This is a genomic window from Pseudomonas sp. P106(2024), assembly GCF_057480815.1.
The window spans coordinates 53,232-110,012 of record NZ_JBLIYU010000011.1 but is presented as its reverse complement, the minus strand read 5'-3'; the positions used below and the strand labels follow the sequence as shown (position 1 = coordinate 110,012).

Sequence of the window (56,781 nt, the reverse complement as noted above, 5' to 3'; positions counted from 1 at the left end):
GCAAAAGCGGGCATTGTACATGTCATTGCCCGGCAATTCATGAACAAACCGACAGGTCGGCGTGTCGATTCATCGCGGGGCAAGCCCGCTCCCACGCCATCTGCAAGGCGGAACGTGGGAGCGGGCTTGCCCCGCGATTGCTCTCAATCAGTGACGACCTTGGCCTGGCCGAGATTGGCCAGGCGAATGCTGTCCTGCGCCTGCTGGATCTCACCCTGGCTGTTGATCGGCCCCAGGCGCACCCGGTGCAAGGTCTGCTGGTTGCGCACCACCGAGCTGATGAACACCGGTGCGCTGACCATGGTGCTCAGCTTCGAGCGCAGCAACTCGGCAGCATCCGGGTTGGCAAACGCGCCCACTTGCAGGATGCTGCCACCGCTGGCGTTCGGCACGTTGTTGCCACCCACCTGCACCGGCACCACCGGCGCCGCGTGCTGTTGCGGCGGCGGGGTCCACTGCTCGACCCGACCGGTGCTGGCAGGAAGCGGCTGGGCCTGGGCCACCTGCGGCTCCTTGAGCACCATCGGCGGCTGCTGGCCACGCTGGGCCCACCATTGCTGCGGATCGATGCCTTCGACGCGTACATGGGCAGTGCCGATCTCGGCATAGCCGAGCTTCTTGGCCGCGGCGTAGGACAGGTCGATGATGCGGTCGGAGTAGAACGGGCCACGGTCATTGACCCGCAGGATCACGCTACGGCCGTTGGCCAGGTTGGTCACCCGCACGTAGGCCGGCAGCGGCAGGGTCTTGTGCGCCGCGCTCATGCCATACAGGTCGTACAGCTCACCGTTGGCGGTGTTCTGCCCATGGAACTTGGTGCCGTACCAGGAGGCAGTACCCTCGGCGCGGTAGTTGCGCGAGTCCTGCATCGGGTAGTAGGTCTTGCCCAGCACCGTGTAGGGGTTGGCCTTGTAGTTGCCGGTATGCACGGTCGGCGTGGCGTCGGGGATCTTGTTCACGTCCACATCCCACCAAGGCGCGCCGTCCTTGTGCGCGCGGTTGATGTCCAGGCCCGGCTGCGCACGCACGGTGTTGCCGCTCTGCGGGGTGGAGGGCCGGCTCGACGAGCAACTGGCCAGTACCAGGCCGACGGCGACGCAGGTGAGCAGTTTTGCGGTATTGACGGTGAAGAGTTCGCGCATTTACTTGACGCCCCGTGCCAGAACCAGCTGTTCCGAAAGCTGATGCACCGCCATGGCATACATCACGCTGCGGTTGTAGCGAGTGATCGCGTAGAAGTTTTTCAGGCCCATCCAGTACTCGGGGCCATCCGCGCCTTCCAGGCGGAAGGCGGTGACCGGCAGATCATCGCGCAACGCATCATGACCCGACCAGCCCAGCGCCCGCAACTGCGCGACAGTCCTGGTCGGCTCGATGCCGGTGGTCAGGCCTTCGTCGGCCCGCGCGCCGGCCACGTCGGCGCGGCTGACCACAGGCTCCCCGGGCACCCAGCCGTGGCGCTTGAAGTAGCTGGCGACACTGCCGATGGCATCGTCCGGGTTGTTCCAGATATTGATGTGGCCGTCGCCGTCGAAGTCCACGGCATAGGCGCGGAAGCTACTCGGCATGAACTGCGGCAGGCCCATGGCGCCGGCGTAGGAGCCTTTGAGCGTAAGCGGATCGAGCTGTTCCTCGCGGGCCAGCAGGAGGAACTCGCGTAGCTCCTTGCGGAAGAATTCGGCCCGCGGCGGGTAGTCGAAACCGAGCGTGGACAGGGCATCGATGACCCGGTAGTTGCCGGTGTTGCGGCCGAAGAAGGTCTCCACGCCGATGATCGCGACGATGTATTGCGCCGGCACACCGTATTCCTGCTCGGCGCGGGCCAGCACGGCTTCGTGCTGGCGCCAGAAGTCCACACCGCGGGCGATGCGCGCGTCGGTGATGAACATCGGGCGGTACTCCTTCCACGGTTTGACGCGCTCGGCCGGCCGCGAAATCGCGTCGAGGATCGCCTGCTTGCGTTGCACCTCGCGGAACACGCCCATCAGCTGCTCCCCGGCAAAGCCGTAGTCGCGGGTCATCTCGCCAACGAACTCGGCCACCTGCGGCGAGCCATCGTAGTCGCCGGCATTGGCCTGCTGGATTGCGCCGAACAGCCCCATCGCGCCGAACCACGGCGCCAGGCGGGCAGCCCAGCCACGCACTGCTTGCATGAAATTCTTCACCTTTTTCAAACCTGTGCAATCCACTTGCGGTGCGTATGGATCGACATGAGAACGCCAAACGCTGACAGCAGCGTCACCAACGAAGTTCCGCCATAGCTGATGAAGGGCAGCGGCACGCCCACCACGGGCAGGAGGCCGCTGACCATACCGATATTGACGAACACATAAACAAAGAAGGTCATGGTCAGGCTGCCCGCGAGCAGCTTGCCGAACAGGGTCTGGGCCTGGGCCGTGATCATCAGCCCGCGGCCAATCAGCAGGATGTAGATCAGCAGCAGCAGACAGATGCCGACCAGGCCGAACTCCTCGCCGAGCACGGCGATGATGAAGTCGGTGTGGCTTTCCGGCAGGAAGTCCAGGTGCGACTGGGTGCCCAGCAGCCAGCCCTTGCCAAACACCCCGCCCGAACCGATCGCCGCCTTGGACTGGATGATGTTCCAGCCGGTGCCCAGCGGGTCGCTTTCCGGGTCGAGAAAGGTCAGTACGCGCTGCTTCTGGTAGTCGTGCATGACGAAGAACCACATCGCCACCGCCACCGGCACCGCCGCGGCGATCACGCTGACGATCCAGCGCCAGCGCAGCCCGCCCATGAACAGCACGAAAGCGCCGGAGGCGAGGATCAACAGCGCCGTGCCCAGGTCCGGCTGGCGCACGATGAGGATGAACGGCACGCCAATCAGGACCAGGCTGATCGCCACATGCTTGAGGTGAGGCGGCAAGGTGCGCTTGGACAGGTACCAGGCGATGGTCGCCGGCATGATGATCTTCATGAATTCCGAGGGCTGGAAGCGGATCACCCCAGGAATGTTGATCCAGCGCGTCGCGCCCATGGCGTTGTGGCCCATGACGTCCACCACGACCAGCAGGAACACCCCGGCCAGGTAGGCCAGCGGCACCCAGCGCGCCATGAAGCGCGGCTCGAGCTGGGCGATGATGAACATCGACACCAGGCCGATGCCGAACGAGCTGGCCTGCTTCATCAACAGGTCCCAGTTCTTGCCGCTGGCCGAATACAGCACGAACAGGCTGCCAGCGGCGAGCGTCAGCAGGATGAGCAGCAAGGGGCCGTCGATATGAATGCGCTGCAGGAAGCTGGCGCGCCTGCGCATCACGTCCTCGCTGGAGAGCATGCGGTCGAAGTTGTTCTTCACGGGGCCGATTCCTGGGCGACTGTGGCAGGGGCGAACTCGGGCTTGAGCCGGCCGTTCTCGTCAAGCAGCCAGGCATCCATGACCTGGCGCACCACGGGGGCGGCGACGCCGGAGCCGGACTCGCCGTTCTCGACCATCACCGAGACCACGATCCGCGGATCGTCGGCCGGGGCAAAGGCGACGAACAGCGCATGGTCGCGGTGGCGTTCCTGGAGTTTGTTGCGGTCGTACTTCTCCCCCTGCTTGATCGCCACCACCTGAGCGGTACCGCTCTTGCCGGCGATGCGGTACTGCGAACCAATGGCGGCCTTGCGAGCGGTGCCGCGGGCGCCGTGCATCACCTGCTCCATGCCGTGAGTGACCCTGGCCCAGTCCGACTTGTCGCGCAGGACGATGTTTTCCATGGGGTTCTCGTCCACTGGGGGCTGGCCTTCGATGGTCTTGGCCAGGTGTGGACGGTTCCACACGCCTTTGTTGGCAATCAGCGCGGTGGCCTGGGCCAACTGCAGCGGCGTGGTCTGCATATAGCCCTGGCCGATGCCGAGGATCAGGGTTTCGCCGGGGAACCAGGCTTGGCGGCGGGTGGCGCGCTTCCATTCACGGGAAGGCATCAACCCGGGCGACTCCTCGAACATGTCCAGGGCGACCTTCTGCCCGATACCGAACTTGTTCATGTAGCTGGACAACCGATCGATCCCCATCTTGTGTGCAAGATCGTAGAAGTACGTGTCGTTTGATCGCATGATCGCCACATCCAGATCGACCCAGCCATCGCCGGTGCGGTTCCAGTTGCGGTATTTGTGATCGTAGTTGGGCAGTTGGTAGTAGCCCGGGTCGAACACCCGGCTGCCCGCCGTCACCACGCCGCTGTCCAGACCGGCGATCGCCACCGCCGGCTTGATGGTCGAGCCTGGCGGGTAGAGGCCGCGCAGCACGCGGTTGAACAGTGGCCGGTCGATCGAATCGCGTAGTTCGGCGTAAGCCTTGAAGCCGATGCCGGTGACGAACAGGTTGGGGTCGAAGCTCGGCTGGCTGACCATGGCCAGCACTTCGCCGGTGCGCGGATCGAGGGCGACGATGGCGCCACGGCGCCCGCCCAGAGCCTGCTCGGCAGCCTCCTGCAGCTTGATGTCCAGACTCAGCACGATGTCCTTGCCAGGCTTCGGGTCGGTGCGCTTGAGCACTCGCAGCACGCGGCCACGGGCGTTGGTCTCGACTTCCTCGTAGCCCACCTGGCCATGCAACTCGTCTTCGTAGAAGCGTTCGATGCCGGTCTTGCCGATGTGGTGGGTGCCGCTGTAGTTCACCGGGTCAAGGGTCTTGAGTTCCTTCTCGTTGATCCGTCCGACATAGCCCACCGAATGGGCGAAATGCGCACCCTGGGGATAATGGCGAACCAGTTGCGCCGCCACTTCCACGCCGGGCAAGCGGAACTGGTTGACCGCGATGCGGGCAATCTGCTCCTCGTTCAACTCGAACAGGATCGGCACCGGTTCGAATGGCCGACGCCCCTGTTTCATGCGCTTCTCGAACAGGGCACGGTCGTCGGGGGTGAGTTCGAGCACTTCGACGATCACATCCAGCACGTCTTGCCATTTGCCGGCATTGCCGGCGCGCTCGCGGGTCATCACCAGGCTGAAGCTGGGGCGGTTGTCCGCCACCACCACACCGTTACGGTCGAAAATCAGCCCTCGGGTCGGCGGAATCGGCTGCACATGCACCCGGTTGTTCTCCGACAGCGTCGAGTGATAGTCGTACTGGATGACCTGCAGGTAATACAGCCGGGCGATCAGCACGCAGACGAGCAGCACCACCGCCACGGCGCCCACGACAACGCGGTTGCGCACCAGGCGGGCGTCTTTCTCGTGGTCCTTGAGGCGAATCTGCTGCGGCATCGGACAGGCTTACAGGTTCATTTGTGGTAGGGATGCCCGGACAACACGGTCCAGGCGCGGTAGATCTGCTCGCCGATGAGTATCCTTACCAATGGGTGCGGCAACGTCAGCGGCGACAGCGACCAGCGCTGTTCGCTGCGCGCGCAGACCTCCGGCGCCAGCCCCTCCGGGCCGCCCACCATCAGGTTGACCGTGCGCGCATCCAGGCGCCAACGGTCCAGCTCGCCCGCCAGTTGCTCGGTGCTCCAGGGCTTGCCATGGACCTCGAGGGTGACGATGCGTTCCCCAGGCTGCACCTTGCTCAGCATCGCCTCGCCCTCCTGACGGATCAGGCGGGCGACATCGGCATTCTTGCCGCGGGTGTTCAGCGGGATTTCCACCAGCTCCAGCGCAAGCTCCGGGGGCAGGCGTTTGGCATACTCATGCCAGCCTTCCTCGACCCACTTGGGCATGCGCGAGCCGACCGCGATCAGACGCAGACGCACGGCGCTTCCTTATTCCCGGTCCTTGAGCTTCTCGGAATACTCGTGGGCGTGTTCCGGGCTGTGGTGCTTGCCATCGGCGGCACGGCTTTGCTCGGCACCCTGCCACAGCCGCTCCAGGTCGTAGAACTGGCGGGCAGCGGCGGTCATCATGTGGACGATGACGTCGTTGAGGTCCAGCAGCACCCAATCACTGTCGCCTTTGCCTTCTTCGCCCAGCGGTTGAGCGCCCTTGGCCTTGACCGCCTCACGGACCTTTTCCGCCATGGCGTTGATCTGGCGGTTGGAGGTACCGGTGGCAATGATCATGTAGTCGGTCAGGCTGTGCTTTTCGCGCACGTCGATGACCTGGATGTCCTGGGCCTTGACGTCTTCCAGCGCGGCCTTGGTCACTGCGACCAGTTCTTCGCCGTAAATTTTCTGCTTGGTCATATAAAACTCGTTCAACTCATTGATTGAGGCGCCAGCGGGCGCCGTCAGTTGGACACACGATACAGGTCGTGTGCCTCGATATAGGCCAGTACTGCGTCCGGCACCAGGAACCGCGCCGACTTGCCGCTGGCCAGCAGCTGTCGGATCTGTGTGGCGGACACCGCGAGCGGGGTCTGCCAGACGAACGAAATGTGCCCCGCCGGGCCGGACATGGCGGTGGGATCGCTCTCCGAGCGCGCCGCCAGCAAGTTGCGCAGCGCGTCGGGGGGTTCGACATCGGCATCCGGGCGTTGCAGCACCAGGATGTGACAGTGTTGCAGCAGTTCTTCCCAGCGATGCCAGCTGGGCAGGCCGCAGAACGCGTCCCAACCCAGCACCAGGAACAACTGGTCGTGCGCGTGCAGCTGCGCACGGATCGATTCAAGGGTGTCGATGGTGTACGACGGCTTGTCGCGGGCCAGCTCGCGGTCATCCACGCTCAGGCGCTCGACGCCCTGCACGGCACTACGCACCATGGCCAGGCGGTCCTGGGCCGACACCTGCGGCGTGTCGCGGTGCGGCGGGCGGGCGTTGGGCAGCAGGCGCAGTTCGTCGAGACGCATGAACTCGGCCACTTCCAGCGCGCTGCGCAGGTGGCCGATATGCACCGGGTCGAAGGTCCCGCCGAGAATGCCGATACGCCGGACTGCCACCGCGTTGCTCAACTCAGCACGACTCCTGGCCGCGCAGCTGGCCGTCACCGATCACCACGTACTTCTCGCAGGTCAGGCCTTCCAGGCCGACCGGGCCGCGGGCGTGCAGCTTGTCGGTGGAGATGCCGATCTCCGCGCCCAGGCCGTACTCGAAGCCGTCGGCGAAGCAGGTCGGGGTGTTGAGCATGACCGATGCCGAGTCGACCTCGGCGATGAAACGCCGGGACTGCCCCTGGTGCTCGGTGATGATCGAGTCGGTGTGGTGCGAACCGTAGTGGTTGATGTGCTCGATGGCCTGCTCCAGACCGTCGACAACGCGGATCGACAGGATCGCGTCGAGGTATTCGGTGTGCCAGTCGTCTTCGCTGGCCGGCTTGGCGTCGATGATCGCCCGGGTGCGCTCGCAGCCGCGCAGCTCGACGCCCTTGTCGTGGAAGCGGCGGGCCATTTCCGGCAGGAAGCGCTCGGCCACGGCCTGGTCAACCAGCAGGGTTTCCATGGCGCCGCAGATGCCGTAGCGGTAGGTCTTGGCGTTGAAAGCCACGCGCCAGGCCTTGTCCAGGTCGGCGTGGGCATCGACGAAGACATGGCAGATGCCGTCCAGGTGCTTGATCACTGGCACCCGGGCATCGCGACTGATGCGTTCGATCAGGCCACGACCGCCGCGCGGGACGATCACGTCGACGAACTCCGGCATGCTGATCAGCGCGCCCACGGCCTCACGGTCGGTGGTCTCGACCACCTGCACCACCGCCGGCGGCAGGCCGGCCTCGGCCAGGCCACGCTGGATGCAGGTGGCGATGGCGCGGTTGGAGTGGATGGCCTCGGAGCCGCCACGCAGGATGGTGGCGTTGCCCGACTTCAGGCACAGGCTGGCGGCGTCGATGGTCACGTTGGGGCGCGACTCGTAGATGATGCCGATGACACCCAGCGGCACGCGCATCTTGCCGACCTGGATGCCCGACGGACGGTAGCTCATGTCGCGGATGGCGCCGACCGGGTCCGGCAGGCTGGCCACCTGGCGCAGGCCGGTGATCATGCCGTCGATGCGTGCGGGGGTGAGTGCCAGGCGGTCGAGCAGCGCCGGCTCCAGGCCGTTCTTGCGACCGTTGGCCAAGTCCTGTTCGTTGGCTGCGGTGAGCGCGTCGCGGGCCGCGTCGAGGGCGTCGGCGGCGGCCTGCAGGGCGCGGTTCTTCTGCGCGGTGCTGGCACTGCCGATCACCCGCGAGGCCTCACGGGCGGCGCGACCCAGGCGGGTCATGTAGTCAAGAACGGACTCGGTCATGGGCTCGATGTCTTGGCAAAGGGGAAATCGGCTGATTATAACTGGAGCGCTCGGGTACGCCCAGCGGCGGGTGGCGGATGGTAGAAAATGCTGGAAGGAATGTGTAGGAAAGATGTAACCACCCGTATCGAAAAACACCCCAACCCCAGCAAGGAGAAAGCCGGCGCCCACGCCCTTTGGGGCATGCAGCCCGATGGCGGAAGCGGAAATGCCCTGCCATGGCGTCAATCTGATTCAGCCTCGATTAAGCCATTCATTGCTATCATCGCCGCCTTCACAGCCACGAACCGTGCGTATGTCCGCTCCAGCCCCCTGCCCGGCCCGGGCCTTGCCCGACAGCTTCTTCGACCGCGATGCCCAGACCCTCGCCCGCGAGCTGCTGGGCAAGGTCATCCGCCATCGCCACGGCGATCTCTGGCTGGCGGCGCGGATCATCGAGACCGAGGCCTACTACCTGACCGACAAGGGCAGCCACGCCTCCCTGGGCTTCACCGAGAAGCGAAAGGCGCTGTTCCTCGACGGCGGGCACATCTACATGTACTACGCCCGTGGCGGCGACTCGCTGAACTTCAGCGCCCACGGCCCAGGCAACGCGGTGCTGATCAAGTCCGCCTACCCGTGGACCGACGCCATCTCCAACGCCAACAGCCTGGCCCGGATGCAACTGAACAATCCCGACGCCAGCGGTAACCTGCGCCCTCCCGAGCGTCTGTGCAACGGCCAGACCTTGCTGTGCCGGGCCATGGGCCTGAAGGTGCCGCACTGGGACGCCCGGCGCTTCGACCCCGAGCGCCTGTATGTCGAGGACTGCGCCATACAGGTGCCGAGGGTGATCCAGACCACCCGCCTGGGCATCCCCCACGGCCGCGATGAACACCTGCCCTACCGCTTCGTCGATGCCGACTACGCGCGCTTCTGCACCCGAAACCCGCTGCGCCGCGGCCAGGTCGAAGGGAAAGACTTCTTCATGCTCGAACAAGGAAACTGAACCATGGGCCAATGGCTGGACAGCCTGACCGCCTGGCTTGGCGCCAACCCGCAGTGGCTGGGCCTGGCCATCTTCATCGTGGCCTGCGTTGAATGCCTGGCCATCGCCGGCATCATCGTGCCCGGCACCGTGCTGCTGTTCGCCGTCGCCGTGCTGGCCGGCAGCGGTGCCTTCAGCCTCGGCGAGACGTTGCTGCTGGGCTTCCTCGGCGGCGTGCTGGGCGATGCGATCTCCTACGGCATCGGCAAGTACTTCCACCAGAACATCCGCCGCCTGCCGCTGCTGCGCAGCCACCCGCAGTGGATCGGCAGCGCCGAGGCGTACTTCCAGCGCTACGGCATCGCCAGCCTGCTGGTCGGCCGCTTCATCGGCCCGCTACGGCCGATGCTGCCGATGGTTGCCGGCATGTTCGACATGCCGCTGCCGCGCTTCATCGCCGTGAGCCTGGTGGCCGGCGCCGGCTGGTCGGTGGCCTACCTGCTACCGGGCTGGGCCACCGGCGCGGCCATGCGCCTGCCACTGCCGGAAGGGTTCTGGCTGGACGCCGGAATCGTCGTCGGCACCCTGGCGGTACTGATTGGCCTGAGCCTGAGCACCAGCATCCGCGACCAGCGCCATGGCACCCGCCTGATCGCCGCCCTCAGCGGCCTGGCCGTGGCGGCGTTGTTCATCGGCTGGCCATACCTGAACGAGTTCGACCAGGGCGTGATGACCCTGGTCCAGGAACACCGCAGCCAGGTCATCGACGGCGCCGTGGTGCTGATCACCCGCCTGGGCGACTTCCGCACCCAGTTCTTCCTGGGCGGCCTGCTCACCGGCCTGCTGCTGCTGGCCCGGCAATGGCGCCATGCCTTGTTCGCCGGGGCGACGCTGATCGGCACCGCCGCCGCCAATGGCACCTTGAAATGGCTGTTCGCCCGCGCCCGCCCCGAAGTGCTGGTCGATCCGCTGACCAGCTACAGCATGCCCAGCGGCCACAGCTCGGCGTCCTTCGCCTTCTTCCTGGTGCTGGCGGTACTGGCCGGTCGCGGACAGCCACCGCGCATGCGCCTGACCTGGGTCATGCTGGGCTGCCTGCCGGCACTGGCGATCGCCTTGTCGCGGGTGTACCTCGGGGCGCACTGGCCGACCGACATCCTGGCCGGGGCACTGCTGGCGTGCTGCGTGTGCGCGGCGAGCCTGACCCTGGTACAGCATCGCCAGCCGCTGGTGGCGCTGCCGCAACGGGTGTGGTGGCTGGTGCTGCCGGCCTGCGTCGCGTTGCTGGCGTTCTTTGCCCTACATGCACTGCCAAAGGCGTTGTTGCGTTACCAGTACTGATGCACTCGCGAGGTGTTGGAGCGGGCTTGGGCAGCTCAGGCGAACAACTCGCCCTGGATCCGCTCGAGCAGCGCCTGGATCGCCTCCAGCCTCAGCTGTGGCGAATCGATGGCCAGCAGGTCGAGCTTGTCCTCTTCCATGAACGGCAGCAGGTACGCCAGCTGGTTGCCCAGCGACTGGCGCCCGTCCACGTCGCGTGGCATGTCCAGCGCCTCGACCATCGGGTGCTCGCCCAACGCCAGCAGCAAGGCCAGCAGGTCGTCGTCCTGCTCCACCAACGGGCTGTCCGCCAGGTCCGCCAGCCATTGCACCTCGGCGAGCATCAGCTGGTCCTTCTGCACCTCGGTCTGCTCGACACGAAACCGCCGCACGCCCTCGACGCGAATACCCAGCAGGCCGTTGTCCTGCTGCACGAAATCGCGGATCAGCGCCTCGCAGCCGAGCGAGGCCACCACCGGCGGTGCCTTGCCCACCTGCTCGCCTTCAAGGATGCACACCACGCCGAAACCGGCACCCTGCTTCATGCAGCGGCCGATCATGTCCAGGTAGCGCGCCTCGAAGATCTGCAGGTCGAGCAGGCAACCGGGGAACAGCACGGTATTGAGGGGAAACAGCGGTAACGTCATCTCGACTCCTCAAGCCACCAGGCTGACCGCCAACGGCAGGAACACCGCCGTGGCCACCCCCATCAGGCTCATCGCCAGCGCGGCGAAGGCGCCGCATTCATCACTTTCCTGCAAGGCCACCGAAGTGCCCACCGCATGGGCGGTCACCCCTAGCGCCATGCCTCGCGCCTCGGGGCTGAGCACGCCGCATCGGGTCAACAGCGCCGGGCCGAAGATCGCACCGATCACCCCGGTGATCAACACGAACACCGCGGCCAAGGCCGCCACACCGCCGATCTGCTCGGCCACCAGCATGGCGATCGGCGAAGTGACCGATTTCGGCGCCATGGTCATCAGGATCATGTGTTCGGCACCGAACCACCACCCCAGCGCCAGGCACGCCACGGTGGCGAACAGGCCTCCGACTACCAGCGTAGTAAATGTCGGCCAGAACAGCTGCCGAATGCGCCGCAGGTTGAGGTAGAGCGGTACCGCCAGGGCCACGGTGGCCGGCCCCAGGAGGATGTTCATGATCTCGGTGCTCTTGCGGTATTCGGCGTAGTCGATGCCGCAGGCCAGGAGGATGCCGATCACTACCAGCATCGACACCAGCACCGGTTGCAGGAAGATCCAGCGGGTCTTCTCGTAGCCCGCCAGCACCAGTTGGTAGGCGGCCAACGTGATGCCGATGCCGAACAACGGATGATGGATGACCGCCTCGAGTGCGCCGTGCCAGTCGAGAATCATGGCTGCTCCTCGCGCTTGCCCTGGCGGTGGATCAGCTTCTGCATCAGCACGCCAACGAACACGAGGGTCAGCAGGCAGGAGATCAGCAAGGCCCCGACGATGGCCCAGAAGTCGGCGGCGATGTCCCTGGCATAGACCATCACCCCCACCGCCGGCGGCACCAGCAGCAGCGGCAGGTAGCGCAACAGGCTGCCAGCGGCCTCGTTGAGCGGCTCGCCAACCTCGCCACGGGTCATCAGGAAGGCCATCAACAACAACAGGCCGATGATGGGCCCGGGCAGGATGGGCAGCAACAGGTGGTTGATCGCCGTTCCCAGCAACTGGAACAGCACCAGCCAGGTCAAACCACGCAACAGCATATGGACCTCCCTCAGAGCATGGCGGCCATTATAAGCACGCTAAGCAACTGTCTATAAGGCGATATTCGGCGAAAAGCAGTCAACTTGACTGAAACGGTTCGCCGTGCTGATCTTGCACACTCGTACCAAATGACAATCTGGAGATGTCGCGATGCCCTATGTACCCGTTACAGAGCTTTCGCAGTACGTTGGCAAGGAACTGGGACGTTCCGCCTGGCTGAAGATCGATCAGCAACGCATCAACCTGTTCGCAGAGGCCACTGGCGATTTCCAGTTCATCCATGTCGATCCCGAAAAGGCGAAGAAAACGCCGTTCGGTACCACCATCGCCCATGGTTTCCTCACCCTGTCGCTGATCCCCAAGCTGATGGAAGACATCCTCGTGCTGCCCGAAGGACTGAAGATGGTGGTCAACTACGGCCTGGACAGCGTGCGCTTCATTCAACCGGTGAAGGTCGACAGCCAGGTGCGACTGAAGGTCGACCTGACCGACGCCACCGAGAAGAAACCGGGGCAGTGGCTGCTCAAGGCCACCGTCACCCTCGAGATCGAAGGCGAAGAAAAACCCGCCTACATCGCCGAACCGCTGTCGCTCTGCTTCGTTTGATACGCCCCTGGGGCCGCCACGCGGCCCCGATTCACGCACCCGCGCATTCTGCGGCATACTCGGCGCATCGATTGCCGCGGAACCCGCCATGCGCCCCCTGCTTCCCCTGACCTTGATCCTGTTGCTTGCCGCCTGCGGCGAAGGTGAACCGTTGTCGCCTCCGGACGCCCGGTTGCCCGACGGCGGCCGCTACCGCGGCCAGGTGGTCGATGGGCTGCTGCAAGGCGAGGGACGCATCGACTACCCCAACGGCAGCTGGTATGCCGGCACCTTCAAGGACGGCCAGTGGCATGGCCAAGGCGAATGGCATGGCAGCAACGGCGAGGTCTATCGCGGCCAGTTCAGTGCAGGCCTGTTCCAGGGGCTGGGCGACCTGACCACCCCCGGAAGCCATTATGCAGGCACCTTCAAGCATGGCCGACGCGACGGCGAGGGCACGCTCAAGCAGAACGACCAGACCTACCGCGGCCAGTTCAAGGACGACCAGTACGAAGGCGCCGGCCAACTCGAACTGGCCGACGGCAGCCGCTACCAGGGGCTGTTCGCCAAGGGCAAGCCCAATGGCGCCGGGGTGCGCAGCGACGCCAGCGGCAACCAGTTCAGCGGCCACTTCGTCGACGGGCAGTTGCAAGGCGCCGGCACCTATGACAGCGCCGACGGCGAGCAGTACATCGGCGAATTCAAGGACAACCGCCTCGAAGGCCGGGGGCGCTACGAGAGCGCCGACGGCGACGTCTGGATCGGCGACTTCAAGGATGGATCACTGGTCGGCCAGGGCGAACTGCTGGGCAGCGACGGCAGCCGCTACAAGGGCGGTTTTCGCGACTGGCGCTTCGCCGGCAGCGGTACCTTGCAGCTGGCCGACGGCAGCCAGTACGTCGGCGGTTTCGCCGACGACACTTACCACGGTCGCGGCAAGCTGACCCACCCGGACGGACGGATCGAGAGCGGCACCTGGGTCAACGGCGTGCGCGTGCGCGATGCCCAGGGCAAACTGCTGCCCGACCCACTGGACCTGGCCTTGCTCAACCAGGGCAAGCTGCTGGCCGATGCCCTGGCCAAGGTGCCGGCGTCGGTGCCGCCGGTGCAGCTGTACAGCCTGGTGGTAGCCGGCGACGGCCAGCAGAGCGTATTCCTGCGCGAGGCCGACTATGTCAGCAACATGCTCAAGGTGCGCTTCGGCGCACACGGCCAGGTGACCCTGGTCAACCATCGCGACCACCTGGCCGACCGCCCGATGGCCACCCGCGAGAACCTCACCCGCGCCGCCCGCACCCTGGCCGAGCGCAGCGGCCCCGAGGACCTGGTGTTCATCTACCTGACCAGCCATGGCAGCCATGACCACCAACTGGTCCTCGACCAGCCGCGCCTGCAACTGGCCGACCTCTCCGCGGACGAGCTGGCCAGCGCCCTGGCCCCGCTGAAAGACCGCGACAAGGTAATCGTCATCTCGGCCTGCTATTCGGGTGGCTACATCGCTCCGCTCAAGGACGACCGCACCCTGGTCATGACCGCCGCGCGCCCCGACCGGGTGTCGTTCGGCTGCTCCGAAGAAGCCGACTTCACCTATTTCGGCGACGCCCTGTTCGCCCAGGCGCTGAACCAGACCGACGACTTGAAACAGGCGTTTGAACTGGCGCGTCAAAGCGTTGCCGAAAGAGAACGAAGGGAGGGCTTCGAAGCCTCGGAGCCGCAGCTCTGGGCGCCGCCAGCAGTGATCAGCCACTGGCAGCGCCTGCGCCGCCAACAGGCCGAGCAAGCCCTGCGCAATGAAGCCCAGCCAGCTTCTGGGCAACAGGCAAAAACACCTGGTGCCCACTAAGCTGTGTAGTAACGAGGGAGAGACATCATGTACCTGACGCCTCAACATGTCCTGCTTGCCGGTGCCACGGGTCTGACGGGTGAACACCTGCTCGACCGCCTGCTCAACGAGCCCACCATCAGCCGCGTTCTGGCACCGACCCGCCGCCCCCTGGCCGAGCACCCGCACCTGGAAAACCCGGTGGGCGACCCGGCTGTGTTTCTCCCGCAACTGGCCGGCCGTGTCGATATCGCCTTCTGCTGCCTGGGCACCACGCTCAAGCAGGCCGGCTCGGAAAATGCGTTCCGCGCCGTCGACCTGGACATGGTCGTGGCCTTCAGCAAGCGTGCCCGCGAGATGGGCGCCCGCCACCTGCTGGTAATCAGCGCCTTGGGCGCCGATCCGAAATCGTCGGTCTTCTACAACCGGGTCAAGGGCGAGATGGAAGAGGCGCTCAAGCAGCAGGACTGGCCGCAGTTGACCATCGTGCGGCCTTCGCTGTTGCTGGGCGAGCGGATCGAGCCGCGTCTGGGGGAACGGATGGCGGCGCCCTTCGCCCGCCTGATACCGGGCAAGTACCGGGGCATCGAGGCCTGCACCCTGGCTCGGGCGCTGTGGCGTCTGGCGCTGGAAGAGGAAGATGGGATTCGGGTGGTTGAGTCCGACGAGCTGCGCAAGCTGGGGAAGAAATAGTCAGTCCTGAACCACGCCAATCGCCGGCAAGCCGGCGATTGTGCTGCACAGCAGCCCTTGGCTATCAAAGACCACCGGTGGCGTTAAAGCCCACCCCCGCCGCCGTCAACAACGACAACGGCAGCAGCAAGGTATCCAGCAACGCACTGCCCGGCAGGTCCAGCCCCGGATAGGCCGGCGCTTCGGCGCCAAAGCGGTCCCGGGGACAACAACCGCCGTTGATTACGTACAGGTCCAGGCGCGTCCCGGCATACACCACCGGCGCCCCCGGCTTGTTGGCGTCTAGGGTGCGCACCGTGGCGCAGCCGCCGAGCTGGACCAGTATCACCAGCCCCGCCAGCACCCGCTTCAATCATCGACCCCATAGTGATGCTCGCCCCAGCGCGGCAGCATGTCCTGCGGGATGTTCAGCAGATTGAGGATGCGCGCCACGACGAAATCGACCAGGTCGTCGATGCTCTGCGGCTGGTGGTAGAACCCCGGTGCCGCCGGCAGGATCACCGCGCCCATCTGCGACAGCTTGAGCATGTTCTCCAGGTGGATGGTGGAGAACGGCGCCTCGCGCGGCACCAGGATCAATTGCCGACGCTCCTTGAGGGTCACGTCGGCGGCGCGCTCGATCAGGTTGTTGCAGGCGCCCGTGGCGATCGCCGAAAGGGTCCCGGTGGAACAGGGCACCACCACCATCGCCGCCGGCGCGCCGGAGCCCGAGGCCACCGGCGACATCCAGTCTTCCTTGCCGTACACGCGGATCTGTCCGTCGGCCGCGCCAGTGTACTCGGTGAGGAACGCCTGCATGGCCTGGGGCTTGGCCGGCAGCAGCACGTCGGTCTCGGTGGCCATCACCAGTTGCGCGGCCTTGGAGACGAGGAAGTGCACCTCACGCTCCTCACGCACCAGGCAATCGAGCAGACGCAGGCCATACTGCGCCCCGGAGGCGCCGGTCATGGCCAGGGTGATGCGTTCCGGCCCGCTCACTTCAGCGCCTCGGCCAGCTTGCCGTGCAGGCCACCGAAGCCGCCGTTGCTCATGATCACCACATGGGTGCCCGGCCGGGCCTGGCCCTTGATGCGCTCGATGATGGCTTCAAGGCTGTCGGCCACCACGCTCGGCACCTTGCACTGCGCGGCGGTGCCCGCCAGGTCCCAGCCCAGGTTGGGCGGCGCGTACCAGATCACCTGGTCGGCGTCGTTGACGCTTTCCGGCAGGCCATCGCGGTGGGCACCGAGCTTCATGGAGTTGGAGCGCGGCTCGATCACCGCAATCACCGGTGCCTCGCCGACGCGCTTGCGCAGACCGTCGAGGGTGGTGGCGATGGCGGTCGGGTGGTGAGCGAAGTCGTCATAGATGGTCACGCCCTGCACTTCGGCGACCTTCTCCATGCGCCGCTTGACGCTCTTGAACGCGCTCAGGCCTTCGATACCCATGGCCGGCGCCACGCCGACATGACGGGCGGCGGCCAAGGTAGCCAGGGCGTTGGCGACGTTGTGCTGACCGGTCAACGCCCAATCCACCACACCCTGCGCCTGACCTTCGAACAGCACCTCGAAACGCGAGCCGTCGGCGCTGAGCAGCCGCGCCTGCCATTGCCCGCCTTCGCCGGTGGTCTGCACCGGGGTCCAGCAGCCCATGCCGATGACCCGCTCCAGCGCCTGCTCGGTGGTCGGGTGGATGACCAGGCCTTCGCTGGGGATGGTGCGCACCAGATGGTGGAACTGCCGCTCGATGGACGCCAGGTCGGGGAAGATATCCGCGTGATCGAACTCCAGGTTGTTGAGGATCGCGGTGCGCGGGTGGTAGTGGACGAACTTGGAGCGTTTGTCGAAGAAGGCGCTGTCGTATTCGTCGGCCTCGACCACGAAGAACGGCGTTGCGCCCAGGCGCGCCGACACCGAGAAGTTCTGCGGCACGCCGCCGATCAGGAAGCCCGGGCTCATGCCAGCGTGTTCCAGAACCCAGGCCAGCATGCTGCTGGTGGTGGTCTTGCCGTGGGTACCGGCCACGGCCAATACCCAGCGGCCCTGCAGCACATGGTCGGCCAGCCACTGCGGGCCGGACACATAGGGCAGGCCTTTGTTCAGCACGTACTCCACCGCCGGGTTGCCCCGCGACATGGCGTTGCCGATCACCACCAGGTCAGGTGCCGGCTCCAGCTGGGCCGGGTCGTAGCCCTGGGTCAGCTCGATGCCCTGGGCCTCGAGCTGGGTGCTCATCGGGGGATAGACGTTGGCGTCGGAGCCGGTGACGCGGTGGCCCAGCTCCTTGGCCAGCACGGCCAGCGAACCCATGAAAGTGCCGCAAATACCGAGAATATGAATGTGCATGATCGACCTCGCAAAACGTCGAGGCAGGGTAGCCCAGGGCGAGGGAAATCGCACTCGCTGTTTCGCTCATCCGACCCTGGCGATGCCGTGTTTGCGCAGTTTTCGATACAAGGTATTGCGGCTGATGCCCAACTGCTCGGCGACATGGGTCAAGTGCCAGCGGTTTGCCTCCAGTACGGTGAGCAGTGCATCGCGCTCGGCGTGTAGGAGCGGCCTTGTGTCGCGACAGGGCTGCGCAGCAGCCCCGGCGTTTTCGGGATCCTGGGGCCGCTCTGCGGCCCTTTCGCGACACAAGGCCGCTCCTGCGGAGGCCGCGCTATTGCGAACAATTGCCGGGAGACCGGAAAACTCGATGTGCGCGCCTTCGCACAACGCCACCAAGGTACGCAGCACATTCCTCATCTGCCGCACGTTACCCGGCCAGGTGAAGTCCAACAGCGCCTGGCGGGTGGCCGGGTCGAGGCCGATGGCCTGGCCCTCGGTCTCCTGCGCCAGCAGGAAGTCCAGCAACTGCGCCTTGTCGCTGCGCTCGCGCAGCGCCGGCAGGGCGACTTCCAGGCCATTGAGGCGGTAGTAGAGGTCTTCGCGGAAACCGCCCTGCGCCACCCGTTCCAGCAGGTCACGGTGGGTGGCGCTGACGATCCGCACATCCACCGCCTGCGGCTCGCCGCCAATGGGCACCACCTGACGCTCCTCGAGCACCCGCAACAGGCGGGTCTGCAGCGCCAGCGGCATGTCGCCGATCTCGTCCAGCAGCAAGGTGCCGCCATCGGCCTGCAACAGCTTGCCGCGCATGCCCTCCTTGCGCGCGCCGGTGAAGCTGCCGCCGCGATAGCCGAACAGCTCGCTTTCGATCAAGCTCTCGGGAATCGACGCGCAGTTGATTGCCACGAACGGCTTGTGCCGACGCGAGCTGGCCTGGTGCACGGCCTGGGCGAAGGCCTCCTTGCCGCAGCCGGTCTCGCCGCGCAGCAGCAGGGGCACATCGCGCTCGAACACCCGCACGGCACGACGAAAGTCCTCGCGCAGGGCTGGGTCGAGCAGGCAAATGCCGGGGGCACTGGCGTGGGGCAAGGCCACCGGCACCGACCACACCGGCGCACGGGCCTGGCCACGCAGGCTGGCGAACACCTGGCGGCCATCGCGGGTGTGCAGCGGCCAGGCGCTGCTGCCCTGGGGCGTGGCGCGACTGAACAGCTCGTCGTGGCTGCAGGCGAAGAACCTGTCCAGCGGCTTGCCCAGCACGCCGCCACGGATGGTGCCCAGCAGGTTCAAGGCGCTCTGGTTGGCGGCGCAGATCCGCCCGTCACCGTCAAAGGCCAGCAACCCTTCGCTGAACAGGCCGACCGACTCCGCCTGCAGGTGGAAGCGCAGCAACCACTGCTGCTCGAAATGACGCAGGAAATAGCAGCTTTCGATCATCTTCGCCGACAGGTTGACCAGGGCCATGGTGTGGAACTGGCTCTGGCGCGACACATCCGGCCGTGCCGACGATACGTCGAGCACCGCCAGCAGCTCGCCATGGGGGTCGAATACCGGGCTGGCCGAGCAGGTCAGGCCGGTGTGTCGGCCACGGAAATGTTCGTCCCGGTGAATGGTCAGGGCCTGGCGCTCGACCAGGCAGGTGCCGATGCCGTTGGTGCCCTCGCGGGCTTCGCTCCAGTCGGCGCCCAACCACAGCCCGGCGCGCTCGAAAATACGCCGCTCGCCGGGGGCGCAGACGCAGTTGAGGATCACCCCGCGGGCGTCGGTCAGCAGCACCGCGTGACCGCTGCCGGAGAGCTGCTGGTGCAGGCTGTTCATCTCGTTGTCGGCGATCTGCAGTACCTGGTGCAGGCGCTCGCGACTCTCCAGCAGGCGGCCGTGCTCAAGCACTACCGGGGCCTGGGCGCGTGCCGGGTCGAGGTGGTAGTCCTCCAGGCAGCGCAGCCAGGAGCGGGCGATCGACGGGTCGCTGCCCGGCCCGCTGGCCTGGCCGTGGGCGACCGTGAGCACTTGCTGGGCATGGCGACTGAACGGGTTGCTCTGCATTTGTAGTTGTTCTCCGCAGATAGAGCGTGTCGCCAGCATCCTCCAGGCGGGAACGCTTTGCAATGGTGCACTGACCCTGCGGTCACGGGCTGTGTCGCAAACGGTACAAAGTGTCACCCAGGCCGTGCCGGCCCTGGCACAGGGCCGCGCCAGCCACTCGCCGATCTTGACCCAAGTCATTGATACACAAGGCCCTCCAGGCACTGGCCCGACCTTTGCTCTACGCTAGGAAACTCCGCAACAATCACAATGACCAGGAGACACACCATGCGTTACGCACATCCCGGTACCGAGGGCGCGAAGGTTTCCTTCAAGAGCCGCTACGGCAACTACATCGGTGGTGAGTTCGTTCCTCCGGTAAAGGGTGAGTACTTCACCAACACCTCGCCAGTGAACGGCCAGCCGATCGCCGAGTTCCCCCGCTCCAGCGCCGAAGACATCGAAAAGGCCCTCGACGCCGCCCATGCCGCCGCCGACGCCTGGGGCCGCACCTCGGTGCAGGACCGCTCCAACGTCCTGCTGCGCATCGCCGACCGCATCGAGCAGAACCTCGAACTGCTGGCCATCACCGAGACCTGGGACAACGGCAAGCCGATCCGCGAAACCCTCAACGCCGACATCCCGCTGGCGGTCGATCACTTCCGCTACTTCGCCGGCTGCATCCGCGCCCAGGAAGGCGGCGCCGCCGAGATCAACGAAACCACCGTGGCCTACCACATCCACGAGCCACTGGGCGTGGTCGGGCAGATCATCCCGTGGAACTTCCCGCTGCTGATGGCCGCCTGGAAGCTGGCCCCGGCCCTGGCCGCCGGCAACTGTGTGGTGCTCAAGCCGGCCGAGCAGACCCCGCTGGGCATCACCGTACTGCTGGAACTGATCGGCGACCTGCTGCCCAAAGGCGTGCTCAACGTGGTGCAAGGCTATGGCCGCGAGGCCGGTGAAGCCCTGGCCACCAGCAAGCGCATCGCCAAGATCGCCTTCACCGGCTCCACCCCGGTCGGCGCGCACATCATGAAATGCGCGGCCGAGAACATCATCCCGTCCACCGTCGAGCTGGGCGGCAAGTCGCCCAACGTGTATTTCGAGGACATCATGCAGGCGGAGCCTGCCTTCATCGACAAGGCCGCCGAAGGCATGGTGCTGGCGTTCTTCAACCAGGGCGAGGTGTGCACCTGCCCGTCGCGCGCCCTGGTGCAGGAGTCGATCTACCCGCAGTTCATGGAAGTGGTGATGAAGAAGGTCCTGCAGATCAAGCGCGGCGACCCGCTGGACACCGACACCATGGTTGGCGCCCAGGCATCCCAGCAGCAGTTCGAGAAGATCCAGTCGTACCTGAAGATTGCCCAGGAAGAAGGCGCCGAGCTGCTGACCGGCGGCAAGGTGGAGCAACTCGAAGGCGCGCTGGCCAGCGGCTACTACATCCAGCCGACCCTGCTCAAGGGCAACAACAAGATGCGTGTGTTCCAGGAAGAGATCTTCGGCCCGGTGGTCAGCGTCACCACCTTCAAGGACGAAGCCGAAGCCCTGGCCATCGCCAACGACACCGAGTTCGGCCTCGGTGCCGGCGTGTGGACCCGCGACATCAACCGCGCCTACCGCATGGGCCGCGGCATCAAGGCCGGCCGCGTATGGACCAACTGCTACCACCTGTACCCGGCGCATGCCGCGTTCGGTGGCTACAAGAAGTCCGGCGTCGGCCGTGAAACCCACAAGATGATGCTCGACCACTACCAGCAGACCAAGAACCTGCTGGTGAGCTACGACATCAACCCGCTGGGCTTCTTCTAACAAGAGCAGCTTCAAGTTCCAAGCTTCAAGCGACAAGAAAAGCAGGCCGGATGCGGGCTGCTTTTTCTTGAAGCTTGCGGCTTGGGGCTTGCAGCTGCCCCTTGGCCCGCTTTCTGCAAAACGAATCACCAGTGGCCGGCAGTCCCTCCGGCAACCTAAGAAAAACAACAGGTGAACCCTATGCCAAGCGATCATTCCGGCAGCGCGCCGGCGAGCTCCTCCGTCGACTTCGAAAAAGTCGGATCGGACTATTTCCAGCAACGTGAACTGAAAAAAGGCGCCGCCGGCTGGGTCCTGCTGGTGGGCCTGGGCGTGGCCTACGTGATTTCCGGCGACTACGCCGGGTGGAACTTCGGCTTGGCCCAGGGCGGCTGGGGCGGCATGTTCCTCGCCACCCTGCTGATGGCCACCATGTATTTGTGCATGTGCTTCTCCCTGGCCGAACTGTCGTCGATGATCCCCACCGCTGGCGGCGGCTATGGCTTCGCCCGCAGCGCCTTCGGTCCCTGGGGCGGGTTCCTCACCGGCACGGCGATCCTCATCGAGTACGCTATTGCCCCCGCGGCCATCGCCGTGTTCATCGGCGCCTACTGCCAGTCGTTGTTCGGCATCGGCGGCTGGATGATCTACCTGGCCTTCTACATCGTGTTCATCGGCATCCATATCTTCGGGGTGGGCGAGGCGCTGAAGCTGATGTTCATCATCACCGCCGTCGCCGCCATCGCCCTGGCGGTGTTCCTGATCGGCATGGTGCCCCATTTCGATGCAGCCAACCTGTTCGACATCGCCAAGACCGACGCAGTCGGTGCCAGCAGCTTCCTGCCGTTCGGCTATGTGGGGGTGTGGGCGGCGATTCCCTACGCGATCTGGTTCTTCCTCGCGGTCGAGGGCGTGCCGCTGGCCGCTGAAGAGACCAAGAACCCGAAACGCGATCTGCCCCGCGGCCTGATCGGCGCGATGCTGGTGCTGCTGGCCTTCGCCCTGCTGATTCTGGTGGTCGGCCCCGGCGGCGCCGGCTCCGAAGCCCTCAAGGCCTCGGGCAACCCGCTGGTCGAGGCACTGTCCAAGGCCTACGGCGGCTCCACCTGGATGGGCGGCTTCGTCAACCTGGTGGGCCTGGCCGGCCTGATCGCTAGTTTCTTCTCGATCATCTACGCCTATTCGCGGCAGATCTTCGCGCTTTCCCGTGCCGGCTACCTGCCGCGCAAGCTGTCGGAAACCAACAAGAGCAAGGCCCCGGTGCTGGCCTTGGTGATCCCCGGCATCATCGGCTTCGCCCTGTCGCTGACCGGCCAGGGCGACCTGCTGATCCTGGTGGCGGTGTTCGGCGCGACGTTGTCCTACGTGCTGATGATGGCCGCGCACATCACCCTGCGCATCCGCCGCCCGAAAATGGAGCGTCCGTATCGCACGCCCGGCGGCATCTTCACCTCGGGCGTTGCCCTGGTGCTGGCCTGCATCGCCGTGGTCGCCGGGTTCCTGGTCGATCCAAGGGTGGTGATTGGCGCTGCAGTGATCTATGCAGTATTAATTGCCTACTTTGCTTTCTACAGCCGTCACCACCTGGTGGCCGGTACCCCGGAAGAGGAATTCGCCGCGATCCAGAAGGCCGAAGAGGCCCTGCACTGATTGCCGACTTGCGCCGCAGGCCAGGCCTGCGGCGCCCTGGAGATTCTGTATGGCAAGTTTCACGCATACGGTGGGCCACCAGGTCTACCGCTTCGACAGCCTCAAAGAGGTGATGGCCAAGGCCAGTCCGGCGCGCTCTGGCGACTACCTGGCAGGGGTCGCCGCCAGCAACGACGGCGAGCGGGTGGCGGCGCAGATGGCCCTGGCCAACATCCCGCTCAAGCACTTCCTCAACGAGGCGCTGATTCCCTATGAACAGGACGAAGTCACCCGCCTGATCGTCGACACCCACGACCCGCAAGCTTTCGCTGCGGTCAGCCATCTGACCGTCGGTGGGCTGCGCGACTGGCTGCTCAGCGAGCAAGCCGACGAGCACAGCTTGCGCGCCCTGGCGCCGGGCCTGACACCGGAAATGGCGGCGGCGGTTTCGAAAATCATGCGCGTGCAGGACCTGGTGCTGGTGGCGCAGAAAATCCGCGTGGTCACCGCCTTTCGCGGCACCATGGGGCTGCGCGGACGGCTGTCGACGCGCCTGCAGCCCAACCACCCGACCGACGAGCCGGCCGGCATCGCCGCAAGCATCCTTGACGGCCTGCTGTACGGCAATGGCGATGCCATGATCGGCATCAACCCGGCCACCGACAGTATCGCCTCGATCTGCGCGCTGCTGGAGATGCTCGATGCGATCATCCAGCGCTACGACATTCCCACCCAATCCTGCGTGCTGACCCACGTCACCACCTCGATCGAGGCGATCAACCGTGGCATGCCGCTGGACCTGGTGTTCCAGTCCATTGCCGGCACCGAGGCGGCCAACGCCGGCTTCGGCATCAACCTCAACGTGCTTCAGGAAGGCTACGAGGCAGGCCTCTCGCTCAAGCGCGGCAGGGTCGGGCAGAACCTGATGTACTTCGAGACCGGCCAGGGCAGCGCGCTGTCGTCCAACGCGCACCATGGCGTCGACCAGCAGACCTGCGAGACCCGCGCCTACGCCGTGGCCCGCCACTTCAAGCCGTTCCTGGTCAACACCGTGGTTGGTTTCATCGGCCCGGAATACCTGTACAACGGCAAGCAGATCATCCGCGCCGGCCTCGAGGACCATTTCTGCGGCAAGCTGCTGGGCGTGCCGATGGGCTGCGACATCTGCTACACCAACCACGCCGAAGCCGACCAGGACGACATGGACACCCTGCTGACCCTGCTGGGCGTGGCCGGGATCAACTTCATCATGGGCATCCCCGGCTCGGACGACATCATGCTCAACTACCAGACTACCTCGTTCCACGACGCGCTCTACGCGCGCCAGACCCTGGGGCTGAAGCCCGGGCCGGAATTCGAGGCGTGGCTGGAGCGCACCGGCATCTTCACCCAGGCCGACGGCCGCATCCGCTTCGGCGACAACCTGCCGCCGGCCTTCCGCCAGGCCCTGGCGCAGCTTGCATAGGGATGACCATGGACCGACACACCCCCACCCCAGAGAACCCCTGGCTGGCCCTGCGCAACCTCACCCCGGCGCGCATCGCCCTCGGCCGCACCGGCATCAGCCTGCCCACCGGCGCCCAGCTGGACTTCCAGTTCGCCCATGCCCAGGCCCGCGATGCCGTGCATCTGCCGTTCGACCATGTCGGCCTGCGCCAGCAACTCGGCGAGCGCGGCCGCGACAGCCTGCTGCTGCACAGCGCCGCCAGCGACCGCCACCAGTACCTGCAACGCCCGGATCTTGGCCGGCGCCTGCATGAAGACTCGGCCCAGCGCCTGCGCGAGCACGCCCAAGCCAACCCCGGCGGCGTCGACCTGGCGATCGTCGTCGCCGATGGGCTGTCGGCGCTGGCCGTGCACCGCCACACCCTGCCCTTCCTGAGCCGTTTCGAGGAGCAGGCCGCCGCCGATGGCTGGAGCAGCGCTCCGGTGATCCTGGTGGAGCAAGGCCGGGTCGCGGTGGCCGACGAAGTGGGCGAACTGCTTGGCGCGCGCATGACCGTCATGTTGATCGGCGAACGCCCAGGCCTGAGTTCACCCGACAGCCTGGGGCTGTACTTCACCTACGCGCCCAAGGTCGGCCTGACCGATGCCTACCGCAACTGCATCTCCAACGTGCGCCTGGAAGGGCTGAGCTACGGCCTGGCCGCCCACCGCCTGCTGTACCTGATGCGCGAGGCGTGCAGGCGTCAGCTGTCGGGGGTGAATCTGAAGGACGAAGCGGAGGTCCACAGCATCGACAGTGAAGAATCCGCCGGCAAAAACGGAAACTTCCTACTCGGCGAAGGGTAAAAAACATGTCACGGAAGGCGGATTGCGCTTCTAGCCTGCTTTAGGCAGCATGCCAGAGGACGCTGCAGGCAATCCGCCGTATCCCCAATGGACTCAGAGGCCCGCCCATGCGCATCATCCAGGCAACCTTGGAACACCTCGACCTGCTCACCCCTTTGTTCGTGAAATACCGCGAGTTCTATGGGCAACTGCCTTACCCGGACAGTTCGCGGGCCTTTCTCGAGAAGCGCCTCAAGCGCAAGGAGTCGATCATCTACCTGGCGCTGCCGGATGACGGCGACGACCGCCTGCTGGGCTTCTGCCAGCTGTATCCGAGCTTCTCCTCGCTGTCGCTCAAGCGCGTGTGGATCCTCAACGACATCTACGTGGCCGAGGACTCACGCCGCATGCTGGTCGCCGACAACCTGATGCGCGAGGCCAAGAAGATGGCCAAGCAATCCAACGCCGTGCGCATGCGCGTGTCCACCAGCAGCGACAACGAGGTGGCGCGCAAGACCTATGAATCCATGGGCTTTCGCAAGGACACCGAGTTCGAGAACTACATCCTGCCGATCAGTCAGGATTGATGCCTGGCGCTCTTGTGCTCGCTGTGGGAGCGGTCGTGTGTCGCGATGGGTCGCGACACACGACCGCTCCTAAAGGAACCGCGTTACAGCAAACGCTCCCCCACGACGCCCAGTGACTCTGTCGTAACGCTCCGCTACAAACTCTCCGGGCACAATCCGGACTTCGCCGTATAATCCCCCTCCTGTCATGTGCGAAAAGTTACCCGCCTAGCCGGTAAACCGTCCCCAACCATGGCACTGTCCGTCATCGCGCGCCCGTAGAAGCGGGTCAAGAACACAGGTGCTGTACATGGATTTCAACCCGCTGGACCTCATCCTGCATCTCGATGCCTACCTCGACCTGCTGGTCAACAACTACGGTCCCTGGATCTACGCCATCCTTTTCGCCGTGATCTTCTGCGAGACCGGCCTGGTGGTCATGCCGTTCCTGCCGGGCGACTCGCTGCTGTTCATCGCCGGCGCCGTGGCCGCCGGTGGCGGCATGGATCCGGTGCTGCTGGCCGGCCTGCTGATGGCCGCGGCGATCCTCGGCGACAGCACCAACTACGTGATCGGGCGCACCGCAGGCGAACGCCTGTTCCGCAACCCCAACTCGAAGATCTTCCGCCGGGACTACCTGCAGCGCACCCACGAGTTCTACGAACGCCACGGCGGCAAGACCGTCACCCTGGCGCGCTTCCTGCCGATCCTGCGCACGTTCGCGCCGTTCGTCGCCGGCATCGCCCACATGCACTACCCGCGTTTCCTGGCGTTCAGCGTGGCCGGCTCGCTGCTATGGGTCGGCGGCCTGGTGACCCTGGGCTACTTCTTCGGCAACGTGCCGTTCATCAAGCAGCACCTGTCGCTGATGGTGGTCGGCATCATCATCCTGTCGCTGGTGCCGATGATCCTCGGCCTGCTGCGCGGTCGCTTCGGCCGCACGGCCAAGGCCCACTGACCGGCGCATGTGGTCGTTCAGCGCCTGGCGCCGCCGGCGCACCCTGGCCCGCTATCCAGTCGATCCGCACATGTGGCAGGTGATCCGCGATCGCCTGCCGCTGCTGGACGGCATCAGCGACGATGAAGACCGCTGGCTGCGTGAAGCCAGCGTGCTGTTCCTGCACGACAAACACCTGACCACCCTGCCGGGCGTCGAGCTGGACGACGAGCAGCGCCTGTTCCTCGCCGCCCAGGCCCAGCTGCCGCTGCTGCACCTGGGCGAGTTGAACTGGTACCAGGGCTTCCACGAGATCATCCTCTACCCCGACGATTTCAAGAGCCCCCAGCGCCATCGCGACGCCAGCGGCGTCGAACATGTCTGGGACGCCGAGCACAGCGGCGAGGCCTGGCAGCAGGGCCCGGTGATCCTGGCCTGGCCCGGCGTGCTGGCCAGCGGCGGCTGGGAAGCCTACAACCTGGTGATCCACGAACTGGCGCACAAGCTGGACATGCTCAACGGCGATGCCAACGGCCTGCCGCCGCTGCACCACGGCATGCGTGTCGAAGACTGGGCCCAGGCCATGCAACAGGCCTATGACGCGATGAATCGCCAGCTCGATGCCGACCCGGACGCCGAAACGGCCATCGACCCCTACGCCGCGGAAAACCCGGCCGAATTCTTCGCCGTTACCAGCGAATACTTCTTCAGCGCCCCCGACCTGCTGCACCAGGCCTGGCCGCAGGTCTACCAGCAGCTGACGCTGTTCTACCGCCAGGACCCGCTCGAGCGCCTGACGCGCATGCAGGCCGAACACCCGGACTACCGGGAACGCCACGCCTGAACGCCCGCACATCAGGCCGGGCGTGGCACCCACCGTGGGAATATGCCTATAATCGCCGCCACTTTTTTGATCAAACACGGGGGCATTGCCCAATGAGCTACAGCAAGATTCCAGCCGGCAAAGACCTGCCGAACGACATCTACGTCGCCATCGAAATCCCGGCCAACCACGCGCCGATCAAGTACGAGATCGACAAGGACAGCGATGCCCTGTTCGTCGACCGTTTCATGGCCACCCCGATGTTCTACCCGGCCAACTACGGCTACATCCCCAACACCCTGGCCGACGACGGTGATCCGCTGGACGTGCTGGTCGTGACCCCGTACCCAGTCGCTCCAGGCTCGGTGATCCGCGCCCGTCCGGTCGGCGTGCTGAACATGACCGACGACGGCGGCGGCGACGCCAAGGTCATCGCCGTACCGCACGACAAGCTGAGCCAGCTGTACGTCGACGTGAAGGAATACACCGACCTGCCAGCCCTGCTGATCCAGCAGATCGAACACTTCTTCGCGAACTACAAGGATCTCGAGAAGGGCAAGTGGGTCAAGATCGAAGGTTGGGAAGGCGCCGACGCCGCCCGCGCCGCGATCACCAAATCGGTCGCTGCCTACAAGGGCTGAGCCTGAAACACGAAAAGCCCTGCTTCTGCAGGGTTTTTTGTGGGCGCTCGCCAAGAGCATCAACCATCACCCAGACATAAAGCGAAACTTCTCACCTAGTCCTAGGCACCACCCTACAAACCGCCATTTTTCCTACAAACTCCCTCGACATCGGGTTGATTTCCACACCGTTCGAGGGCCTATAGACTCGGCACCATGAAAACATCCGGTGACCGTCTCAAAGCCCTCCTGCTGGAGTGCAACCTGACCCCCTCCGACTTTGCCGCACAGCGCAAAGTTACACCGCAACACGTCAACAACTGGTTCAAGCGCGGTGTGCCCCAGGCCCGGCTCGATGAAATCGCCGACCTGTTTTGCGTACGCAGGCGCTGGCTGCGCAGTGGCGAGGGAGCGAAACATCCGACGCCACTGGCCCCCGCATCACCGGCAACGCCAAACCTGGCCCTGCCGCCGCCGCTGCAAGCCCTTGACACAGATCTGCTCCACCTGCCATTGCACCAGGTACGGGAAGGCAAACTGATAGCCGTGCCAGGGCACTACCAGCCAATACCCCGGCGAGCCCTGGAGTGCGTGCAGGTCAGCGCCGAAATGGCCATCTGCCTCGGCATGCCGGGCAACAACATGACACCGCTGCTGCCCCAGGGCGCCCTGTTGGCCATCGACCGCGACTGCACCCGGGTGGTCGACGGCGAATGCTACGCCCTGCTGCACAACGGTCGCCTGCGGGTACAGCACCTCACCCTTGGCCACAACGGCACGCTGTGCCTGCACAGCCATGACCGCCTCAACCACCCCAGCGAACGCTATACGGCCTATCAGCGCCGGGTGCAGAACGTGGAAATCCTCGGCTGGGTGTTCTGGTGGTCAAGCCTGCGCCCGGCACGCCCCGCCTGAAGCACCTCACTTTTTGCTGGGCATGTGTCGCACACACGGGTATGCTACGCCGCACATCACGCCCCCTGATGGTGTAAGCCGCATTCCAGAGGGCCTGGCGACGCCTCACACAGCCGTCCGCCATCTTTTTCAGGCCATGTTGCCAACCGTTTAAGGCGGTTGCGGCTTATCAAAAATGAGCCAAGACCGTCCCCGAGAAGCCGGCCACAAGCCGGCTTTTTAATGCCTGCCGAGCAGCTGCGCGCCCCTCAGAAACGCGCCACCATCCCCACCCGCCAGGTCCGCCCCGGTGCAGGCATGAAGCTCTGCGCCAGCGGGTCCAGGTAGTAACGATCCGTCAGGTTCTGCACCGACACATTCAGCTCGGTGTGCTCCAGCAGCTTGTACTTGAGGAACAGGTCGAACAACGCCACCGAGCGGTAGTCGATCTGCGGCGTGGTCGCGCCGGTCTGCCAGGGCTTATCCATCTGCGCGGTGGGCCCCGAGCTGTAGGTCATGCGCCCGCCCACGGTCAGTGCCTCGTCGAAGAAACGCATCCCGCCGAGCAGGTTGGCCGAGAAGCGCGGCGGGTTCTGGGTGTTGGTGTACGAACCCATGTAGCTGCCCGACGTGCAGTCCGGGGTGTCGTGGGTGCGCTGATACCGATTGGCGCTGGCGCGTAGCTTGGCGGCGAAGGCCGCGTCGCAGGTCTCGGTCATCAGGTAGTAGGTGGCCGAAAGGTCGGCGAACACGCGCCCGGCATCGTAGTGCGACTGCAGTTCCAGGCCACGGGTATGGAAGCTGTCGGTGTTGCTGAAGGTCATCTGGCCCCACAGGCCTGGGCTCGGGTCGTAGTAACGAGTGATGTAGTTCTTGATGTCGTTGTCGAACCAGGCCAGCTTGGCCGACGCCTCGTCGCCGGCGATCAGCAGGTCGCTGCGCAAGGCGCTCACCCCCACTTCCCAGCTGCGCGAGCGCTCGGGCTTGAGGTGCTTGCCCGGGGTGACCTGCTGGGTGCCCTGGCTGGTCTCGAACAGCGACGGCAGGCGCAGGCCTTCTGTGTAGGAGGCATAGACGAAGGTGTCCGGGAGGAACTCGACATTGATACCGAAGGCCGGTGCGAAGCCACCGCCGCGGCTTTTGCCCTGCGGGGTGTAGTCGTAGCCGGTGACCACGTTGCTGATGCCTTCGGGGTGGACCTCCACGTTGGTCGCGCCGGACTCGTTGAACGGCACGCCATTGAACGGCTCGTTGCTGTTCTCGAAGACGATGCCGTTGTTCAGGCGTGGATCGGTGGCGTCGGTGTACTGGCCGTTCTGGTCGGGGAACCACATCATGCTGCCCCAGTGCCCCGGGCTGCTGGCGGTGATCCAGCGCATTTCCCGCTCCTCGCGGCGCGCCTCGGCCAGCACGGTGTTGTCCTTGGTCTGGTAGTGGGCATAGCGACCGCCGCCCCACAGCGTCAGCGTTTCAGTGGGCTTGAATTCCAGGTTGCCGTTGAAGCTGAACTCCTGGCGCGACGCGTCACGCAGCATGCGGTTGGCGTTGATGTCATGCTGGGTGGAGACCACGCTCTTCTGCGGCTGCAGGTCTTCGAGCTGGAAGGCACCGCCCAGGTCGAGCTTGAAATCGCCATGGGCCGTGGTGAAGCGCGAAACGTTGTTCAGGTCGCCGCCGATGCGGCGATTGTCCTGGCGGGACCAGGCGCGGTCGGTACGGTACAGCTGCGACTTGGGCGCCATCCAGGCCGCGCTCAAGGTACTGGTCTTCGAGTCGGTCAGCCACAGCCTGCTGGTGAGGTCTACCCACGGATTGCCTTCGGGCAGGTAATGATAGCGGGCGGTGTAGGTGTCGATCCGGATTTCGCTGGTGGGGTACTGGTAGATGCCGGCGGTACCGTAGCGGAAGATGTCCGACGGCATGATCTCGCCCATGTGTCCGTCGAACCGGCGGTAGCCCAGGTCCAGGGTATGGTCGTCGGCCAGCCGCCAAGTGGTCTTGAGCAGGTAGGAGTCGGTCTCGGACGACGAATTGAGCACCTCCTCGCCGGCGTTGTAGGTGTTGGCGACGCTCGGCTGTTCGTCACCGTCGCGGTCGTAGAGCCGGTAGCGGTCCTGGCCCTTCTTGCCGGAAAAGTAGTTGCCCTGGTTGCGGTGCGCATAGGCCGCCACCAGGTCGAAGCGTTCATGGGAGTAGCCGAAGGCGGCGCTGCCGGACTCGGCCTTGGAGCCGAACAGGCTGCCGCGTTGGTCGCGCGGTACCGCGCTCAGGTCCTCGTCCCTGGCGTTGCGGTTGCGGTGCTCGGGCTCCACGCCGTTGTTCCACAAGTTGCCGGTCAGGCGCACGCCGACATCCTTGCCATCGACCAGGATGTCCTCGACGCCGATGGTCTTCATCTCCACAGAGCCGCCGATCGCTCCCGAGCGGGTGCTGGGGCCCTTGTTCACGGTGACGCTGCTGATCAGGTCGGGGTCGATGTAGCTGCGCTGCTGGGTACCGCCGTAGCCCCGGTAGACATCCACCGCCTGCTCCGAGCCATCGACCCTGACCGCCACCCGGCTCTGCCCCTGGATGCCGCGGATGTTGACGTCCAGCGCGCCACCGTTGCGGCTGTCGCCCACCTGCACGCCGGCCACGCCCTTGAGCATGTCGCCCACCGAAACGGTGCTAAAGCGGTCGAGGTCTTCGCGCGACAGGTGCACCGTAGAGCGCGGCGCGCGGTAGGTGTCGCGCTGCGGGTCAACCAGCTCGCTGGCCGCGACCATGGTCGGCGTCAATTCCGTCGCTGTCGCCGATGCCTGGGCCTGTGGGATGAGGATGTACGCGCCCCGCGCGTTCGGCAGCAGTTGCAGGCCGCTGTTGGCCAGCAGCCGCCGGCCCCCTTCCTGCACGGTATAGCGCCCCTTGAGCGCCGGAGCCGCGCGGCCGCGGGTCAGCTCGGGGTCATAGGACAACAGCAGGCCCGATTGGCTGGCGAACACGCCCAGCGCGGTGCCCAGCGGCCCCTGGGCGATGTCGTAGTCGCGCGGCGTGGCATCGTCGAGCCGGGTGGACGCCACGGCCGGGGACTCGGCGGCCTGGGCCAGGGTCGAAGCCGTGCCCATCAGGCAGCCGAGCATCGCGCAACGCACGGCGAAGCTGATCGGGGACAAGTGTTGCGAAGGACGCGAAACAGGGGAAAGCCGACGAATTGCGGGCATGCTTTTCTCGCTCGTGAGGTCAGTGCCCGGCACTCGATGCGGGCTTGCACCCCTTCTGTCGCATGACGGCGAAAAAGGTATATGCGTGCGATTCGCATTTTCACTTGATCTTGTGATTTAACCAAATCTAGTGATAATTGTTTGCATTTGCGCCCTGACGCCTCCCAGCCATGACCCTTTTCAAGTCCCCGCCGCGGCACGCCAAGCACTGCGCCGTCACCACGCTGTATATCGAGCACCACGCCTGGTTGCGCGGCTGGCTGGCGTACCGGTTGCGCTCCTGGGGGCGCGGCGTGGCCGACGATCTGGCCCAGGACATCTTCGTGCGCTTGCTCGCCAGCCGCGACAGCAACCAGCCCGACACCCTGCGCCAGCCGCGCGCCTACCTGACACGCATCGCCAACTGCGTGCTGGTCAGCTGGCGCCGCCGCCATTCGCTGGAGCAGGCCTGGCTCGAAGCGCTGGCGCTGGTGCCCGAGGCGCTGCAGCCGTCGCCCGAGCAGCAGAGCGTCATCCTCGAGACCCTGCATGAGATCGACGCGGTGCTCGACAGCCTGCGCCCACGGGTCAGGCAGGCGTTCCTGATGGCCAGCCTGGACGGCATGAAACAGAAAGACATTGCCCAGGCCCTGAACATCGCGCTGCCAACGGTGAAGAAGTACATCCACGAGGGCTACATGGCCTGCCTGAGCCAGATGCCCGATGAGTGACCAACCCGCCATTGCCCAGGCCGTGCTCGCCAAGGCCGCCGCCTGGCTGCTGCTGATGCAGGAAGGCCCGCTGACGCCAGCGCAACAGCTCGAGCTGGAACGCTGGCGGCGCCGCGACCCGGACCACGAACGCGCCTGGAAGCGCGCCGAGCGCCTGCTGACGCGCCTCGGCACCCTGCCACCGACCCTTGCCCGGCAGACACTCGTTCGCCCGCAGGACAGCAGCCGTCGCACCGTGCTGCGTGGCCTGCTGGTGCTGATCGGCGCGGCCCCGCTGGGCTGGTGGGTATGGCGGCAGACCCAGGAGGGTATCGACTACCAGACCGCAGTGGGCGAGCGCCGCGAACTGCTGCTGAGCGATGGCACCCAGGTCACTCTAAACAGCCACAGCGAGCTGCGAGTGGCGTATTCGGCCGAGGAGCGCCTGCTGCACCTGCGCCGTGGCGAGGCGTACATCGTCACCGCCGCGGACCCGTCGCGGCCGTTGCAGGTGCGGAGCGAACATGGCCTGATGCAGGCGCTGGGCACCCGCTTCAGCGTGCGCCAACGCCCTCGCGAGACTCAGCTCGCGGTCTATGAAGGCGCCGTGCGCGTCACCCCCGAGGCCGGCAGTGCCACCGTCATCCACGCAGGCTCGCAGGTGCGCTTCGACCGCGACCGGCTCGGCCTGGTGGAAATCGCCCGCGACACCAAGCTGGCCTGGCGCAATGGCTTGCTGGTGGTCGACGACATGCCGCTGTTGCAGTGGGCCCAGGAATTGATGCGCTACAGCGACCAGCGTCTGGTCTGCGACCCGGCCGTGGCCGAGTTGCGGGTCTCCGGCAGCTTCCCGGTCGATGACCTGCCTCTGGCCTTGGCCATGCTGAGCGAGAGCCATGGCCTGCGCGCGCGCGGCGAAGCTGGCGGGATGTTCATCAGTCGCTGAAACAGGGGCCAAAGGCCTCAACCACGCGACGAAATGCCAGCATCCGGCCATTGCCCCGGCACCATCGCCAATGGGATGATTCGTATTTGCAACTAATTCTCATCAAGGTCATGCCCGTGCCCCCCAAGCTCCTCCTCGCCGAAGACGACCCGCGCCTGCGCCAGGACCTGGAACAGCACTTCATGCGCCGTGGCTTCAGCGTCCGGACCTGCGAGAACGGCACCCAGGCATTGAACACGATGCAGCAGGCCCCCTTCGACCTGCTACTGCTGGACATCATGCTTCCCGGCATCGATGGCCTGAGCCTGCTCGACGAGCTGCGCCGGCACCAGGCGGTACCGGTAATGCTGATGTCGGCCCTGGGCGCCGAGCAGGACCGCATCAGCGGCTTCACCCGCGGCGCCGACGACTACCTGCCCAAGCCCTTCAGCCTGGCCGAACTGGATGCCCGGATCGATGCGCTGCTGCGCCGGGTGGCGCTGGACCGGTGCCCGTCCATGCCACGCAATGCCTGCACGCTGACCTTCGATACCGCCAACCATGATGTCGCCCAGCATGGCCAGAGTGCCGGGCTGACCGGTTCCGAATACCGCTTGCTGGTGACCCTGCAAGCCCATCCCGGCGAGGCGCTGAGCAAGGCATTTCTGTACCAGAGCGTCCTGCACCGGGCCTATACCCGCCTCGACCGCGGCCTGGATGTGCATGTGTGCAACCTGCGCCGCAAGCTCGCCGCCATCGGCGCCAGCCACCTGGAAATCCAGGCCGTGCGCGGCCAGGGCTATATCCTGGTCGATGCGGGCAACACCTGATGCGCCGTCATCCGCTGCTGTGGAAACTGGCGCTGTTGCAGGTGTGCTTCTGCCTGCTGCTGACCTGGCTGATCTGGACCTGGGGCCTGTCGGTCGAACGCAGCACCTACTTCCTGGCCCCCGCCGACCGGGTGTTCCTCGCCGGCTTCGCCGAACAGGCCGAGCAGGCCTGGCGCGCGGAAGGTGCCGATGGCGTGGAACGCTTGCGCCGTCGGCTCGAAGCCGATGAGAACACCTGGGTCGCCATCATCGGCCCTCATCTGCAAAGCCTAGGCACTACCGCGCTGAGCGCCGATGAAGCCAGCCGCCTGACCTTCATGCGCAAACTCGACTGGCCGATGAGCCGGCGCCTGCAGGACGAGCTGCCATACGTGAGCATTGCCTTCCCCGAACACCCCGAGGACGGCCGCCTGGTCATCCAGCTCCCCGAACACCTGCTACCCACCGGCCTGACACCCTGGACCCACGTAGTCACCCACGGCGTGGCCCCCGCCCTGCTCGCCCTGTTGCTGGGCCTGGCGCTGTACCGCCATCTGGTCGTGCCACTCAATCGCCTTCGCGACCGCGCCGACGCCCTGCGGGCTGATGACCTGGATGGCCCCAGGCTGCCCCTGCAGGAACGCCGCGACGAACTGGGCGAGCTGGCCCAGGCCTTCGAGCACATGGCCGTGCGCCTGCGCAAAAGCCTCGACCAGCAACGCCTGCTGCTACGTACCCTGTCCCATGAACTGCGCACGCCGCTGGCGCGCCTGCGCATCGCCCACGACAGCGAATTGCCGGAGGAGCAACTGCGACAGCGCCTGGACCGCGAGGTGGACGACATGCAGAAACTGCTGGAGGACACCCTCGATCTGGCCTGGCTGGACACCGAGCAACCGCAACTGGCGACCGAGCCGGTACTGGTGCTCTCGGTCTGGGAGGCGCTGGTCCAGGACAGCTGCTTCGAAAGCGGCTGGCCGGTCGAACGGCTGCCCTGCTCACTCGGCCTCGACTGCCAGGTGCAGGCGCACCTGGACAGCCTGGCCCAGGCCTTGGAAAACCTGCTGCGCAACGCAATCCGCCATTCGCCCGCCATTGGCCGGGTCGGCCTGGACGGTTGGCGCGAGGGCGCCTTCTGGCACCTGTGCCTGCGCGACCAAGGGCCCGGAGTACCAGAGGATGAACTCGAGCAGATCTTCCAGCCCTACCGCCGCCTGCCCGGCAGCGGCGCCGGCTTCGGCCTGGGCCTGGCCATCGCCCGGCGCGCCATCGAGCTGCAGGGCGGGCGCCTGTGGGCGAGCAATGGGCATCCTGGCCTGTGCCTGCACCTACTGTTGCCGGCAAGCGAAAGTGTTTAGAAAGTTAATGCGCTTTACTCTCAAATACGATTTATTAGCATCTGTGATTTCTTGAATTCAGCCCGCCGTGCCGGAGATCACACATGTCGCCCCGCCCGCTTCCTCTCGCCCCCTTCCTGCTGCTGTCCAGCTGCCTGCTGAGCAGCGCCGTGCAGGCCGCCAACCAGCCAGAACCGATCGTGCTGGAAAGCCAGAACGTAGTGGCCACCGCCCTGGAGGAGACCAAGCAGGCGCCGGGTGTGTCGGTCATCACCGCCGAGGACATCCAGAAACGCCCACCGGCCAACGACCTGTCGCAGATCATCCGCACCATGCCGGGGGTCAACCTGACCGGCAACTCCACCAGCGGCCAGCGCGGCAACAACCGGCAGATCGATATCCGCGGCATGGGGCCGGAGAACACCCTGATCCTGGTCGACGGCAAGCCGGTCAGCAGCCGCAGCTCGGTGCGCTACGGCTGGCGCGGCGAACGCGACTCGCGCGGCGACACCAACTGGGTGCCGGCCGACCAGGTCGAGCGCATCGAGGTGATCCGCGGCCCGGCGGCGGCACGCTACGGCTCCGGCGCCATGGGCGGGGTGATCAACATCATCACCAAGCAACCGACGGGCGAACCCCACGGCAACATGACCGTGTACCAGAACTTCCCGCAGCACGGTGACGAAGGCGCCACCAAACGCGTGAGCTTCGGCCTCAACGGCCCACTGACCGACACCCTGAGCTACCGCGTCTACGGCAACGTGGCCAAGACCGACGCGGACGACTGGGACATCAACGCCGGCCACCAGTCAGCGCGCACCGGCACACAGGCCGGGACCTTGCCCGCCGGCCGCGAAGGCGTGCGCAACAAGGACCTCAACGGCCTGCTGAGCTGGCGCCTGACGCCGGAGCAGACCCTGGAGCTCGAAGCCGGCTTCAGCCGCCAGGGCAACCTGTACGCGGGCGATACGCAGAACACCAACTCCAACGCCAACGTCAAAAGCATGCTTGGCAAGGAGACCAACATTCTTTACCGCGAGAACTTCGCCATCACCCACCGTGGCGATTGGGACTTCGGCAGCAGCATGGCCTTCCTGCAATACGAGAAGACCCGCAACCAGCGCATCAACGAAGGCCTGGCCGGCGGCACCGAAGGCATCTTCAGCAACACCGACTTCTACACATCGACGCTGCGCGACCTGACCGCCCACGGTGAGCTCAACCTGCCACTGCACGCCTGGCGCGACCAGACCCTGACCCTGGGCAGCGAGTGGAGCCAGCAGAAACTGGACGACCCCAGCGCCAACACCCAGACCACCAGCGAAGGCGGCAGCGTGCCCGGCCTGGCCAGCAGCGGCCGCAGCACCAGCAGCCAGGCGCAGATCTTCTCGCTGTTCGCCGAGGACAACATCGAACTGCTGCCCGGCACCATGCTCACTCCGGCGCTGCGCTTCGATCACCACAGCATCGTCGGCGACAACTGGAGCCCGTCGCTCAATCTGTCCCATGCGCTGAGCGACACCCTGACGCTCAAGGCCGGCATCGCCCGCGCCTACAAGGCGCCGAACCTGTACCAGCTCAACCCCGACTACCTGCTCTACAGCCGTGGCCAGGGCTGCTACGGGCAGAGCACCAGCTGCTACCTGCAGGGCAACGCGCACCTGGAAGCCGAGACCAGCGTCAACAAGGAACTGGGCATCGAGTTCCAGGACAACGGCTGGGTCGCCGGCCTGACGTACTTTCGCAACGACTACAAGAACAAGATCGACTCTGGCCTGAGCGGCATCGGACAGGCATCCGGCGGCGTCGGCGCCAACGCCAACGCCACCCTCTACCAGTGGGAGAACATCCCCAAGGCGTTGGTCGAGGGCCTCGAGGGTACCCTGACCATCCCGCTGAGCGAACAGCTGAAGTGGAGCAACAACTTCACCTACATGCTGCAGTCGAAGAACAAGACCACCGGTGAGACCCTGTCGGTGACCCCGGCCTACACCCTCAATTCGATGCTCGACTGGCAAGCCGCCGATGAACTGTCGCTGCAGCTGAGCGTGGCCTGGTACGGCAAGCAGACACCGAAGAAGTACGACTACCAGGGCAAGCGGGTCACCGGCACCGCCAACGACCAGGTGGCCCCTTACGCCCTGGTCGGCGCCAGCGGCACCTATGCGCTCACTAAAAACCTGAGCGTGACCGCCGGCATCGACAACCTGTTCGACAAACGCCTGTACCGGGCCGGCAACGCCCAAGCGGTGAACGGTATCGAGGGCGCGGGCGCGGCCACCTACAACGAACCCGGGCGCACCTTCTACACCAGCCTGACCGCCTCCTTCTGAACACGTGCCGCCGTTGCATCCGACGATGCCGCGGCGGCCTGTCATGGATGACCTCACGAGAACGCCCGATGAAGATCCTTTTCCTTATCATGACACTGGTGCTGAGCGGTTCGGCCCTGGCCCAGCCGCAACCCGAGCAGAAGATGGACACGACCCTGCTGCAGCGCCAGGACCTGGCCTATCGCTTCAGCCACCTCGACCTGGATTCGCGCGACGGCCAGCGCCATTACCGCCTGTGGATCGGCCAGCCCCGGCGCCCGGCCCCCGCCAGCGGTTACCCGGTGCTATGGATGCTCGACGGCAACGCCGCCATCAGCGCCCTTGAGCCAGAGCAACTGCAGGCGCTGGCCGGCGGCCAGGCACCGCTGCTGGTCGCCATCGGTTACCAGACTGACCAACGCATCGAGCGTGCCGCCCGTACCTACGACTACACCCCCGTGGTGCCCGGGCTGGCCGAGCAACGCGATCCCCTGACCGGCCAGGCCAGCGGTGGCGCCGATGAATTCCTCGATCTGCTGGAGCAACGCATGCGTCCGATGGTCGCCGCTGTGGCGCCCGTCGACCCGCAACGACAGACACTTTGGGGCCACTCCTATGGCGGGCTGTTGACGCTGCACACACTGTTCACCCGCCCGTGGCTGTTCAGCGACTATGCAGCGGCCAGCCCATCGTTATGGTGGAACGACGGCGCCATCGTGGCCGAGATGCAAGGGTTGCAGGAGCGGCTGGGCAGCCACCAGCCTAGCCTGCTGCTGATGCGCGGCACGCGGGAACCGGCCAACCCCCGAGGGCCGCTGCAGGGCGATGTGCAACGACCTGCCCGGGCGCTGGTGGCCAGTCTGGCCGGAGTGAAGGGATTGTCAGCGACTTTCCAGCCATTCGACGGCCTGGACCACGGGCCAATGCTGCCGGCATCGCTGTGGTTCGTGATGGACAGGATGTCCAAGTCGGCTCAGTGAGACGTCATCCAGCCTGGCGCACGGTGTCCCGCAGAAAATCATCCAGCAACCCGGTGTCCCCCCTCGTCACCGGTACTTCCCGCGCCTCTCCTGCCCGCGCCAGCTCGGCCTCGATGAACCCATGCAATACCTCATCCCGCGGTCCGTGCTCGGCCTCGCCGCTGCGGCGCTTCACAACCAGCAGCGCGTCGATCGCCGCCTGCAGTCGCGGGTCATCGACGGTACGCGCCATCAACGCGGCGAACGCCGTCGGCGGCATGCCCAGTCCCTGGTCGATCCAGCGCACCGCCAGCAACGGTCGCAGCACATACAGGTACTTCTTGAAACGCACCGTCTCGCCCATCAGGTAGCCGCGCAGGTTCTTGCGTGCCATCGACAGGTAGTGGTGGCGCACGGCGCGCGGCGAGTAGAAAGCCTCGCCCAGCTCGCGCAAACGCCCGGTAGCTTCGGCGTCGGCGCGGTACACCAGCGGCGAGCCCAGCCACTCGAGCAAGCTCGGGTTGGCGCCGCGCATCAGGCGCAGGGCCTTGCGCAGCTCCCAGCCGCTGATGTCCAGTTCGTCGCAGAGCGGCCGCTCGATCACATCGCGAGGCTCGTCCACCCGCAAGTACCAGTCGTTGCGCGGCACGTAGACAAAGCGCACATCATAATCGCTGTCCGGCGAAGCGAAGCCCCAGGCACGGCTGCCGGACTCGCAGGCATAGAGCACGTTCACCTCGTGCTCGCGCTCGATACGTTGCAATTCATCGAGCACCCGGGCATGCATGGCCTCGGGCAATGGGTGGGGGTTGCCCTGATACATGTCTTCGTTCCTTGTACAGGGCGCCATAGGGCGCCCATTTCAACCTTTCACGCACACCACCTGACGCAGGGTATGCACCACTTCGACCAACTCCCGCTGGGCCTGCATCACCGCATCGATGTCCTTGTAGGCCATCGGGATCTCGTCGATCACATCCTTGTCCTTGCGGCACTCCACATGGGCGGTGGCACGCTGCTGGTCCTCGACGGTGAAGCGGCTCTTGGCCTTGGTACGGCTCATCACCCGGCCCGCGCCGTGGCTGCACGAACAGAACGCCTCCTCGTTACCCAGACCACGGACGATGAAGCTCTTGGCGCCCATGGAGCCGGGAATGATGCCCAACTGGCCCTTCTGCGCCGACACCGCACCCTTGCGGGTCACCAGCACCTCGCGGCCGAAGTGCTGCTCCTTCTGCACATAGTTATGGTGGCAGTTGACCGCCTCGAGGCTGGCCTCGAACGGTTTGCCCAGCACCTTGCGGGTGGCGGCAACCACCGCCTGCATCATCAGCTCGCGGTTGTGCCGGGCGAAGTCCTGCGCCCACTCGACCGCCTCGACATAGTCAGCGAAATGCCGGCTGCCTTCCTCGAAGTACGCCAGGTCCCGGTCCGGCAGGTTGACCATGTGCTGGCGCATGTCGGCCTGTGCCAGTTCGATGAACAGGTTGCCGATGGCGTTACCGACACCACGCGAGCCGCTGTGCAGCATGAACCAGACCCGGTCGGCCTCGTCCAGGCAAACTTCGATGAAATGGTTGCCGCCCCCCAGTGTCCCCAGGTGCTGGCGGTTGTTGGTCTTCTCCAGCCGCGGTTGCTTGTCGGTGATCGCCTTGAAGCGCCCGGCCAGGCCGCTCCATACCTGGTCGGCCTGGTTCGGCACATTGTCCCAGGCGCCCTGGTCACGACGACCGAAGGTCTTGCCATGGGGCACGGCTTTTTCGATGGCCGTGCGCAGGCCGTGCAGGTTGTCCGGCAGGTCGCGGGCGTGCAGCGAGGTGCGTGCGGCGATCATGCCGCAGCCGATGTCCACGCCCACCGCCGCCGGAATGATCGCGCCCACGGTGGGGATCACGCTGCCGATGGTCGAGCCCTTGCCCAGGTGCACATCCGGCATCACCGCCAGGTGCTTGAAGATGAACGGCATCTTCGCTGTGTTCATCAGTTGCTTGCGGGCGTCGTCCTCGACCGGCACGCCGTCGGTCCACAGTTTGATCGGCTTGCCGCCCGCCACTTCGAGTATGTTCATTGCCTTGTTCCTTGTTGCGCTACGTCGTGTCGCAAAGGGTCAACCCGCCTTGAGGCTGACCATTCCATTCAATACCTGATCCAGACCACCGAACACCGAAATCCGGTCGATGCGCTCGGCCACCCGCTCCAGGGTTTCCAGCTCCTTCAGGCGCAGGGCCGTCGGGTTGCCTTCCATCACCTTGGCGGTGTTGAGCAGCGAACGGGTCGCCTGGGTTTCCTCACGCCGCCGGATCACATTGGCCTGGGCGGCCTTTTCCGCCTCCACCACCTGCGCCAGCAGGGTCTTCATTTCGCCCGGCAGGATGATGTCGCGCAGCCCGAGGCTGCCCACCTCCAGGCCACTGCCCGGCAACTGCGCCTGCAGGTGCTCGGTAACGCTGTCGTCGATCAGTTGTTTGTTCTCCAACAGCTCATCTAGGGTGCGGGTACCCACCGCCGCACGCAGGCCGAACTGCAGTTCGCGGTACAGGTGCTCAACTGGCTTGCTCATCTGCCCATGGGCACCGAGCACGTCGGTATAACGCCAGTTGGCCACCAGGCTCAGGCGCAGGTTGACCTTGTCGCGGGTGAGGATCTCCTGGCCGCTCACCTCCAGCGCCTGCAGGCGGGTGTCGACCATCTCCACCGCTACCTGGCTGCCGCAGCGCCAGTAGCCATGCTGCCCGGGCTCGAGCAAACCGGCCACCACGCCGTCAATCTTCAGCACGCCGACATGGAAAGCCGGCACCAGCGCCAGCAGTACATGGTCCATGCCGGCGATTCCAGGACGATTCAGGCGGGTCACCAACTCGGCGTCCAGGCACTGGCCGTGGGTCAGGTCGATACGTTGCAGCTCGTGCCTGGCCTGGTCTTTCCAGTAGGCACGGCGGCTGTCCGGCGGCAGCACTTCGACCAGCTTGCCGTCCTCGAAGCGCAGCCCGACCTCATGCTCGCTCAGGTCCATGCACACCAGGTGCTGGTCCATGCCACGGGCGAGCAACTCCCGGACGTTGACGTCCGAAACCGGGCGACGCGTGTCCACCGTGTCCACCACCACCTGGGCGCCACAGCGCCAGAAGCCGTGCTGCCCGGCCGGCAGCAGGTCGACCACGACACCGTCGATGCGCAGCACACCGACACTGAAGGTCGGCACCGTCACCAGCAGCACGTTGTCCATGCCGGCGATTCCCGGTTTGTTCAGGCGTGCCAGCAGTTCGGCGTCCAGGCGCCGCCCCTGGGCCAGGTCGATCCGCGTCAGGCTCTGCCGGGTCGGGCCTTTCCATTGCAGGCGGCGGCTGTCGGCTGCCAGCAGTTCCTTCAACTGACCATCCTCGAAACGCAGGCCCACTTCGTTTTCGGCCATGTCCAGGGTAAGGAAATACTGCTCGACCAACGCCGGCTCATGTTGGCGCAGATAGCGCTCGAGGGGATAGTCGTGCAGCGGGGAATCCTGGGGGCAGTTCTTCAGCGTCAGCCGCCCCTGCCAATCGAAACGCTTGTACTGGCCCGGCTCGAGGATCGCCTCGAAATCGCCATCGTTCAGCAACAGGCCGTGTTCGTTCTTCTTCACTACAAAGCGCTTCAACATGTTCATCTTGCTCATCCTTTGTTCAATGTCCTTGGTTGCCGGTGGTCGCCAACCCAGCGGGCGTCGCGAGCGAAGCCTGGCGGAGTCCGGGGCCGGGAGCGTTGCTCCAGCGGCCACCCTCGTTGCGCCAAGCCCGGCCGGCGAGCCGGGTGGGCCAGCGGTGGGCCAGGCGTCCTTCGCAGTGACGGGCCGTCCTGGCCCTGCTTGCGTTGCCTGTGCCCCACCGGCGGGTGTTGCGGTTACAGCTACCTTAGGAGGGTAGTGCCGGGGCTTTGCCCGGCGAGCGTCTGCGCCAGCCTTTCCAGGGGCCCAGCGCAGCAATGACCGGTCGTTGCGGCGGCGGCATGCACGACACCGACACCTGAAGGTGGGTACGTGCACCGGCGGGGGGTTCCCCTTTCCCGAGGGCCTGCCTGGCGATGCGGTCGAGAGGGGTATAGCGAGCGGCGTGCCAGGTTTTCATTTGGCATAGATAAGATTATTTAACTTATTGTTTTATATAGAATTATTTTTATCTTATTCATTTGCACACCACTGCAAGCACTCATGGAGATTCTTTTTTCGTATATCATCGGATAGCAATTTATCTTTTAGGATAATCAAGGATGCGCAAGCCTCTCGTCGCCATCGGCTTCCTCGGTACCACCCTCGACCGCAACGGCAAGGGCGCCGCACGCTGGAACCGCTGGCGGCCAACCATCGGCCTGTGCCAGCAAGCCGACCTGCCTCTGGACCGCCTGGAACTTATCCACGGCCCCGGCGCCCGCGACCTCGGCCTGGCCGAGCGGATTCGCGCCGACATCCAGCAGGTCTCGCCCGGCACCGAAGTGCGCCTGCACCCGCTTGCGCTGCGCAACCCGTGGGACTTCGAGGAGGTCTACGGCGCCCTGCACGACTTCGCCAGCGGCTATACCTTCGACACCGAGCGCGAGGACTATCTGGTGCACATCACCACCGGTACCCACGTCGCGCAGATCTGCTGGTTCCTGCTCACCGAGGCGCGCTACCTGCCAGCGCGCCTGGTGCAGACCTCGCCCTCGCGCAAGCAGGACGAAAACAGTGACCCGGCCGGCATCGCCACCCTGATCGACCTCGACCTGTCGCGCTACGACCCGATCGCCTCGCGCTTTCGCCGCGAGCAGGTCGAGGGGCAGTCGCTGCTCAAGTCCGGCATCGCCACGCGCAACCAGGATTTCAATCGCACCATCGAACAGATCGAACGGGTCGCCCTGCGCTCGAAGGCCCCCATGCTGCTGGTCGGCCCGACCGGCGCCGGGAAGTCATTTCTGGCCCGCCGCGTCCATGAGCTCAAGCGCGGGCGCCATCAGCTGGGCGGGCGCTTCATCGAAGTGAACTGCGCCACCCTGCGCGGCGACGGTGCCATGTCGACCCTGTTCGGTCACGCCAAGGGCGCCTTCACCGGCGCCCAGAACGCCCGCGACGGCCTGCTGCGCGCCGCCGACGGAGGCATGCTGTTCCTCGACGAGATCGGTGAACTGGGCGCTGATGAGCAGGCCATGCTGCTCAAGGCCATCGAGGAAAAACGCTTCTTCCCGCTGGGCGCGGACCGCGAAGTGGAAAGCGACTTCCAGCTGATCGCCGGCACCCATCGCGACCTGCGCGCCAAGGTCGCCGACGGCTCGTTCCGCGAGGACCTGTTCGCCCGCATCAACCTGTGGACCTTCGCCCTCCCCGGCCTGGCCGAACGCCGCGAGGACATCGAGCCGAACCTCGATTTCGAACTGCAGCGCCATGCCCGCGAACAAGGGCGTCAGGTGCGTTTCAACCTCGAGGCCAAGCGCCGCTACCTGGCTTTCGCCCATGCCGGCGAGGCCCGCTGGGCCGGCAACTTCCGCGAGCTATCGGCGTCGATCACGCGCATGGCGACCCTGGCCGACAGCGGGCGTATCGATGAGGAAATGGTCGAGGAAGAGATTGCCCGGCTGCGCTATGCATGGGGCCTGGAGTCGGCCAGCGAGCCACTTTTGGCCGACCGCGCGCTCGACCTGTTCGACCAGGTGCAGTTACAGGCGGTGATCGACGTCTGCCGCCGCGCACCGAGCCTGTCAGAAGCCGGGCGTCAGCTGTTCGCGGTATCGCGTCAGGAGAAGGCCAACCCCAACGACGCCGACCGCCTGCGCAAGTACCTGGCCCGCTTCGGGCTGGAGTGGCAGCAACTAAAGTCGTAGGGCTTGCCAGCCCGCTGGCACAGTGCTGTATGCTTGGCCGGTCTTCAGGGCGGGGTGAAAGTCCCCACCGGCGGTAAATCGAAAGATGAGCCCGCGAGCGCCCCGGCCATGCCGGGGGTCAGCAGATCTGGTGCGACTCCAGAGCCGACGGTCATAGTCCGGATGAAAGAAGGCGTTTGGCAGGGGCCGTCCGGGCGCCCCTGCGCGCGCATTATGTTCGCCCCGAGACGTTCATCGATCATTCACGAGGAGCGTTTCATGTCCACCATGCACCACAAGCAATTCCCCAACGTCAGTGCCGCCATCGCCGCCTTCCAGGCCGGGCGCCCCGTGCTGCTGCTCGACGACGACGACCGCGAGGACGAAGCCGATATCGTCGCCGCCGCCGAGAACCTTTCGCTGCAGACCATGGCCATGATGATCCGCGACTGCAGCGGCATCGTCTGCCTGTGCCTGGACGAAGCCACCGTCGACGCCCTGCAGCTGGCGCCGATGGTGCAAAACAACCAGGCCCGCCATGGCACCGGCTTCACCGTCACCATCGAGGCCGCCGAAGGGGTCAGCACCGGCGTGTCGGCACAGGACCGCATCACCACCATCGAAGCCGCGCTGCGCTCGACCGCGCAGGAACGTCATATCGTCAGCCCAGGCCATGTGTTCCCGCTGCGCGCTCGCGATGGCGGCGTACTGACCCGCCGCGGCCACACCGAAGGCTCGGTGGACCTGGCCCGCCTGGCCGGCCTGCGCCCGGCGGCGGTGCTGTGCGAACTGATGAACCCCGACGGCAGCATGGCCCGCGGCGAGCAGGTGGCGGTGTATGCGCGGCAGTACAACCTGCCGGTGCTGACCATCGAGGAACTGGCGCGCTATCGCGAGACGATGGTCGAGTTGCAGGCCGAGCCGGCCTGATACCTGAGCAAGCCCGCCCCCGGTCAGCGTGGGAGCGGGCTTGCCCCGCGATGAGGCCAGGCCTCAACGCAACCCCAGCGGCCCCTTCAGAAACTCGTACAACCCCGCCGCACTCTTGCGATAGCCATCAGCCGTCAGGTGCACCAGATCCGGCCGCGCCAACCCACCTGCCTGCCAGCCGGCAATCGAGCACGGCCCACCCATGAACCCTTGCCAATCCCAGAACAGCGCCTTGTGCTTGTGCGCCATCTGCTTCTGGATACGGATCACCGAGGCCAGCGGTTGCGGCTGGCGCGCCGCACAGCTGCGCGCCTTGCGCTGCTTGATCGAGTCTGGCGGACCGACCAGCAGGATCGCCGCCTGCGGCAGGTCCTTGCGCAGGCCCGTGAGGGTCGCGTCCAGTTGCGTCTGGTACAGCGCCAGGTCGAGCTTGTCGTCGAACGCTTCATTGGTGCCGTAAGCCAGGATCACCAGGTCAGGCCGCACGGCCTTGAGGCTGTCGCGCCAGCCCGGCTGCCACTTGTCCACCACGTCCAGGCGCGCGCCGTTGATGCCCAGCGCCGAGTAGGTCACCCCGGCATGCTTCTGCCCCTGGATGTACCAGCCACCCAAAGCGACACCCCGACCGCCCTCGACACTCAACTGCACCGGCAGGCCGACATTGGCGTAGGCCGGACTGAAGCGCCACTGGCCATTGCTGGCCGGCAGCACGCGGCGCTGGCCGCCATTGACGAAGAGGCTGGCGCTGGTGGTCGACTGGTACAGCGCCGAAACCTTGTAGCGCTGGCGATCCTCGTCCCGCGCCTGCAGCACCACGCTGGCACGATTGGCCAACGGCAGCGACAGGTAGCCCCCCAACGGAAACTGCGAGCTCTGCTGGTTGCGCGCCGACACCAGCTCCCACTGGCGCTTCTCGCTCTTGATGATCACCCGGTCGTTGCGGATCCCCGGCACTGGCGAAGCCGGCACCAGGCCGATGCCACCGTCGCCGTAGCGCGCCTGCAACAGCTTGCGCAGCTCGCCGCTGAACAGGTCGGCGGCGGTATGCGAGTCTCCCAGCTGGACGATGGCGACCGGCGCCCGGCCGGCATTGCGCAGCTTGCCGGCGAGCAAGGCCAGGTTGCCGTCCTGGCGGGTGGCTGGCGCGGCGGCTGGCCGGGCCGTGGGCTGGGCGCTCACGCTGTTGGCGCCGGTGCTGCAACCCGGCGCGGCGCTGATCAGCAGGGCCAGGCCCAGCAGGTGATGCCATTGGCGCATCTCAATGTCCTGTAACGGTCAGACCCGGAAAACTGATCAGCGACAGAACCTGTTCGGCGATCATCTTCTGGCCTGTGATGGTGAAATGAATGCCGTCGTCGACCCGCACCTTGACCCGCTTGCCCTGCGGTGTCTGCACCGTATACGAGAAGTTGGCGTCGGGGTAGCCGAGGATCGGGTTGGCCGAGACATAGTGCTGGCCGAACAGCGCGGTCTGCTCCTGGTATAGCCCGCTGAGGTAGCCCATGGCCGTGGACAATCGCGCCTTCTCCATGTTCGGCGGCCCGACCCAGATCACCTGCACGTTGTGCGCGCGGGCCTGCTCAAGGATCGAATCGATACGGGCGCGGTAGGCGACCTCCCACTCCGGCGACTTGAAGCGCAGGAACGGCTTGCCCTTGCCCTGGGGCATGTCCCACGGGTCGTTTGGGCCGAGGAACACCACCATCAGGCGCACGTTCGGTTCGTGATCAAGGGTGTCGGCCACGGTCTTCGGCCAGTTGAAGAAGCCCGGGTAAGCAAGGCCGGTGCTCTGCTTGCTGAGGTTGACGGTGCGGATCTGGTAGCGCTTGCGCAGGCTGTTGGCCAGGTGCGGCGCCACGCCCTGCATCAGCGAGTCACCGACCAGGAACACGTCGTCGCCAGCGGCCAGCGAGGCCACGGTACCCGGCTGCAGCAACGCGGGTGCAGGCGCGGGCGGCGCAGGCTGGGCGACAACGACGGAGGCTGGCGCATGAAGCGGCGCAGGCGTCGGCTGCACATGCACCGGCGTCGACACCGGTGGCAACGGCTTGGCCACGGCCGCCGGGGTTTCCAGATCGACCGTGACCACCGGCTGCGGTGCGGGCAGAACCTCGACCGCCGGCCCCTCGGCCAGTTGCGCCGCGGGCAGCAACTGCTCGAGCAGGTCATCGCGCTGCGCCTCCAGCATGGCCGTCAACTGCGCACCCATGCGCCAGGCCGGCATCTGGCCTAGCAGCGGTATCTCGCAGCTCTGGTGGTATTTCTGCTGGCAGTAGAGCTTGATCGAGTCCTGGTTCAGCCAGAACAGCAATGCGGTGGTGACCACGATCGCATACAAGCCACGGGCGGCGCCCATCTGCACCTGGAACAGCTGTTTGCTATCAGAAGCTTGCATAGATGAACCCCGGCACGCCCGACTGCGAAGCGAAAATCACCAGCGACACGCCGACCCCGAGCGGGATCGGGTACAGCTGCCACGGCAGACGCTGGAACAGCGCGCCACTCTGGCGCAACAGCGCCAGCCACTGTGGATAACTGGCCACGAACAGCACGCAGGCCAACAGCATCAGGCCGGTGGCGCTGTTCAGCCCCGCCAGGCTCAGCTGGCCGATGTCGCCGAGCATCTCCAGCGCGCCGTCCAGCGTCGGGCTGCGGAAGAAGATCCAGGCGAAGGCCACGTAGTGGAAGGTCATCAGGCGCGCCAGCAGGCCGGAGCCCGGCAGCCGTGCGAAGCCCGGAAACCACTGGCTGAACAGCTTGGAAATGGCCAGGCCGACACCATGCAGCGCGCCCCAGATGATGAAGTTCACGCTCGCCCCGTGCCACAGGCCGGACACCAGCATCGCCAGCAGCATGTTCAGGTTGCCGCGCCATGCGCCCTTGCGATTGCCGCCCAGCGGGATGTACACGTAGTCGCGGATGAAGCGCGACAGGCTGATGTGCCAGCGCCCCCAGAATTCCTTGAGGTTGTGCGCGGCGTACGGCGCGTCGAAGTTGTCCGGCAGGCGAAAGCCCAGCAGCAGGGCGATACCGGTGACCAGGTTGGTGTAGCCGCTGAAGTTGAAGTAGATCAGCAAGCTGTAGCCGTACACGCTCAACAGCACCTGTTCGGGGCTGGCGCTGCCCGGGGTGTCGAACACCGGGTCGACCCACTCGCTGCCCAGCCAGGCGCTGAGGAAGAACAGCTTGACCACCGCCATCGCGATCAACCCCAGCGCCCGCTGCGGCTCCAGCACCTGGCGCATGGCCGGCGGACGGATCTGCGGCAGCATGTGCAGGGCACGGTTGACCGGCCCGGCCACCAGGCTGGGGAAGAACGCCAGGTACAGGGCCAGGTCCAGCGCCGCCGGCGCCAGCTCGCGGCGGTTGATCGACACCAGGTAGCTGACCGAATGGAAGGTGTAGAACGACAGCCCGATCGGCACCAGCACTTCCAGCAGCGGCAGCGACACCTCGAACCCGGCCGCCGCCAGGGCGCCCTGGGCGCCGCCGACGAAGAACTCCTGGTACTTGAACAGGTAGAAGCAGCCCAGCACCAGGGTCAGCAGCAGCACGCGACAGAACCAGCGCCCGGGATAGCGCCCCGCCAGCAGGCCGAGCAGGTACACCAGCGCGCTGTAGCCCAGCAGGATGTACAACGACTGCAGGCTGAAGCTCGCCACCAGGCCATAGCTGGCGGTCAGCAGCAGCAGGTTCTGCAACCGCACGCTCCAGCACAGGCTCCAATAAAGAATGAAGAACAGCGTGAAACAGAGGCCGAATTCGATCGAGAGGAAGCTCACAACGTAGTCCATTACATGACGTCGGGAAGAAAGGTCCCTGACCCTCGGGCCAGAGCGCGCGGATTATGGCAGAGGGCCGTCACCCCCACAATTCGATTGCATCGCCGATTGCAAGATGGCTCGCACCGAACAAGTGCAACAAAATGCGACGAACAATAGGCCCATGCAATTTGCTCCCCCTGCCCCGCTCTGCTAGTGTCGCGCCGTTCTGAATGCCACCGAGACAGTCGCCATGGCCCGCAAAAAAACCTCCATCGATTTCGAACAATCCCTCGCCGACCTGCAAGCCCTGGTCGAACGCCTGGAGAACGGCGAACTGTCGCTGGAAGAGTCGCTGGCCGCCTTCGAGCAGGGCATCGCCCTGACCCGCGATTGCCAGGGCGCCCTGGCCCAGGCCGAGCAGAAAGTGCAGATCTTGTTGGAGCGTGACGGCGAACTGGCTGCCCAGCCGTTCGACGCGGAGCCCGAGGCATGATCGCCCAGTACCAGCAGAGCGCCCAGGCACGGGTCGACGCCGCCCTCGAACCGCTGTTCCAGGCACCGTCGAAGGAACTCGAACGCCTCTATGCCGCCATGCGCTACAGCGTGATGAACGGCGGCAAGCGCGTGCGCCCGCTGCTGGCCTATGCCGCCTGCGAAGCCTTCGGTGTGCCTGCCGAGCATGCCAACGGCGCGGCCTGCGCGGTGGAACTGATCCACGCCTACTCGCTGGTGCATGACGACTTGCCGGCGATGGACGACGACGACCTGCGTCGCGGCCAGCCCACCACCCACAAGGCGTTCGATGAAGCCTGTGCGATCCTCGCCGGCGACGGGCTGCAGAGCCTGGCCTTCAGTGCCCTGCTCGACCCTCACCTGAGCCCGCAGGCCGACGCCATCCGCCTGCAGATGGTCCAGGCCCTGGCCAAAGCCGCCGGCCCCGCCGGCATGGTCGGCGGCCAGGCCATCGACCTCGGCTCGGTGGGCGTCAAGCTGGACCAGCAAGCCCTGGAGTACATGCACCGGCACAAGACCGGCGCGCTGATCGAAGCCAGCGTTCGCCTTGGCGCCCTGGCCAGCGCCCGCGCCGATCAGGCCCAGCTTGATGCCCTGCAGACTTATGCACAGGCCATCGGCCTGGCGTTCCAGGTGCAGGACGACATTCTTGACGTGGAGAGCGACACCGCCACCCTGGGCAAGCGCCAGGGCGCCGACATCGCCCGCGACAAGCCGACCTACCCGGCGCTGCTCGGGCTGGAAGCGGCCAAGGCCTATGCCCTGGAGCTGCGCGACCAGGCGCTGGCCGCGTTGGCAGGTTTCGGCGACAACGCTGAGCCGTTGCGAGCGCTCGCCCGCTATATTGTCGAGCGCCGCCACTAAGGCCTGACACATCCCCCTGTAGGAGCGGCCTTGTGTCGCGAAAGGGCTGCAAAGCAGCCCCAGATTCAGCATCAATGCAGAAATTGCCGGGGCCGCTGTGCGGCCCTATCGCGACACAAGGCCGCTGCTACAGGATATCTGCCGCACCGGTGGCCCTCATACACCCGTCCGAATGGGCAGCTTTTCCTACAATGGGGTAAACTGCCGCGTCTTCACACCTATAACGACACGCCTGATGCCCACGACGTTTCAAGAGATCCCCCGCGAACGCCCGGTCACGCCATTGCTGGACCGCGCCGATACGCCCGCCGGCCTGCGCCGGCTGGCCGAAGCCGACCTGGAGACCCTGGCCGACGAGCTGCGCCAGGAGCTGCTCTACACCGTCGGTCAGACCGGTGGGCATTTTGGCGCGGGCCTGGGCGTCATCGAGCTGACGATCGCCCTGCACTACGTCTTCGACACACCGGATGACCGGCTGGTGTGGGACGTCGGCCACCAGGCCTACCCGCACAAGATCCTCACCGGTCGCCGTGAGCGCATGCTCAGCCTGCGCCAGAAGGACGGCATCGCCGCCTTCCCGCGCCGCAGCGAGAGCGAATACGACACCTTCGGCGTCGGTCATTCCAGCACCTCGATCAGCGCCGCCCTGGGCATGGCCATCGCCGCCCGCCTGCAGAACGACCCACGCAAGTCGATCGCCGTGATCGGCGACGGCGCACTGACCGCCGGCATGGCCTTCGAGGCGCTGAACCACGCCCAGGAAGTGGATGCCGACATGCTGGTCATCCTCAACGACAACGACATGTCGATCTCGCGCAATGTCGGCGGCCTGTCCAACTACCTGGCCAAGATCCTCTCCAGCCGCACCTATGCCAGCATGCGCGAAGGCAGCAAGAAAGTGCTGTCGCGCCTGCCCGGGGCCTGGGAGATCGCCCGCCGCACCGAAGAGTACGCCAAGGGCATGCTGGTGCCCGGCACCCTGTTCGAGGAACTGGGCTGGAACTACATCGGCCCGATCGACGGCCACGACCTGCCGACCCTGATCGCCACCCTGCGCAACATGCGCGACCTCAAGGGTCCGCAATTCCTGCATGTGGTCACCAAGAAGGGCAAGGGCTTCGCCCCGGCCGAGGTCGACCCGATCGGCTACCACGCGATCACCAAGCTGGAGCCGGCCAACAAGCCGGTGGCGCCGAAGAAGGCCAGCGGGCCGAAGTATTCCGCCGTGTTCGGCCAGTGGCTGTGCGACATGGCCGCCGCCGACAACCGCCTGGTGGGCATCACCCCGGCGATGAAGGAAGGCTCGGACCTGGTCGACTTCAGCGAACGCTACCCCGAGCGCTACTTCGACGTCGCCATCGCCGAACAGCACGCGGTGACCTTTGCCGCAGGCATGGCCTGCGAAGGCGCCAAGCCGGTGGTGGCGATTTACTCCACCTTCCTGCAGCGCGCCTACGACCAACTGATTCACGATGTGGCGGTGCAGGACCTCGATGTGCTGTTCGCCATCGACCGCGCCGGCCTGGTCGGCGAGGACGGCCCGACTCACGCCGGCGCTTACGACCTCTCCTACTTGCGCTGCATCCCCGGCATGCTGGTGATGACCCCCAGCGACGAGAACGAGCTGCGCAAGATGCTCAGCACCGGCCACCACTACAAGGGCCCGGCCGCCGTGCGCTACCCGCGCGGCACCGGCCCGAATGCACCGATCAGCGGCGACCTCGAGCCGCTGGAGATCGGCAAGGGCGTGGTCCGTCGCCAGGGCGGCAAGGTCGCCCTGCTGGTGTTCGGCGTGCAGCTGGCCGAGGCCCTGCAGGTGGCCGAGCAGATCGACGCCACCGTGGTCGACATGCGTTTCGTCAAACCGCTGGACGAGGCCCTGGTACTGGAGATGGCCGCCAGCCATGAGCTGCTGGTGACCATCGAGGAGAACGCCATCATGGGTGGCGCCGGCGCTGCCGTCGGCGAGTTCCTGGCCCGCGAGGGCGTGGTCAAGCCGCTGCTGCACCTGGGCCTGCCGGACATCTATGTCGAACATGCCAAGCCTGCGCAGATGCTGGCTGAATGTGGGTTGGATGTGGCTGGTATACAGGCGGCCGTCACTGCCCGCATGACCAAGCTCGGCCTGTAAAAACCGATCGCGGGGCAAGCCCGCTCTCACGAGGCCTGTCTGGTCGTCGTGGGAGCGGGTTTGTCCCGCGATCGCAATGGAACTGCCCATGAAGATCCGCGCCTTCTTCCTGCTCTGCCTCCCCGCCAGCGCCCTGGCCGCCGAACCCTCCCGCGATGACGCCCTGAAGCTTCCCGACGTGCTGATCAGCGCCAGCCGCCAGGTCGAGTCACGCACCGCCACCAGCGCCGCCAACACAGTGTTCACCCGTGCCGATATCGACCGCCTGCAGCCGAGCGGTGTCACCTACCTGCTCGCCCGTGTCCCCGGCGTGCAGGTTGCGCCCACCGGCGGTCGCGGCAGCCTGCCCGGGATCTTCATCCGCGGCACCAAGGCTGCCCAGACCCTGGTGCTGGTCGACGGCGTGCGCATCGCCAATGCCACCTCTGGCGACAGTGGCCTGCAGTTTCTCGACGTCGACCAGATCGAACGTGTGGAAGTGCTGCGCGGCTCGCGCTCGGCGGTCTACGGCAGCGACGCCATTGGTGGGGTAATCCAGATCTTCACCCGTCGTGGCGGCGCCCCGGGCCTGCAACCGCGCCTGCGCCTGGCCGCTGGCAGCAATCAGACCTGGCAACGCAGCCTGGGGCTATCGGGTGGCGACGACACGACCCGCTTCAACCTCGGCGCCAGCCTGGACGAGACCGCCGGCATCGATTCGACCGGGCCGTCGCATGCCAGCGATAGCGACCATGACGCCTATCGCAATCGCTCGCTCAACCTGAGCGTGAGCCATACCTTCAACGAGCGTTTCGAGGCGGGCCTGAATCTGCTCGATAACCGTGGGCGTCGTGAGTTCGACGAGCCTCGTGGCGGCAGCCCGCAGATGCCCTACTCGAACTTCGCCGTCAGCAGCCTGGGCAGCTACCTTGACGCCCAACTGGCCGAGCAGTGGCACTCCCGAGTGGAAGTGGCCCACAGTGAAAACCGCGATGACAGCCGCGACAAGCTCACGCACAAAAGCTCACCGTTCAACACCTACCGTGACCAGGTCACCTGGCAGAACGATCTGACGCTGAATGACTACAACAGCCTGTTGCTGGGTGGCGAGTGGTACGAAGACCGGGTACATGCGAGCACCGACTTCAACGAGGACAGCCGCTGGAACCGCGCAGCCTTCGCCCAGCACCAGTTCCAGGGCAATTACTTCTCGACCGAACTTGGCGTGCGCCATGACAAGAACCAGCAGTTCGGAGGCCAGACCACCTGGAGCGGCAGCCTGACGCTGCCGTTGAACGCCCGCAATGACCTGCTGCTGTCCTACAGCGAGGGGTTCCGTGCCCCTACATTCAACGACCTCTACTACCCCGGGTTCAGCAACCCAGACCTCAAGCCGGAGCACTCGAAGTCCTATGAAGTGCAATGGCGCAGCCAACTGACCGACAGCAGCCGCCTGGAAACCTCGCTCTATCGTACCGACTTGCGAGACGCCATCAGCTACGACAAAGCGGCCGATGCCATGCGCAACGTTGCCCAGGCCCGCATCAATGGCTTCGAGATGGCGCTGGACCAGCAATGGGGAGCCTGGACATCACAGTTAGGCTTGGCGTTGATCGACCCGCGCGACCAAAAGAACGGCCATACGCTCACCCGGCGCGCCAGGCGTACCCTGAGCCTGGATATCGATCGTCAATTCGACCGCTTCAATGTCGGCGCCAGTTGGCAAGCCGTCAGCGGCAGCTACAACGACGAAACCAACGAAGCCCCCATCGGCGGTTACGGGCTGCTGGGCATTCGCGGTGGCTGGGCAGCCACCCGCGAACTGAAGGTCGACCTGAAGCTCGACAACCTGCTGGACAAGCGTTACAGCCGCACCCTGTACAACCATCAGGGGGCCGACTACGGCTACCGCGAAGAAGGCCGCACCTGGCTGCTGAGCCTTACCTGGACCCCGACCCTTTAGCCTCCAGCAGCGCGCACAACCGGGCGGTGGCCTCGATCATCTGCCCGCTGGGCCGCTCCAGGCCCTTGTCCGGTACCACCAGCAAGCCGTCCTCCTGCACGGCGCTCATCTGCGGCCAGCGACGCCAGCTGGCCAGCTGCGCCGCGTCACCCGCCAGGATCACCTCGGGATTGCGCAGCAGCACCGACTCCACGCTGACCTGTGGCGCGGGTTGGGTCAGGTCGTCGAACACATTGCGCGCCCCGCAGACGCGCAAGGCATCGCTGACCACCTGGCGCCCGCCCAGGGTGTACAGCGGATTGTCCCAGACCTGGTAGAACACCCGCAGCGGCGTGTCGCGCCGGTAGCGTTCCCGCAGCGCTTGTAGTCGCTCACGCAGGCCGGCGGCATAGGCATGGCCCCGCTCGTCCCGCCCAAGGCGCCGGGCGATGGCTTCGATCTGCTCGATCAACTGGTCGAGGTCGCCGGGCTCGCCGCTGAACGTGGCGATACCCAGGCGCTTGAGCTGGTCGCGCTGGGCCGGCGCGACACTGCCGGGCCAGAGCAGCAGCAGGTCAGGCTTGAGACTGAGCAGGCGCTCCATGTCCAGCTGGCCATGGCGCCCGACCGAGGGCAGGGCCTGAAGGCTCGGCGGACGCTCACCCGCGTCCAGCACGCCCACCAATAGGTCGCCGGCCTCCAGTTCGAGGACGATCTCGGTCATCGACGGCGCCAGGCTGACCACCCGCGGCCCGGCCTCGGCCAGGGTACCGAGGCACAACAATGCGAGGGAGGCGAGAAACGCCCGCATCAGCCGAGCTGGCGCGGGATACGGTAGAGGTACAGCACCACCAAGGTGGACAGGGCAAGGAGGATCTGCGGCACCGCCTCCAGCCCGACCAGCACCGACAGCGCCGCGACCCAGGCCGGGAAGCAGGCGAACAGCATGGCCAGGCGCCTGACCCGCGCCAGCTCGATCCAGGCACCGGGTTCGTCCGGCGAGCCCAACTGCTTGTCGGTGGCGATCAACGCCCGCTTGTAGGCGCCAAAGCGCGGCAGGCTGAGGAACATGGTCGCGGCTCCGGCGATGAACAAGGGCATGGCCAGCACCGGAATCAGCGGCTCTCCCCGGCCGAACGCCCAGGCCATTATCGGCAATGGCATAAGGCCCACGGCCAGGTACTGCCACCAGGCCAGGGCCAGCCGGCGCTTCACCTCGCCTCGGGTCACGCCTGGGGCACCTCGCCCTGGTGCTTGTTGCCCATCATGTGACCGAGCTTGTCGGCCTTGGTGGCCAGGTACAGACGGTTGTGCGGATTGTGACCGGTATGCAGCGGCACGCGCTCGGAGACCTTGATGTTCATGTCGGTCAGCGCCTTGACCTTGCGCGGGTTGTTGGTCATCAGACGCAGCGACTTAACACCCAGGTGCTCGAGCATCGGCAGGCACATGGCGTAGTCGCGCTGGTCAGCGGCGAAGCCCAGGCGCTCGTTGGCCTCGACGGTGTCGGCGCCGCCGTCCTGCAGTTCGTAGGCGCG

The 56,781-nt window shown here is 65.8% G+C and carries 50 protein-coding genes, 1 pseudogene and 1 riboswitch (1 of these 52 cut by a window edge); of the genes and pseudogenes, 26 read left to right on the top strand and 25 right to left on the bottom strand.

The annotated features are described in order from the left end of the window. Positions 1-143: 143 nt before the first annotated feature. Genes AC25M7_RS18125 through AC25M7_RS18090 form a run of 8 tightly spaced genes read right to left on the bottom strand, consistent with a single transcriptional unit; the run spans position 144 to position 8,102 of the window. A complete protein-coding gene (locus AC25M7_RS18125; RefSeq protein ID WP_028690389.1) occupies positions 144-1,142 on the bottom strand; it encodes a septal ring lytic transglycosylase RlpA family protein in 999 nt (332 codons plus the stop codon). Further along, positions 1,143-2,153 carry a lytic murein transglycosylase B gene (gene mltB, locus AC25M7_RS18120; RefSeq protein WP_028690388.1) on the bottom strand — a complete coding sequence of 337 codons (1,011 nt, stop codon included), beginning with the start codon at positions 2,151-2,153 and terminating at the stop codon, positions 1,143-1,145. Between the two features lie 17 nt (positions 2,154-2,170). After that, positions 2,171-3,274 carry a rod shape-determining protein RodA gene (gene rodA / locus AC25M7_RS18115; RefSeq protein ID WP_051555660.1) on the bottom strand — a complete coding sequence of 368 codons (1,104 nt, stop codon included), beginning with the start codon at positions 3,272-3,274 and terminating at the stop codon, positions 2,171-2,173. Between the two features lie 38 nt (positions 3,275-3,312). Then, complete coding sequence (gene mrdA / locus AC25M7_RS18110) at positions 3,313-5,211, bottom strand: penicillin-binding protein 2 (RefSeq protein ID WP_046857281.1); 1,899 nt, start codon at positions 5,209-5,211, stop codon at positions 3,313-3,315. 17 nt (positions 5,212-5,228) lie between these two features. After that, positions 5,229-5,696, bottom strand: coding sequence for a 23S rRNA (pseudouridine(1915)-N(3))-methyltransferase RlmH (gene rlmH / locus AC25M7_RS18105; RefSeq protein ID WP_023631106.1), 468 nt, complete (start codon positions 5,694-5,696; stop codon positions 5,229-5,231). Positions 5,697-5,705: 9 nt separating this feature from the next. Continuing rightward, positions 5,706-6,125, bottom strand: a complete 420-nt coding sequence (rsfS, locus tag AC25M7_RS18100) for a ribosome silencing factor (protein ID WP_028690385.1) — start codon at positions 6,123-6,125, stop codon at positions 5,706-5,708. 44 nt (positions 6,126-6,169) lie between these two features. Next, complete coding sequence (nadD, locus tag AC25M7_RS18095) at positions 6,170-6,829, bottom strand: nicotinate-nucleotide adenylyltransferase (RefSeq protein WP_028690384.1); 660 nt, start codon at positions 6,827-6,829, stop codon at positions 6,170-6,172. Position 6,830: 1 nt separating this feature from the next. Further along, positions 6,831-8,102, bottom strand: a complete 1,272-nt coding sequence (locus AC25M7_RS18090; protein ID WP_486971335.1) for a glutamate-5-semialdehyde dehydrogenase — start codon at positions 8,100-8,102, stop codon at positions 6,831-6,833. Positions 8,103-8,397: 295 nt separating this feature from the next. Between AC25M7_RS18090 and AC25M7_RS18085 the strand changes: the two genes are divergently transcribed. Beyond that, complete coding sequence (locus AC25M7_RS18085; RefSeq protein WP_062361943.1) at positions 8,398-9,090, top strand: DNA-3-methyladenine glycosylase; 693 nt, start codon at positions 8,398-8,400, stop codon at positions 9,088-9,090. 3 nt (positions 9,091-9,093) lie between these two features. Continuing rightward, a complete protein-coding gene (locus AC25M7_RS18080) occupies positions 9,094-10,410 on the top strand; it encodes a bifunctional DedA family/phosphatase PAP2 family protein (protein ID WP_028690381.1) in 1,317 nt (438 codons plus the stop codon). A 35-nt stretch (positions 10,411-10,445) separates the two neighbouring features. On the opposite strand, the gene AC25M7_RS18075 is transcribed toward AC25M7_RS18080, so the two are convergent. Genes AC25M7_RS18075 through AC25M7_RS18065 form a run of 3 tightly spaced genes read right to left on the bottom strand, consistent with a single transcriptional unit; the run spans position 10,446 to position 12,121 of the window. Next, a complete protein-coding gene (locus tag AC25M7_RS18075) occupies positions 10,446-11,036 on the bottom strand; it encodes an LON peptidase substrate-binding domain-containing protein (protein WP_088851640.1) in 591 nt (196 codons plus the stop codon). A 9-nt stretch (positions 11,037-11,045) separates the two neighbouring features. Next, positions 11,046-11,762, bottom strand: a complete 717-nt coding sequence (locus AC25M7_RS18070; protein WP_028690379.1) for an LrgB family protein — start codon at positions 11,760-11,762, stop codon at positions 11,046-11,048. Continuing rightward, complete coding sequence (locus AC25M7_RS18065; RefSeq protein ID WP_028690378.1) at positions 11,759-12,121, bottom strand: CidA/LrgA family protein; 363 nt, start codon at positions 12,119-12,121, stop codon at positions 11,759-11,761. Before AC25M7_RS18065 ends, AC25M7_RS18070 begins: the two co-directional genes overlap by 4 nt. Before the next feature lie 151 nt (positions 12,122-12,272). Between AC25M7_RS18065 and AC25M7_RS18060 the strand changes: the two genes are divergently transcribed. The 3 genes from AC25M7_RS18060 (at position 12,273) to AC25M7_RS18050 (ending at position 15,222) form a co-directional block, all read left to right on the top strand. Further along, entirely contained in the window at positions 12,273-12,728 is a 456-nt protein-coding gene (locus AC25M7_RS18060) for a MaoC family dehydratase (RefSeq protein ID WP_028690377.1), read from the top strand. 88 nt (positions 12,729-12,816) lie between these two features. Beyond that, positions 12,817-14,550 (top strand): C13 family peptidase, encoded by a 1,734-nt coding sequence (locus AC25M7_RS18055; protein ID WP_486971334.1) that lies wholly within the window; start codon positions 12,817-12,819, stop codon positions 14,548-14,550. A 27-nt stretch (positions 14,551-14,577) separates the two neighbouring features. Further along, positions 14,578-15,222: an oxidoreductase gene (locus AC25M7_RS18050; protein ID WP_028690375.1), complete on the top strand. Its 645-nt coding sequence runs from the start codon at positions 14,578-14,580 to the stop codon at positions 15,220-15,222. A gap of 64 nt (positions 15,223-15,286) precedes the next feature. Here AC25M7_RS18050 and AC25M7_RS18045 read toward each other — a convergent pair whose 3' ends face one another. From AC25M7_RS18045 to AC25M7_RS18030, 4 genes are all read right to left on the bottom strand, one after another. Beyond that, positions 15,287-15,574 (bottom strand): YceK/YidQ family lipoprotein, encoded by a 288-nt coding sequence (locus AC25M7_RS18045; RefSeq protein WP_062361937.1) that lies wholly within the window; start codon positions 15,572-15,574, stop codon positions 15,287-15,289. Beyond that, positions 15,571-16,200, bottom strand: coding sequence for a flavin prenyltransferase UbiX (ubiX, locus tag AC25M7_RS18040; protein ID WP_028690373.1), 630 nt, complete (start codon positions 16,198-16,200; stop codon positions 15,571-15,573). The genes AC25M7_RS18045 and ubiX overlap by 4 nt, the downstream gene beginning before the upstream one ends. After that, positions 16,197-17,546: a UDP-N-acetylmuramate:L-alanyl-gamma-D-glutamyl-meso-diaminopimelate ligase gene (gene mpl, locus AC25M7_RS18035; protein ID WP_028690372.1), complete on the bottom strand. Its 1,350-nt coding sequence runs from the start codon at positions 17,544-17,546 to the stop codon at positions 16,197-16,199. Before mpl ends, ubiX begins: the two co-directional genes overlap by 4 nt. Positions 17,547-17,612: 66 nt before the next feature. Further along, positions 17,613-19,577, bottom strand: coding sequence for a sigma-54-dependent Fis family transcriptional regulator (locus AC25M7_RS18030; protein WP_486971333.1), 1,965 nt, complete (start codon positions 19,575-19,577; stop codon positions 17,613-17,615). 267 nt (positions 19,578-19,844) lie between these two features. Here AC25M7_RS18030 and exaC point away from each other — a divergent pair, with 267 nt between their 5' ends. The 9 genes from exaC (at position 19,845) to AC25M7_RS17985 (ending at position 29,105) form a co-directional block, all read left to right on the top strand. Then, complete coding sequence (exaC, locus tag AC25M7_RS18025; protein WP_050707143.1) at positions 19,845-21,365, top strand: acetaldehyde dehydrogenase ExaC; 1,521 nt, start codon at positions 19,845-19,847, stop codon at positions 21,363-21,365. A 180-nt stretch (positions 21,366-21,545) separates the two neighbouring features. Further along, entirely contained in the window at positions 21,546-22,994 is a 1,449-nt protein-coding gene (gene eat, locus AC25M7_RS18020; RefSeq protein ID WP_028690369.1) for an ethanolamine permease, read from the top strand. Positions 22,995-23,043: 49 nt separating this feature from the next. Further along, positions 23,044-24,438: an ethanolamine ammonia-lyase subunit EutB gene (locus AC25M7_RS18015; RefSeq protein ID WP_069016295.1), complete on the top strand. Its 1,395-nt coding sequence runs from the start codon at positions 23,044-23,046 to the stop codon at positions 24,436-24,438. An 8-nt stretch (positions 24,439-24,446) separates the two neighbouring features. Next, positions 24,447-25,265 (top strand): ethanolamine ammonia-lyase subunit EutC, encoded by an 819-nt coding sequence (eutC, locus tag AC25M7_RS18010; RefSeq protein ID WP_028690318.1) that lies wholly within the window; start codon positions 24,447-24,449, stop codon positions 25,263-25,265. Positions 25,266-25,372: 107 nt separating this feature from the next. Beyond that, complete coding sequence (locus AC25M7_RS18005) at positions 25,373-25,831, top strand: GNAT family N-acetyltransferase (protein WP_028690317.1); 459 nt, start codon at positions 25,373-25,375, stop codon at positions 25,829-25,831. A 289-nt stretch (positions 25,832-26,120) separates the two neighbouring features. Continuing rightward, positions 26,121-26,768, top strand: a complete 648-nt coding sequence (locus AC25M7_RS18000; protein WP_028690316.1) for a DedA family protein — start codon at positions 26,121-26,123, stop codon at positions 26,766-26,768. A gap of 7 nt (positions 26,769-26,775) precedes the next feature. Continuing rightward, positions 26,776-27,591 (top strand): M90 family metallopeptidase, encoded by an 816-nt coding sequence (locus AC25M7_RS17995; protein ID WP_486971332.1) that lies wholly within the window; start codon positions 26,776-26,778, stop codon positions 27,589-27,591. A gap of 92 nt (positions 27,592-27,683) precedes the next feature. After that, positions 27,684-28,211, top strand: coding sequence for an inorganic diphosphatase (gene ppa / locus AC25M7_RS17990; RefSeq protein WP_028690314.1), 528 nt, complete (start codon positions 27,684-27,686; stop codon positions 28,209-28,211). 195 nt (positions 28,212-28,406) lie between these two features. Next, on the top strand, positions 28,407-29,105 hold the full coding sequence (locus tag AC25M7_RS17985) for a LexA family transcriptional regulator (RefSeq protein ID WP_069016297.1): 699 nt from the start codon (positions 28,407-28,409) through the stop codon (positions 29,103-29,105). A 248-nt stretch (positions 29,106-29,353) separates the two neighbouring features. Here the strand turns inward: AC25M7_RS17985 and AC25M7_RS17980 are convergent, their stop codons facing one another. Further along, positions 29,354-32,284 carry a TonB-dependent receptor gene (locus AC25M7_RS17980; protein ID WP_486971331.1) on the bottom strand — a complete coding sequence of 977 codons (2,931 nt, stop codon included), beginning with the start codon at positions 32,282-32,284 and terminating at the stop codon, positions 29,354-29,356. Positions 32,285-32,454: 170 nt separating this feature from the next. Between AC25M7_RS17980 and AC25M7_RS17975 the strand changes: the two genes are divergently transcribed. From AC25M7_RS17975 to AC25M7_RS17950, 6 genes are all read left to right on the top strand, one after another. Then, positions 32,455-32,994, top strand: a complete 540-nt coding sequence (locus AC25M7_RS17975) for a sigma-70 family RNA polymerase sigma factor (protein ID WP_486971330.1) — start codon at positions 32,455-32,457, stop codon at positions 32,992-32,994. After that, complete coding sequence (locus tag AC25M7_RS17970) at positions 32,987-33,919, top strand: FecR family protein (RefSeq protein ID WP_486971329.1); 933 nt, start codon at positions 32,987-32,989, stop codon at positions 33,917-33,919. Before AC25M7_RS17975 ends, AC25M7_RS17970 begins: the two co-directional genes overlap by 8 nt. A gap of 116 nt (positions 33,920-34,035) precedes the next feature. Then, complete coding sequence (locus AC25M7_RS17965; RefSeq protein ID WP_486971328.1) at positions 34,036-34,728, top strand: response regulator transcription factor; 693 nt, start codon at positions 34,036-34,038, stop codon at positions 34,726-34,728. Continuing rightward, the gene (locus AC25M7_RS17960) at positions 34,728-36,065 is read left to right on the top strand and encodes a HAMP domain-containing sensor histidine kinase (protein ID WP_288518809.1); all 1,338 of its coding nucleotides are present in this window, start codon (positions 34,728-34,730) and stop codon (positions 36,063-36,065) included. The genes AC25M7_RS17965 and AC25M7_RS17960 overlap by 1 nt, the downstream gene beginning before the upstream one ends. An 83-nt stretch (positions 36,066-36,148) precedes the next feature. Next, entirely contained in the window at positions 36,149-38,377 is a 2,229-nt protein-coding gene (locus AC25M7_RS17955; RefSeq protein ID WP_486971327.1) for a TonB-dependent siderophore receptor, read from the top strand. Positions 38,378-38,445: 68 nt separating this feature from the next. Next, positions 38,446-39,336: an alpha/beta hydrolase gene (locus tag AC25M7_RS17950; protein WP_486971326.1), complete on the top strand. Its 891-nt coding sequence runs from the start codon at positions 38,446-38,448 to the stop codon at positions 39,334-39,336. A gap of 4 nt (positions 39,337-39,340) precedes the next feature. Here AC25M7_RS17950 and AC25M7_RS17945 read toward each other — a convergent pair whose 3' ends face one another. The 3 genes and pseudogenes from AC25M7_RS17945 to AC25M7_RS17935 all read right to left on the bottom strand — a co-directional run. Then, on the bottom strand, positions 39,341-40,138 hold the full coding sequence (locus AC25M7_RS17945) for a nucleotidyltransferase domain-containing protein (RefSeq protein ID WP_486971325.1): 798 nt from the start codon (positions 40,136-40,138) through the stop codon (positions 39,341-39,343). Positions 40,139-40,177: 39 nt separating this feature from the next. Next, a complete protein-coding gene (locus AC25M7_RS17940) occupies positions 40,178-41,383 on the bottom strand; it encodes an RtcB family protein (RefSeq protein WP_069016302.1) in 1,206 nt (401 codons plus the stop codon). Positions 41,384-41,422: 39 nt separating this feature from the next. Continuing rightward, a pseudogene (locus AC25M7_RS17935) lies at positions 41,423-42,331 on the bottom strand (slipin family protein); the annotation flags it as partial. 1,226 nt (positions 42,332-43,557) lie between these two features. Between AC25M7_RS17935 and rtcR the strand changes: the two are divergent. Together rtcR and ribB are read left to right on the top strand one after the other, a co-directional pair. Continuing rightward, positions 43,558-45,141, top strand: a complete 1,584-nt coding sequence (rtcR, locus tag AC25M7_RS17930) for an RNA repair transcriptional activator RtcR (protein ID WP_069016303.1) — start codon at positions 43,558-43,560, stop codon at positions 45,139-45,141. A gap of 36 nt (positions 45,142-45,177) precedes the next feature. After that, positions 45,178-45,319, top strand: a riboswitch (FMN riboswitch). Positions 45,320-45,399: 80 nt separating this feature from the next. Further along, positions 45,400-46,050: a 3,4-dihydroxy-2-butanone-4-phosphate synthase gene (ribB, locus tag AC25M7_RS17925; RefSeq protein WP_288518819.1), complete on the top strand. Its 651-nt coding sequence runs from the start codon at positions 45,400-45,402 to the stop codon at positions 46,048-46,050. 63 nt (positions 46,051-46,113) lie between these two features. On the opposite strand, the gene AC25M7_RS17920 is transcribed toward ribB, so the two are convergent. From AC25M7_RS17920 to AC25M7_RS17910, 3 genes are read right to left on the bottom strand one after another with little or no spacing between them, the layout of a single operon-like run. Beyond that, complete coding sequence (locus AC25M7_RS17920) at positions 46,114-47,307, bottom strand: SGNH/GDSL hydrolase family protein (protein ID WP_182323840.1); 1,194 nt, start codon at positions 47,305-47,307, stop codon at positions 46,114-46,116. 1 nt (position 47,308) lies between these two features. Beyond that, positions 47,309-48,445, bottom strand: coding sequence for a DUF459 domain-containing protein (locus AC25M7_RS17915; protein WP_243431378.1), 1,137 nt, complete (start codon positions 48,443-48,445; stop codon positions 47,309-47,311). Beyond that, positions 48,432-49,844, bottom strand: coding sequence for an MBOAT family O-acyltransferase (locus AC25M7_RS17910; RefSeq protein WP_486971324.1), 1,413 nt, complete (start codon positions 49,842-49,844; stop codon positions 48,432-48,434). Before AC25M7_RS17910 ends, AC25M7_RS17915 begins: the two co-directional genes overlap by 14 nt. Before the next feature lie 220 nt (positions 49,845-50,064). Here AC25M7_RS17910 and AC25M7_RS17905 point away from each other — a divergent pair, with 220 nt between their 5' ends. From AC25M7_RS17905 to AC25M7_RS17890, 4 genes are all read left to right on the top strand, one after another. Further along, entirely contained in the window at positions 50,065-50,307 is a 243-nt protein-coding gene (locus tag AC25M7_RS17905; protein ID WP_028690287.1) for an exodeoxyribonuclease VII small subunit, read from the top strand. Beyond that, the gene (ispA, locus tag AC25M7_RS17900) at positions 50,304-51,191 is read left to right on the top strand and encodes a (2E,6E)-farnesyl diphosphate synthase (RefSeq protein WP_069016307.1); all 888 of its coding nucleotides are present in this window, start codon (positions 50,304-50,306) and stop codon (positions 51,189-51,191) included. The genes AC25M7_RS17905 and ispA overlap by 4 nt, the downstream gene beginning before the upstream one ends. Before the next feature lie 235 nt (positions 51,192-51,426). Next, positions 51,427-53,322 (top strand): 1-deoxy-D-xylulose-5-phosphate synthase, encoded by a 1,896-nt coding sequence (gene dxs, locus AC25M7_RS17895; RefSeq protein WP_069016308.1) that lies wholly within the window; start codon positions 51,427-51,429, stop codon positions 53,320-53,322. A 76-nt stretch (positions 53,323-53,398) separates the two neighbouring features. Further along, positions 53,399-55,264: a TonB-dependent receptor domain-containing protein gene (locus tag AC25M7_RS17890; protein ID WP_486971323.1), complete on the top strand. Its 1,866-nt coding sequence runs from the start codon at positions 53,399-53,401 to the stop codon at positions 55,262-55,264. On the opposite strand, the gene AC25M7_RS17885 is transcribed toward AC25M7_RS17890, so the two are convergent. The 3 genes in view from AC25M7_RS17885 to ribA are tightly spaced (each overlapping or abutting the next) and all read right to left on the bottom strand, a layout consistent with a single transcriptional unit that may run on beyond the window. Continuing rightward, entirely contained in the window at positions 55,242-56,054 is an 813-nt protein-coding gene (locus AC25M7_RS17885) for a cobalamin-binding protein (RefSeq protein ID WP_062361887.1), read from the bottom strand. The two genes, AC25M7_RS17890 and AC25M7_RS17885, sit on opposite strands and share 23 nt — an antisense overlap. After that, complete coding sequence (locus AC25M7_RS17880) at positions 56,054-56,473, bottom strand: hypothetical protein (RefSeq protein WP_062361885.1); 420 nt, start codon at positions 56,471-56,473, stop codon at positions 56,054-56,056. The genes AC25M7_RS17885 and AC25M7_RS17880 overlap by 1 nt, the downstream gene beginning before the upstream one ends. After that, a protein-coding gene (gene ribA, locus AC25M7_RS17875) for a GTP cyclohydrolase II (protein WP_028690281.1) crosses the window boundary here: on the bottom strand, positions 56,470-56,781 show its 3' portion. 306 nt of this gene lie beyond the right edge of the window; 312 of the gene's 618 nt are visible here — the last part of the coding sequence; its start codon lies off the right edge, out of view; its stop codon occupies positions 56,470-56,472. The genes AC25M7_RS17880 and ribA overlap by 4 nt, the downstream gene beginning before the upstream one ends.

What these genes read in the sequence shown, in the direction of transcription:
- mrdA (WP_046857281.1), bottom strand. Translation starts at nt 5,211, where the DNA reads ATGCCGCAGCAGATTCGCCTCAAGGACCACGAGAAAGACGCCCGCCTG.
- AC25M7_RS17915 (WP_243431378.1), bottom strand. Translation starts at nt 48,445, where the DNA reads ATGCAAGCTTCTGATAGCAAACAGCTGTTCCAGGTGCAGATGGGCGCC.
- AC25M7_RS17885 (WP_062361887.1), bottom strand. Translation starts at nt 56,054, where the DNA reads ATGCGGGCGTTTCTCGCCTCCCTCGCATTGTTGTGCCTCGGTACCCTG.
- AC25M7_RS18050 (WP_028690375.1), top strand. Translation starts at nt 14,578, where the DNA reads ATGTACCTGACGCCTCAACATGTCCTGCTTGCCGGTGCCACGGGTCTG.
- mpl (WP_028690372.1), bottom strand. Translation starts at nt 17,546, where the DNA reads ATGCACATTCATATTCTCGGTATTTGCGGCACTTTCATGGGTTCGCTG.
- eutC (WP_028690318.1), top strand. Translation starts at nt 24,447, where the DNA reads ATGGACCGACACACCCCCACCCCAGAGAACCCCTGGCTGGCCCTGCGC.
- AC25M7_RS18070 (WP_028690379.1), bottom strand. Translation starts at nt 11,762, where the DNA reads ATGATTCTCGACTGGCACGGCGCACTCGAGGCGGTCATCCATCATCCG.
- AC25M7_RS17960 (WP_288518809.1), top strand. Translation starts at nt 34,728, where the DNA reads ATGCGCCGTCATCCGCTGCTGTGGAAACTGGCGCTGTTGCAGGTGTGC.
- AC25M7_RS17950 (WP_486971326.1), top strand. Translation starts at nt 38,446, where the DNA reads ATGAAGATCCTTTTCCTTATCATGACACTGGTGCTGAGCGGTTCGGCC.
- AC25M7_RS17975 (WP_486971330.1), top strand. Translation starts at nt 32,455, where the DNA reads ATGACCCTTTTCAAGTCCCCGCCGCGGCACGCCAAGCACTGCGCCGTC.
- AC25M7_RS18030 (WP_486971333.1), bottom strand. Translation starts at nt 19,577, where the DNA reads ATGCAGAGCAACCCGTTCAGTCGCCATGCCCAGCAAGTGCTCACGGTC.
- ribB (WP_288518819.1), top strand. Translation starts at nt 45,400, where the DNA reads ATGTCCACCATGCACCACAAGCAATTCCCCAACGTCAGTGCCGCCATC.
- AC25M7_RS18055 (WP_486971334.1), top strand. Translation starts at nt 12,817, where the DNA reads ATGCGCCCCCTGCTTCCCCTGACCTTGATCCTGTTGCTTGCCGCCTGC.
- ispA (WP_069016307.1), top strand. Translation starts at nt 50,304, where the DNA reads ATGATCGCCCAGTACCAGCAGAGCGCCCAGGCACGGGTCGACGCCGCC.
- eat (WP_028690369.1), top strand. Translation starts at nt 21,546, where the DNA reads ATGCCAAGCGATCATTCCGGCAGCGCGCCGGCGAGCTCCTCCGTCGAC.
- AC25M7_RS17995 (WP_486971332.1), top strand. Translation starts at nt 26,776, where the DNA reads ATGTGGTCGTTCAGCGCCTGGCGCCGCCGGCGCACCCTGGCCCGCTAT.
- AC25M7_RS18080 (WP_028690381.1), top strand. Translation starts at nt 9,094, where the DNA reads ATGGGCCAATGGCTGGACAGCCTGACCGCCTGGCTTGGCGCCAACCCG.
- exaC (WP_050707143.1), top strand. Translation starts at nt 19,845, where the DNA reads ATGCGTTACGCACATCCCGGTACCGAGGGCGCGAAGGTTTCCTTCAAG.
- ppa (WP_028690314.1), top strand. Translation starts at nt 27,684, where the DNA reads ATGAGCTACAGCAAGATTCCAGCCGGCAAAGACCTGCCGAACGACATC.
- AC25M7_RS17940 (WP_069016302.1), bottom strand. Translation starts at nt 41,383, where the DNA reads ATGAACATACTCGAAGTGGCGGGCGGCAAGCCGATCAAACTGTGGACC.
- AC25M7_RS18085 (WP_062361943.1), top strand. Translation starts at nt 8,398, where the DNA reads ATGTCCGCTCCAGCCCCCTGCCCGGCCCGGGCCTTGCCCGACAGCTTC.
- AC25M7_RS18090 (WP_486971335.1), bottom strand. Translation starts at nt 8,102, where the DNA reads ATGACCGAGTCCGTTCTTGACTACATGACCCGCCTGGGTCGCGCCGCC.
- AC25M7_RS18065 (WP_028690378.1), bottom strand. Translation starts at nt 12,121, where the DNA reads ATGCTGTTGCGTGGTTTGACCTGGCTGGTGCTGTTCCAGTTGCTGGGA.
- AC25M7_RS18015 (WP_069016295.1), top strand. Translation starts at nt 23,044, where the DNA reads ATGGCAAGTTTCACGCATACGGTGGGCCACCAGGTCTACCGCTTCGAC.
- rtcR (WP_069016303.1), top strand. Translation starts at nt 43,558, where the DNA reads ATGCGCAAGCCTCTCGTCGCCATCGGCTTCCTCGGTACCACCCTCGAC.
- AC25M7_RS17970 (WP_486971329.1), top strand. Translation starts at nt 32,987, where the DNA reads ATGAGTGACCAACCCGCCATTGCCCAGGCCGTGCTCGCCAAGGCCGCC.
- AC25M7_RS17905 (WP_028690287.1), top strand. Translation starts at nt 50,065, where the DNA reads ATGGCCCGCAAAAAAACCTCCATCGATTTCGAACAATCCCTCGCCGAC.
- rsfS (WP_028690385.1), bottom strand. Translation starts at nt 6,125, where the DNA reads ATGACCAAGCAGAAAATTTACGGCGAAGAACTGGTCGCAGTGACCAAG.
- AC25M7_RS18000 (WP_028690316.1), top strand. Translation starts at nt 26,121, where the DNA reads ATGGATTTCAACCCGCTGGACCTCATCCTGCATCTCGATGCCTACCTC.
- AC25M7_RS17955 (WP_486971327.1), top strand. Translation starts at nt 36,149, where the DNA reads ATGTCGCCCCGCCCGCTTCCTCTCGCCCCCTTCCTGCTGCTGTCCAGC.
- AC25M7_RS17945 (WP_486971325.1), bottom strand. Translation starts at nt 40,138, where the DNA reads ATGTATCAGGGCAACCCCCACCCATTGCCCGAGGCCATGCATGCCCGG.
- AC25M7_RS17910 (WP_486971324.1), bottom strand. Translation starts at nt 49,844, where the DNA reads ATGGACTACGTTGTGAGCTTCCTCTCGATCGAATTCGGCCTCTGTTTC.
- mltB (WP_028690388.1), bottom strand. Translation starts at nt 2,153, where the DNA reads ATGCAAGCAGTGCGTGGCTGGGCTGCCCGCCTGGCGCCGTGGTTCGGC.
- AC25M7_RS18005 (WP_028690317.1), top strand. Translation starts at nt 25,373, where the DNA reads ATGCGCATCATCCAGGCAACCTTGGAACACCTCGACCTGCTCACCCCT.
- AC25M7_RS17985 (WP_069016297.1), top strand. Translation starts at nt 28,407, where the DNA reads ATGAAAACATCCGGTGACCGTCTCAAAGCCCTCCTGCTGGAGTGCAAC.
- rodA (WP_051555660.1), bottom strand. Translation starts at nt 3,274, where the DNA reads ATGCGCAGGCGCGCCAGCTTCCTGCAGCGCATTCATATCGACGGCCCC.
- AC25M7_RS17980 (WP_486971331.1), bottom strand. Translation starts at nt 32,284, where the DNA reads ATGCCCGCAATTCGTCGGCTTTCCCCTGTTTCGCGTCCTTCGCAACAC.
- AC25M7_RS18125 (WP_028690389.1), bottom strand. Translation starts at nt 1,142, where the DNA reads ATGCGCGAACTCTTCACCGTCAATACCGCAAAACTGCTCACCTGCGTC.
- AC25M7_RS18075 (WP_088851640.1), bottom strand. Translation starts at nt 11,036, where the DNA reads ATGACGTTACCGCTGTTTCCCCTCAATACCGTGCTGTTCCCCGGTTGC.
- AC25M7_RS17890 (WP_486971323.1), top strand. Translation starts at nt 53,399, where the DNA reads ATGGAACTGCCCATGAAGATCCGCGCCTTCTTCCTGCTCTGCCTCCCC.
- AC25M7_RS18060 (WP_028690377.1), top strand. Translation starts at nt 12,273, where the DNA reads ATGCCCTATGTACCCGTTACAGAGCTTTCGCAGTACGTTGGCAAGGAA.
- dxs (WP_069016308.1), top strand. Translation starts at nt 51,427, where the DNA reads ATGCCCACGACGTTTCAAGAGATCCCCCGCGAACGCCCGGTCACGCCA.
- AC25M7_RS17920 (WP_182323840.1), bottom strand. Translation starts at nt 47,307, where the DNA reads ATGCGCCAATGGCATCACCTGCTGGGCCTGGCCCTGCTGATCAGCGCC.